The sequence below is a fragment of the Rhodococcus sp. MEB032 genome, from assembly GCF_030208925.1.
Lineage (GTDB): Bacteria > Actinomycetota > Actinomycetes > Mycobacteriales > Mycobacteriaceae > Rhodococcus_F > Rhodococcus_F qingshengii.
In genome coordinates this window covers 1-55,360 of sequence record NZ_JARVSY010000052.1, presented here as the reverse complement: position 1 = coordinate 55,360, position 55,360 = coordinate 1, and the positions used below count along the sequence as shown (strand labels likewise).

Below are 55,360 nucleotides of genomic sequence, written 5' to 3'. Positions count from 1 at the left end.
CGTCGCGGATCGCCTGCCGTTGCTGGTGGCAGTCGACTCGGCTTCCCGAGCAGCTCTGAACGCTCCTGGTATCGAAGGAGCGACGAGAAATCTGCAACGGATCGTCATCACGGTTGACAGCGCATCGGTGCTTACCGATCCCCACAACTCTCTGGCAGTGATCAGAGAAGCCCGCGCGGGCGGGCGTCTGATTGCACTCGACGGTGTCGGCATCGACAGGCACTCGGCGACGCTTCTGTCTTTGGTCGAACCCGACATCATTATCACTTCCGCTGAATTGCTTTCCAAGGCGGCATATTTCGAAGTGGGAACGACGGTGCACGCGCTCGGCGCCTACGTCGAGCGATCGAACGCGATTATCCTTGCCGAGGGTGTCGACTCGGAATCGTCCCGTCTTGCCGCAATCACCATCGGAGCCACATACGGAACGGGTGAGTTGTATCCCGCAGTCGACGATCCGAGTTCACTGTTGTCCGAACCGGTCGTCGCGATGCCCGACAGTCCGGTGTGGAGTGATCCCATCCCCGAGGTGGGCACTCCCTACTCGATCGTGTCTGCTCACAGCCGGATCCGGCGCGGTACCAAGCGTCTGTTGATCCAACTGAGCAAGTCTCTCGAAGCGCAAGCCGCCACATCCGGTTCCTCGATGCTTGTTCTGGGCACCTTTCAACAAGCCGAGCATTTCACCGCATCCACAACAGCACGGTGGCGTCACCTCGCCGATACCGTAGGGTTTGCCGGTGTCTACGGTGTCGGACTGTCCGTGATGCTCGACGGTAAAGTTCAACACGCACCGCTCGACCCGGGTGATGATCTCGTCAACGAGTGGACGGTCGTCACTCTGGGACCACACCATGCGGCGATGCTGTCGGCGCGAGATCTTCATGACAACGGTCCAGATCTCGAGCGGACCTTCGACTTCGTGCAAACCTACGATCGCACCACCGTCACCCAGGCAGCGCACTCTATTCTTCGTCGTTACCCCACGACGAATTCGTGAACCCCGTACCGATGTTCTCGACGTTCGCCGCGAGCGCTGCCCGACCGGCGATCGTGGCTAAGGAGTGGCCGGGCGCCGCGCAGCACGTCTCTTTGCTGCAGAGTTGAGTAGATACCTTTCGGCGACCGTGTAGTCCGTGACGGTTGCGCCATCCGGCGCTGTGGTGTGGGTGAGCAGTTCGAGATAGCGGCGACGGAAGACATGGGCGTCGGATTCTGCGAGTAGGAACTCCGCCGCTGAGACGACCTCTGGTTTCGGAGCAGCGCGTGCATGCCGGTTTCGGGCGGGCCGAGTGCTCATGTTTTTCTCTGGATTTCGAAAGCGTCTGTGCCGGTAGTCATGTGCGAGTTGATCCTGACGTCTGTTCGGTCGCTACCGGTCATGAGAAGTCGTGAGTGGTTTCAGATCGATCGGCTGTCCGTCGGAGGGGAACGGCAAGGACATGTAGTTGAGAGGGGCGGTGTAGCCGGGCGCGACCTGCCAATCGAAGCGTGTGAGCAGGTGGTGCATGATCGCTTTGATTTCGACGCCGGCGAAGTGCATGCCGAGGCATTTGTGCACGCCTCCACCGAACGGTTCCCAGGCATACCGGTGCACCTTGTCTTCACGTCGGTGGTCCGCGAAACGTTCGGGATCGAAATGTTCGGGGTCGGGCCAGTACTGCGGCATGTGGTGAGTGAAATGTGGCACCACTGACACGTAGGTCCCAGCGGGTACGAAGTGGTCCTGTATCTGGGTGTCACACACCGCTCGGCGAGCCATGACCGGCACGGGAGCGACGAGTCGGAGGCATTCTTTCATCACCAGGTCCAAGCCGGCGAGTTGGTCGAGTTCGGCATAGCTCGGCGTCGACGTACTCAGTGCGAGTGATTCCGCCCGACATCTTTTCTGCCACTGAGGATTCTGGCCGAGATATTGCATCATTGTCGAGATGGTGATGGTGGAGGTGTCATGTGCGGCCATCAGCAGGAAGATCATGTGATCGATCACCTCGCCGTCGCTGAAGCGCTGTCCGGTGTCTGATTCGATGTGACAGAGAACGGAAAACAGGTCGTCGGTTTCGCGTGAACGGCGCGCAGGTAGGTAGCGGCGGAAGAAGTTTTCGAGGGTTCGGCGCCCGTCGAGGCCGCGCTTCCATCTGGTGCCGGGAACTCGATAACGGATCACCGAGGTTGCAGCTTGCACGCAATCGACGAAAGCTTTTTTCACAGAGTCGATTTCGCTTTCAGTGGTCCCTTCCGCGCCGCCCATGAAGATGTCGGTCGCCAGGTTGAGTGTGAGAGCTTTGAGGGCGGTGTAGGCGCGGAACCCATCGGACGGAGTCCAGGCGTCGAGCGCGGAGGCGATCGCGGGATTCAGCACGTCCACGGTCTTTTCGAGACGCGATCTCGTGAAGGCTTGTTGCATGATGCGTCGTTGTCGTAGGTGCTCTTCGGAGTCGAGAAGCATCAGACCCCCGTGAAAGAAGGGGCCGATGAGCACTGACCAACCGTCGCTGTTGACAAAAGCGCGGTCTTTGTTCTGGAGAACTTCTTGGCATGCGTCGGGTCCGAGGGCTGCGACCCACCGTCTACCGGCCATCGAGAACCACGAGACCTCGCCGTAACGATCCCAGCGTTTTTGCATCAGAGCGAGAGGGTCGCGGATGTATTCGAAAGTTTGCCCTATTCCGGGTAGTCCCGAATTGCCTGAGATGGGACGCAACTGCGACCGGATGGGTGGAGCGGCCAGGATTTTCGACATCACGTACCTGCCTTCCGTTTGCATCTGACAGTGGCGCCTGTCAGATGGGGGTAGTCTGCGTCACAGTCGCGTCGTCTGTCAAGATCGACTCATGGCTTCTCCCACGCCCCGTCGATATGCCGGTCTGAGTGGTGAGCAGCGGGCCGCGCTTCGGCGTGAAAGCTTGCTCGCAGCAGGACTGGACGTGTTTGCGGCCGCGGGCAGGCAGGGTGCCACCATGACCGCCATCTGTGCGCATGCCAAGCTGACAGAGCGATATTTCTACGAGAGTTTCACCAGCAGGGACGAACTCCTCCAGCAGGTTTTCGACGGAATCGTCGACGAGGTGCGCGTCGCCGGAATGGCTGCACTCCGAACGACCGAGGGGACACGGGAGGAGCGCGTGCGTAGCGCCATTGCTTCGTTCGTCAACATCCTGACGGACGATCCTCGAAAAGGGCGTGTCGCGATGGTCGAGTCGGTGGCTTACGAGCCGCTGCGCACTCACCGGCGGGGAGCGCTGCGTGGGTTCGCGCAGATGGTGGCCGACGAGGCTGCGCTCTTGTACGGCGATCGAGCTTGGCCTCCCCATCAGGGTGAGATCAACGGATTACTGTTCGTGGGCGGCCTGGCCGAATTGGTGACGGCCTGGCTCAACGGCGAAATCGACATCACGCCCGCTGAGATCGTGGATGCCGCAACCTTCCAATTCACATCCACAGCGCACCGATGAAACGCGGGGCCGGCGATGCGGACTGCCAACTCTAGTGGGCGGCATGTGTCGTGATTCGAGGCAGTTTCGGGTCTGAATTGTCGATGACACTGTCCGCGCGGGTCCAGGGCTCTGCAGCCGCGAAGTACAGACGTTGGCCGCCGACATAACGGTTCATCGACGGGTGTTCCGGATCCGCGTTCGTTCCGTCGCGAAGGTTCATTCGCTCGGCGGTGATCTCGAAGGGCACGTCGAGAAAGATCGAATAGTCCCATCGGGAAGCAAGTTCGTCCCGATGCAGAAAGAGTCCCTCGACGAGGACTACGGCTCCGTCGGCTGCATGCAAGTACGCGTCGCTGTCCCGTCGTGGTCGGTACTCGCGGTTACCTCCCGGTCTCAGAGGGGCGAGAACATGACGCTCGAGGGCGTCGTAGTCGTAGCTGTCGAGCCAGAAGCCTTCCGGTGACAGCCGACCTCTGCGATGGCGAATCTCCGGCGGATTGAGGAAGTCGTCGACGTGAATCACAATGGCGGGGCGTTCATTCAGCTGTGCTGCAAGACTTTTCGTGAATGTCGTCTTGCCGCTCCCGTCGACGCCGTCGATCGCGACGACGGGAGAGCCGCGCAGCGCGTTTATTTCGGCGGCCAAGGTCTCGAAGACCGTCTTGGTGCTCATCGAGCAGTTCTTCCCGCGCTCGTAGCGACGCGAAGAGGCCCGGTGTCGTACAGGATTCGGTGGCCGTCTTCGAGGACGCGTCGAGTGCCCGCGTCGAGCGGAAGGTCGGCCCAGCTCTCGCTCGCGAAATTCAGTTCGACGAGGAGGCCGGACCGTAGGCGGAAGCGTCGTTCTCGGACTGGCCCCCAGTTGGCGGCTCTGATGAATCGCGCGTCGGGGCGGAGCCGGTCGAACCAGTCTTCATTTGCGAGCGCGTTCGCGTCGTCGGCCAGGATCATCAGATCAAGATCACTCGCCATACGCTCCGCGCCGCGCGCGTAGGACCCGACCAGCGCTACAGCTTTGACGTCATCGTGCTCAGCGGCCCATCGTTCGACGTCGACGAGCAGCGCGTTCACCGCACGTCTTCGCCCCTTCAATCGTGCTGACATACCGGCATCATTCCCCATCTCCACCATTGTCCGTAGCTTCGCCGGGGCCTCTATCCTGGAACTGTCAGTGACAAACCAGGCGGAGGGATGCGTATGTCCAAAATGAGAGAACTTAGCCGATGAAAGCAATCATCGTGTGTACCTCTGTCTCCCATGGCAATACGAAGCTGATCGCCGATGTCATCGGAGAAGTTCTCGATGCTCGCGTGGTCGAGCCCGGTGACATCGACGCCGCGCAGCTCGCCGACTACGACCTGGTGGGGTTCGGCTCCGGCATCTACCTACGCTCGTACCACGCAAATTTACGCTCGTTCGTCGAGGCACTCCCCGAAGAACGGCGATCCAAGGCTTTTGTCTTCGCCACCAGTGGATTTCCTGACAAGGGGATTCATCGCTTCTCGCGTCCACTGGTTCAGTTGCTCGAACAGAAGGGCTTCGATGTGGTCGCAGCCTTCTCGTCCCGTGCGTGGGATACCTATCTCCCGTTCAAGCCTTTCGGCGGTATCCGGAAGGGGCGGCCGAACGCCGACGACTTGGAATCGGCGCGCATGTTCGCCGAAATGCTACGCGGAAGCGTTCAGGACAGCTTGCCCGGCACCGGGTAGCTGCGCAGGCTCATCTCCAGCTCACCGGCGTCGGCAAGGTCGTTGATCGTCTGGCGCAGAGCGCCACACGTCCGCTGAGCGTTGGCACGGCTGTTCGCGCGACCCAACTCCGGGCACACTTCCTGCGACTCTTCGAGCCATTGGACGCTGGTGTGCGCTTCGCTGTACTTCTCGACGAGGACACGGTTTCCGCAGTTGCGGCAACTGACCTGACGCATCAGCGTGCAATCAGATCGGCCGGTGACCAGAAGGCGCGCATGCTCGTGATCTTGGCGTCCTCGTCGAAAGTCATGACGTCGATCGGTTCGACCTCGTAGACCTGATCGCCCACCGGTGTGACGACGCGGAAGTGGAAGGCCGCGCTGGATCCGCTCACCCGCAAGGTAAGCAGTTCCGTCTCTTGCGAACCGCCCTCGAGAGCGCCGTAGAACTCGGTGATCGCGGCCTTGCCGACGCGGGGTTCGCTGCCGACCGGGTCTTCGAGCGTCGCGTTCTCGGCGTAGAGGGCGGCGATGTCCGCTGACGATCCGCGAGCCACGGCGTCGAGGTAGGTGGTAACCGTCGCCGTGATCGCGGCCGTGGTGTCTGGTTCGAGAGTGGTCATCGAGTTAGTCCGATCAGTCGAGAAGTTCAGGGTCTGACAACTACTTCGGACGCTATCGGTGCGGGCTCGATTCGGCGCCGGCATCTCCCACGCAGCGGGACAGCCTGAGCACTCAGGCGTCGAAGCGTCCGAACCCGCCGCGGTAGAACAGAAGCGGACCGTCGTGGCGCAGCACGTTCAGATCGGTGATGCGTGCGACGACGATGGTGTGATCACCGGCGTCGTGCTCCTGCTCGACCGTTGCTTCGATGCGGGCGAGCGCGCCGCTCAGCGCCGGAGCACCGTTGCCGGCGGCATCCCACTCGACGCCGAGGAACTTGTCCGTCCCGCCGCGAGCGAACGCCGAACACATGTCCTGCTGATCGTGGGCGAGAACATTGATGCAGAGAGTTCCCGTTTCGCGAAGCTTCGGCCAACTTGTCGACGTCTTCGCCGGGCAGAACGAGAGCAACGGGGGATCAAGCGATACCGAGACCAGGGACTGGCAGGTGAAACCGAGGGGTGAATTTCCGTCGTGAGCGGTGATGACGGTGACGCCGGTGCAGAAATTGCTCATCACGTTGCGAAGTGTGCGTCCGTCCAGAACTGGCGGCTCGGCGTTTTCCACGGTCATGTCGTCTCCTTGTTCAAATCTTTTGTTCAAAACTCTGCAAACAGCTTCAGAAGCAACGATGTGTGGCGCCGCGGCCGTAATCCAGCGGCAGTCCCACTCAATGGCAGCAATGGCTTCTCGGCACGGGTCAGGACCGACCGAGTGGCAGGTGGAGGGGTTTCGAGCAAATTTGATCCCGCTCAGCGGTCCGTTCGGATTCTACGAAACCAGCAAATGACCAGTGATTGTTAGACTTCGGGCATGTCCGAACCTGATGACGTGTCCCGAGGACTTCCCGCTACCAGCTGGGCAGTGCTCGGGATGCTGACGTTCGGGGAGGAGCTGACCGGAAACGATTTGAAGAAGTGGGCTGACTGGAGTGTCGGCTTCTTCTATTGGAGCCCGTCCATCAGCCAGGTGTACGCAGAACTGAAGAAGCTCGAAAGCATCGGGTTCGTGGAGTCCCGGGTCGTCTCCGAACCAGGGGTGCGAGGCAAGCGCCTTTACTCCATTACTCAGTCAGGAACCGACGCCGTCCGGACGTGGTCACGGGAGGCACCGGTGGAAGTTCCGGTGCTCAAGCACGGTGTGATGTTGCGTCTGTGGATGGGACACCTCAACGAGCCCGAGCGACTGAAGGCGCTGGTGGAAGCCCACATCGCCAATGTCGAAGAGCAGATTCGACGCGCGAAACTCCACGCAGATCATGCCGAGAACGAGCCGGCCTGGTCGTTCCCGGTCATGACGTTGCGATGGTCGGAACGGTACTTCCGAGCCGAGATCGAACTTGCTCGCGAACTGCTCGACGACATCGATCGTGCGACCGCCGAGTTCGCGAACGTCGCCGAGCACGACCGACTGGGATCACCGTTGCCCTCGACGCCTGGCAGATGGAAGAACGTCGAGGAGTACGTGTTGGCGCTCGAGCAAGCCGGGCTCACCGGCAACGGTTCGAGTATCTGAGTCAGGCCCCGGCTGCGGTCGGCATGTTGCGCAGCAAATGACGACGTTGCAAAGTCGGAGTGATGCTCAGCGATCCGCCGTCGATGCCTCGCCAAATGGCAGCGGCCGCCATACGGACCGGCGCTGCGCTGACGTGGTCGAGGCGGAGGGCCTTCGACGGCGCGCAGATGGATACCGCGGCGACGGCGCGGCCGATGGGGCCGATCGGTGCCGCAAGACAGCTGAATCCCGGTAGGCCGTTTCCGGATTCGAAGGCCACCCCGGACTCGCGGATTCTGGCGAGGTGGGGCAGTGCGTAGCCCGAGGACTTCGGCGAACCGAACGCGAGCAGTGCCTGACCGATCGCAGTGGTCTCGGCGCGGCGTCGACCACCGACACGCGTCGGCACTGCGGCGGCGAGGCGTCCGCCGATCTTCTCCATGTAGACCACATCGGGCCCGTCGAGGATGCCGAGGTGAACCACGAATCCGGTGACTCGGTAGAGCTCATGGAGAAGGGGCATGGCTGCAGCGTGGAGGCGGTCCTGATGAACCGCGAGCGATCCCAGTTCGACGAGGCGCATACCGAGTTCGTAGTCACGGCCGTCGCGACGCAGCCAACGCATCGAGACGAGACGTTCGAGCATGCGGTGGGCAGACGAGCGGGGAAGGCCTGTGCTCCGAACGACTTGAGCGAGCGTCAACCTGCCGGGACCGTCGAAGGCGTCGAGAACCAGCGAGACGCGATCGAGAATTGCTGTCGGGGCCGAATCGGCGCCTAAAGCATCCACAGCCTGCAGTGTCATCGTGTACCTCACTTCTCTTAGAGCTCCACAACCAGTGAACTGGCTATTTCAATTAGAAATAGTGTCATAGAGTTACGGATTTGTGAAGTGGATCACCGGTCTGTTTTCGGGCGCGTCGCGGTGGAAACGACGAGGGGGTTTGCGCGAATGCTCGCGCAAACCCCCTCGTCGTTTAACTACTGGCAGGTATTACATCGCCACCGGCAGGTATTACATCGCCACCGGCAGGTATTGATCGCCACCGGCGGGTACTACATAGCTGCCAGTGGTTCGCTTCCGGACCAGTCGTGGCCCCAGTAGCTGTCAGCGGTGATCTCCTCGGAGGAGTACGAGTCCTGATCCACCCTCGCGCCCTCGGTGCCGAACTCGATGTCCCAGCCGCCGGGTGCGCGGACGTAGAAGGAGATCATCTTGTCGTTGGTGTGACGACCCAGGGTCGACGACACGGAGAATCCGTCCTTCATCACGCGGTCGAGTGCCTGGCCGACGGCGTCGAGGGTGTCCACCTCGACCATGATGTGAATCAGGCCGGGTGCGCCGCCGTGCGGTGCCGGGCACAGGGCCAAGCTGTGGTGACGCTCGTTGACGCCCATGAAACGGATTCGCAGCGGCCCGAATTCAGGCGGGGCCGGCAGGCGGAAGGCGCCGCGCGGGTAGAAGCCGAGCACCTCGGTGTAGAAGTCGAAGCTCGCAGCACTGTCCATGACGGGGAGTACGACGTGGCCGAGACCCTGTGAGCCGGTGACGAATCGAGCGCCGAAGGGCGTCACCACGGGGCTGTGGTCGAGGATCGCTCCGTGGAAGACCTCGATGGCTGCTCCGCCGGGATCGGTGAAGGCGATGACCTCTTCGACCCGTCGAGCATCTGCTTCGGCGAGCGAAAGCTGCTCGACCTCGGTGCCGTTCTTTTCGAGTGCTTCTTGAACGCGGCGCAGTGCGGCGTGGTCGGCGACCTCCCAACCGATGTTGACGATCTCGTCGCGCTCACCCTCGACGACGACGATGCGAGCAGCACGCTCGTCGAGTCGTAGGTAGAGCGCGTTCTCGTCCGGCCCACTGCCCTTGGCGAAGCCGAGAACGTCGAAAGCGAAAGTGCGCCAACGTGCCATGTCGTTGGTCGAGATCTTGACGTAGCCAAGTCCCTTGATGTCAGTGCGTGTCATCGTGTCTTTTTCCTGTCGATTTCTTGTGTCGAAGTCTGATCAGATCATCGCCCGCAGCGGACCCTGCGGGTCTGCGCCGAGACGGCTCAGTGATGCGGCGTGGAAAACGGTGCTCGGCACGTGAATTGCGTGATGCTGTCCAGCATGAGCATCGCGCCAGAATCGCTGAAGCGGCTTGTCCATCCGCAATGCGTTGCCACCGCAGCGTGGGTAGACCTGATCGATTGCGTTGACGGCGCGCCAGGCGGCCTGTACCTGAGTCTGACGTCCCTCCGCGCGCTGCTCGAAGGTCACTTCCTTGCCAGCGTCCACTCGATCCCACATGCGGTCGACGTTGGCAAGCAGGGTGTCGCGCGCAGCCCGGATGTCGGCGGTTGCCTGACCGATGGCGAACAAGGTGTACGGGTCGTCCTTGATCGCCGTGCCCTGCGCGTTGATGCGATCGGCTTGGTACTCGTTGGCGTGGAAGAGCATTCCCTCGCAGATGCCGATCGTGGCGGCGGTGATTCCGAGGGGGAAAATGTTCGACCACGGCATGAGGTACAGCGTCTCGGTGCGCCCGTACTTGCGCACTGCCGTGCCGTCGATGACCTCGTCGCAGTCCATGACGCGGTAATCGGGGACATACGCATCCTTGACTACGAGATCCTTGGAGCCGGTGCCGCGAAGTCCCATGACATCCCACGAGTCTTCGATGATCTCGTAGTCGGTGCGCGGAATGATCACATGGAGCATGCGCGGCGGCATCTCCATGTTGCCGTCCTTGTCGCACGCCATCGCGCCGAGGAATGCCCAGTCGCAATGGTCGGTACCGGAGGAGAACTGCCAGCGGCCGGAGAACTTGTAGCCGCCGTCGGTGGGGATACACATTCCGCCGGGCATGTACGGCGATGCCATCCAGGTGTCGGCATCGGATCCCCAGATCTCCTGCTGCACCTTGGGATCCGCGAACGCGAGTTGCCACGGGTGAACTCCGACGATCCCGTGGACCCAGCCGGCCGACGGGTTCAGTGAAGCCATGCGCATGACGGTTTCGGCGAATTCGCGCGGATGCGCCTCCATGCCGCCATGCTCCTTGGGCTGCAGCATGCGGATGGAACCGATTGCCTTCATCTTCTTGGCGGTGTCGTCGGCCACCCGGCCGATCCGCTCGGCCTCGATGCCTTCGGCGAAGATGTCGTCGGCCATCGCGTTGATCTGTTCGAGCACTTCGTACGTCATGTTGTTCCTTGCATCCAGTCTGGTTGTCTCAGCAGTGTTTTCGACTGCGGATCAGGAGGTTGTCTCGAGTGCCTGGGCGTCGCGTGCGGCAACGTTTTCGGCGACTTCCCGCTTCCAGCTCTCCACTGCGCGGGTGGTGTCGATCTCGAATTCGAAGCGCTTCGTCATGTCTTCCGTGACATTCTCGACGTCGGTGTAGAACTGGTTGTACCAGCGACGCAACTGGTAAACCGGGCCGTCCTCCTCGGAGAGCAGGGGGTTGTCGATCGGAGCTTTGTTCTTCCAGATCTCCACGTCCTGAAGGAATCCCATCTCGACGCCCTCGGTGAACTGCGCGGCCATCGCGGCAGTGGACTCGTCGTCCATACCGGGTAGCTTCTTGACCATCGCGCCGTACTGCAGGACGAACGCATTGTTCGAGATCGGGTAGTGGCAGTTGATCAGGACGGTCTCGATGATCTGCCCGTTGGCTTCGCTCTTGATCCAGTCGATCATGTACGACGGTCCGAAATATGAAGCATCCGAACGGAGCACAGCGTTGGGATCGCCGTAGTTGGTGCCGCTGATGACGTCCTCACGTCCCACCGATTCCATGTACTGGCTCGCGACATGACCTTCGAAGATGTTCTTGAAGTACTTGGGGAACGAGTAGTGAACGTAGAAGAAGTGGGCCATGTCCACGACGTTGTCGACGATCTCGCGGCAATGAGAGCCTTCGATGGTGAGCGTGTTCCAGCTCCAGTCGCTCCACTCATCGCTTCCGAAGCCCTCGATGTCGGGGATCGTGACCTCGGCGGGCGGGGGATTTCCCTGGGGATCGTGCCAGACGAACAGCTGACCGTTCTTCTCGAGAGTGATCCATGCCCGCGTCTTGGCCAGCGGCGGAACGCGTCGTGCGTAGGGGATCGCCGTACATTTTCCGTTACCGCTCCAACGCCAGTCGTGGAACGGGCAGGCGATCGAATCGCCCTTGACGGTTCCGTGAGCGAGGTTGCCACCCATGTGGCGGCAGTATGCGTCGAGAATCTTGATGTCGCCCTTGCTGTCGGCGAAGACGACAAGGCTGGTGCCGAATGCCTCGATCTGGTGGGGCTGACCGTCGCGATAGGTATTGCTCAGTCCGAGGCAGTGCCATCCACGTGCGAACCGTGCGGGAGGCGCTGCTGCTTCGATTTCTCGAATTTCCTCGCCGGCGCCCGTCTGCGTCGGGGTGTCCGTAGTGGTGAGTGGGCCGGTTCCGAGTGCCATGTCTTCCTCCGAGCCGCGTCTTGCGACGCTCCAGTGATGTGATCCGTCTCATACAACGACGAAGCGTCCGCTGGAGATACGGCAGTTCCCGCTGGATGGAACGCCTACTCGGTGACCTGCAGAGATTCAGCTCGCGAGTGTCGCCACATCGTCGATCGCGTAAGTCGCCCAGGCCCGGGCAGTGACCACCCCAGCGGGATCGGTGGCGACCAGAGCTACGTCGGCCACGCTCTCGTGGTCCTTCTCGTACGTCGCGAGCACTGTCACGGAGCAGTGCAGATCTGTTCCCGTGGAAGTCGCGGTGCAACGTCCGCGGAAGCGTCGTAGTGACGCCGAGCCGTAACGACGAGCAGCGAAATCAGCAAGGGCGGCAACGGAATCGGTTCCGGTGCCCGCTGTCGGGGCTTCCCGGACGAAGACCTCGGCCACCAGATGCCCGGTCTGGTCGTGGTATTCGGTGATCCGCTCGAGTGTCGAACTCAGCGCCCTCACGGATCCGGTGAGCAGTGCGCCTGGATCGGGGCGTCCGAAGAACACGACGTCCTGCTCGACGACGGCCCCGTCGGGTGCCGAGCGCACGGTGCCGTACAACGAGTCGAAATCGGAGAGGAGCGTGGTGGCAGTACGCGGAGCAGTTGCCGTGAAGTGGGCGGTACCGAGGTTGGTAGTCATGACACTCTCCGTTGGACGCGACCGAGACGCTGTCGTCTCGGTGGGTACATCGACGCTAACCACCGCTCTCACGGGTGACGACGGGCTTCCCGCTGATCGGGAGCATTCTCGGATTCGATCGAAGAGGTGGAACCTGTTCCAGTTTTGTGCAATTCTGGATATCGTATCCGTGACCGGGAGCACATCTCGATGACTGCACGCGCCGAGCAGAAGGAAGACCAGATGACAGACGAGTTCGCTGACCTGCACCGACCGGTATACGGTCCGGACCTGCTCATCACCGCTCTGGAACGCAATCACGACAAGCCCGCGCTGTACCTCGGCGACGTGATCCTCACCGGCGGTCAGATGCGCGATCAGATCAGCTGCTTCGCCCAGGCGCTCGCGTCTTTGGGAATCACTCAGGGCACCAGCACCGCGATGCTGTCGAAGAATCGCCCCGAGGTTCTGATCAGTATGGGCGCGACCATGATCACCGGCTGCCGGGCGAGCGCCTTGAACCCGATGGGATCGCTCGACGACCACAAGTACATCGTCGACGACGCCGAGATCGAGACGCTGATCTTCGATCCCAATGCCTTCGAAGAGCGCGCCGCCGAGTTGAAGGCGTCGTCACCCTCGTTGACCAACGTGCTCTCGATGGGGCCGTCCGAGGTGGGAATCGACATCCTCGCGCTGGCTGCCACGTTCGAGCCCGCGCCGCTGAAGGCAGCGCACGTCGACGCAGAAGACGCCAGCAGCATGGTGTACACCGGTGGAACGACCGGCAAGCCCAAAGGTGTTGTCGGATCCTTCCGTTCGGGTGCTGCGCTCAATCAGATCCAGATGTCGGAGTGGCAGTGGCCCGAGGACAACCGCTTCCTCATCTGCACGCCACTCTCGCACGCGGGTGCAGCGTTCTTCATCCCGACCTTGCTGCGCGGCGGTGCCTTGATCGTCCTGCCTGCCTTCGAGCCAGGTGCTGTGCTCGAAGCGATCGAGAAGCACAAGATCACGGCAACCATGTTGGTGCCCACCATGATCTACATGCTCATGGACCACCCCGATCTGCCCAAGCGGGACGTCTCGAGTTTGCAGACGCTGTTTTACGGAGCGTCCGCGATGTCTCCCGCCAGACTGCAGGAGGGCATCAAGAAGTTCGGTCAGATCTTCTTCCAGTTCTACGGTCAGACCGAGTGCGGCATGACTATTTCGGTGCTGCGCAAGGAAGAACACCTCGCCGACGATCCGGCCCGCCTCGCCACGTGTGGGCGTCCGGTGCCGTGGCTCGACGTCCGGTTGCTCGACGACGACCTCAACGAGGTGCCGCAGGGAGAACTCGGTGAGATCTGCGTCCGTGGCCCGCTGATCATGAAGGGCTACTGGAAGAAGCCGGCCGAAACCGCCGAGGCGTTCCGGGGTGGTTGGCTGCACACCGGCGACATCGCGCGCAAGGACAAGGACGGGTTCATGTCCATCGTCGATCGCAAGAAGGACATGATCGTGACCGGTGGTTTCAACGTGTTCCCCCGCGAAATCGAGGACGTGATCTCGGCGCATCCGTCTGTCGCGTCGGTGGCGGTAGTCGGTGTGCCCGACGACAAGTGGGGCGAAGCCGTCAAGGCCTGTGTCGTACTTCGTGCCGGACTGACCGTCGACACCGAGGAACTGGTCGAGAAGGTGAAGGCGGCCAAGGGTTCGGTTCACGCGCCCAAGAGCATCGACTTCGTGGATTCCCTTCCGCTGACGCCGCTGGGCAAGCTGGACAAGAAGGCGCTGCGCGCGCGGTACTGGGAGACCAGCGCCCGCGCGGTCTAGGAACCAGCGTCGTGTAGCGAAGGGTCAGCGTTTCCAGACGTAACGACGTTCCGGGCGGCCCACCACTCCGTATTTCAGCGAAGTGGTGGACCGCCCGGTTTCGTAGAGGTATTCGAGGTAGCGCCTCGCGCTCGCACGTGAGATGCCGACCCTCTCGGAAATATCTGTGGCCGAGGCGGGTTCGGTTTCGTCTCGTAGTGCTGCCTCGACCAGCTGAAGGGTCTCAGGACTGAGTCCTTTGGGCAAACCTTTGTGGGACGACGCCCCGGGCGCGCCACCTGCCACACCGAAGGCCTCGTCCACTGCTGTCTGTTCTGCTTCGCCGGAGCTGTCGAGATTCGCATATGTCGATCGGTACCGCTCGAGACGCTCACGGAGAACCTCGAACGTGAAGGGCTTCATCAGGTAATGCACGACGCCGCTGCGCAGCGCTTTCTTGACCGAGCCGGCCTCACGCTCACTAGTGATGACAAGAACATCCAGCTCCGGTGCCAGCTCGCGAAACGGGGCGATCAGATCGAGTCCGGTGGTGCCGGGCAGGTGGACGTCGAGAAGAACCAGGTCGGGTTGCAACTCACCGACTGCGGCCAGTGCGGTCTCGGCCGAATGGGCAACGCCGCACACTTCGAAACCGTCTATCCGTGAGACGAATCCGCTGTGCACCTTCGCCACCATGAAGTCGTCGTCGACCACCAGTACCCGGATCATGCGCCCTCTCCGTCGTGTAGGACTGCGCTGAAGACAGTCCACTCGATGTCCTCTGCCGAACGAGTGCTCACGGTGACGTCGCCGCCCCGCCGACGACACGTCAGGCGCACCAGCGCCAAACCGAAACCGTGTCCGTCACTCGATTGTCCCTTGGTGCTCCAACCCTGGCCGAACACCCTGTCGCGATTCTCCGGCGCGATACCGGGGCCGGCGTCCTCGACCCGAACTTCGACCGCGGTGCCACGGCCCCGAATCGACAACCGAACCTTGCGGCGCGCGGCTTCCGGCATCTCACCGACGGCGTCGACGGCATTGTCGACGAGGTTTCCGACCACCGTCACGAGATCTCGTCCGAGTCTGCGGTCCACCGTCTCCAGATGCGTGTCCGCCGCCAGCTCGACCGTGACCAACCCCTGTGCAGCAGCACCTATCTTGGCGATCACGAGTGCGGCGGTGCCGACGTCGGCGATCTTCTCGGTCACGGTCGCGCTGACCTGCGCGCGCTCCATGGTCAGACCCTCGACGTAGCCGACCACCTCGTCGTATTCGCCGAGCTGGATGAGGCCGGAGATGGTGTGCAGTTGATTGTCGAACTCGTGGATGTGGGCGCGTAGTGCGTCGGTGCTGGTTTTGGTCACGTCGAGTTCTTCTTCCACGGAGCGCAATTCGGTGCGGTCGCGGAAAGTGGTGACCGACCCGATGGTGCGGCCTTTCGATTCGATCAAGACGGTGTTGAGGACGAGCAGGCGATCGCCGACAAGAACCAACTGATCGGATTCGGTTGTGCCGAAGGTCAGTACACTCTGGAGGCGGTCGTCGAGACCGAGGTCCCGCACCGATCTACCGGCGCTGCCGCGTGGGATGTCGAGGAGTTGGTGGGCACTGTCGCTCATCAGCACCACCTTTCCCTGCGCGTCGAATGCGATGACGCCTTCCTTGAGACCGCGCAGCATTGCTTCACGTTGGCGAACCAGGTCCAGGATCTCGCCGGCTTCCATGCCGAGGGTTTGCCGTTTTACCCTGCGGGCCAACAGGATCGACCCGACGCCGCCGAGAAGGGATGCCACCGCGAGGTATACCAGGAGATTCGGTGCAGACTGCAGCAGCCGTGTCCAGATCGAGGGGTACTCGATGCCGACGATCGCGGTTCCGGTAATCGCTCCTTCGCTGCCGAGAATCGGAACGTGCGCCTCCACGGCCTTGCCGGAGGGCGTGTCGACCAAACCCGTCCACGACCGATCCTCCGTCTGACGTGCGTCGATGCCGACATCACCGGGACGCGTCGAAATGACGACACTGCCGTCGGCGTCGGCAAGCGAGACGTAGGTGACGCCCGAGATGGCGCGTACCGAGTCGACCGAACCTTGTAGTCCGGAGCGGAGACGGGTCTGCGCCTGGGGGAGTAGCTCGCGTACTGCCGGATTGGCTGCGAGCGATTCCGCTGCCGAGAGTGCGCGACGTCCCTCCTCGCGTTGGAAACTCGCGGACGACTGCGCGAGGGAGAGGGCGGTGACGCACACGAGAACTGCAACGACGATCAGAAGTTGCAGTTCGAGAAGTTGTGTCGCCAGAGTGTGCCGGCGGCGAACCAGCCGGGCAAACAGAGACGACTTGCTCTCTCGCTCCGCCTGCTCGTTTCCTGAGGACACCAGCCAGACCCTAGCCTTCAGTTCGATGCCGGGAAAGCGGCCGTTCGTGAGCACAATGAGCACAAATCAATTTGCTTTCCCAATGGTGACCCCAGTCACAAAGTGCGTCAGTATGAAACCTGTTCACACATCGGTACCGGCAGACAAGGACGAAGCCATGAGCACATCGAAGCGGCTGAGCAGGCATATCGCCCTGCTCGGTGCCTGCGCGATGACTCTCGTGCTCTCGACCGGATGCACTCCGGTCGAGTCCTTCGTCGCCGGTGGCCGAGCGGGTGAGAGTTCCGAAGAACTGCGCGTGCTGGTGCCCTCGGTGGCCGGTGGTGGTTACGACCTGACCGCCCGGACCATGGTGCAAGCACTGGCCGACGAAGGGACCGTCGACGCCGACGTCGTTGTGCTGCCCGGATCGGGCGGCATCGTCGGACTCAACCGGTTGGCTCTCGAAAGCGGGAATCCCGACCTACTCATGGTCATGGGGCTCGGAGTTCTCGGTTCGCTCGAGATACTGCCGTCCGAGCACACACTTGCCGACGTGACACCGATTGCGAGACTCGTCGAAGAACCGGAAGCGCTACTGGTTCCAGCAGATTCACCGTACAAAACTCTCGCCGATCTGACGCAGGCCTGGGTGGCGGATCCGTCGTCGATCTCGATCGGCGGTGGTTCGAGTGAAGGTGGACCGGACGGGTTGTTCCGCCTTCTGTTCGCACGGGCGGTCGGCGTCGATCCGTCGCGCTCCCCGTACCGCATCTACGACGGCGGCGGCGAACTGCTTCCCGCACTGCTCACGAGGCAGGTCGACGTAGCCGCCACCGGTATCGGTGAGTACCTCGATCAGATTGCGGCAGGCACGGTTCGGGTCCTTGCGGTCAGCTCGCCGGCCCGTACCCCGGCGGTGGATGCGCCCACGATGGCGGAGTCTGGCGTCGACGTCACGTTCACCAATTGGCGCGGCCTCATGGCGCCGCCGGGCCTGACGGACGATCAGCGTCAGCACTTGCAGAATTTGGTGCGGGATCTGGCGGCAAGTCCGCGCTGGAACGAGCTGTCTCGCCGAAACGGTTGGAACAGTGCAGTTCTCACCGAACCCGAGTTCTCCGCATTCCTCACCGATCAATCCCGGTTCGTCGACGCAACACTCGATCCGCCCGGCATCAACTGAGCACTACCGAAGTTTCGTTTCACCTCCACGAAGGTCACCGGCTCGATTTGCCGTGCCGTTTTTCTCGGCAATTCAGCACTAAAGGAGTTCATCATGCTCGTCACACTCGGCTTCCTCATGGTTGCGGTGTTCATGTTCCTGATTCTCACCAAACGCGCGACCCCGGTGGTGGGACTGACTCTGGTTCCGGTGGCCTTCGGACTACTTGCCGGGGCCGGCCTCGGAATCGGCGACATGATCACCGACGGCATCAAGTCGCTCGCACCCACCGCGGCGCTGTTGTTCTTCGCGATCATCTTCTTCGGAATCATGATCGACGTCGGCCTCTTCGATCCGCTGGTCAAGCTCATCCTGCGGATGGTGCGAGACGATCCGATGAGGCTCGTGGTCGGAACCGCAGTGCTCGCGATGGTGGTCTCGCTGGACGGAGACGGTTCGACGACCTTCATCATCGTGACCTCGGCGCTGCTTCCGCTCTACCTCAAACTCGGTGTCAGTCCCGTCGTTCTGACGGTGATCGCCGGCCTGTCCAACGCGACGATGAACATCATTCCGTGGGGCGGCCCGACCGTCCGGGCCGCGAGCGCGCTGGGACTCTCACCCTCCGACGTGTTCGTGCCGATGGTGCCGTCGTTGATCGTCGGCCTGATCATGGTCCTCGGATTCGCGATTCACCTCGGGATCATGGAGCGCCGCAGGATCGGGACTTTGGTCCTGACTTCTGAGCGCATCCTCGAAAAGGTCGGAAACGGTGGAAGTTCCAGCACCGGTAGCGCCGGCACCGGCGGCTCGAACGACTCCGAGGACGACGGCGGCGACACCGGACGATTCATCGACGGCCTCGACCCCAAGCGGGACACCTTGCGGCCGAAATTGCTCTGGTTCAACGCTGCGCTGACGACGATCCTTCTCGTCGTACTCGTGATGGACATCCTGCCCATCCCGGTGCTGTTCATGATCGCGTCGTCGATCGCCCTCGCGGTGAACTTCCCGGCGGTCAAGGATCAGGGTGAAGCAATCGCACGCCATTCGTCGAGCATCGTCTCGGTGGTCGCGATGGTGCTGGCAGCAGCGGTGCTGACCGGCGTTTTCCAGGGAACCGGCATGGTCGAGGCGATGGCAGAGTGGCTGCTTCAGGTCATCCCCGACGCGATGGGCCCGCACCTCGCCGTCATCACGGGCGTCCTGAGTATCCCGCTCACGTTCTTCATGACCAACGACGCGTTCTACTTCGGTGTGCTGCCGGTGCTGTCCGAGACTGCAGCGCAGTACGGCATCGAGCCGGTGGAGATGGCGCGCGCCTCGATCACCGGGCAGGCCGTGCACATGCAGAGCCCGCTGGTCCCGGCGATCCTGCTACTGGTCACACTCGCCGGTGTTTCTCTGGCGGATCACCACAAGAAGGTTCTGTGGCGAGCGGGCCTGATCTCGATCACGATGCTCGTGGTCGGCGTCGGATTGGGGCAGATCCCCTTCTGAGCGCGATCAGTTGTGGAAGGGGCACCGGCCTTGGTCGGTGCCCTTCTTCTTTTTTGTCACGAAATTGGGCCGGATGTCGAGATCGGGCTCGTCGTACAGGCGGTGGAACGTCGGCGTGAGCGAGCTGGACATGGGCGGGTTCACCCATGACCAGTCGGTCGGGCACTTGCGCCCGGCCTTGTCCTCACGCGCGATGTGATCGATGAATTGCTTTGCGACAGTGTGATGGTCGACCATGATGACGCCGGCCTTGCGGTAGCTGTGGATAACTGCACGGTTCAGTTCGACCAGTGCGCGGTCCTTCCAGAGCGTGCGGTCGTGGCTCATGTCGAGCTCCATCATCGCTCCGATGGTGGGCAACATGTTGTAGCGATCGGTGTCGCTGAAGTTGCGTGCGCCTACCTCGGTGCTGACGTACCAACCACTGAACGGCGTGCAGGGATAAACGATTCCGCCGATGTCGAGGTTCATGTCCGAGACCGCAGGGACGGCATGCCATTTAAGCCCCAGATCAGCGAACCAGCTGTATTCGGGATGCTCGATCTCGACCTCGAGAACCAGGTCGGTCGGGACGTCGAAGTACTGCAGGGGTTCGTCGGGGACCGAAATCAGTACGGGGAGAACGTCGAACGGCGTACCGGCGCCCTTCCACCCCATCGCGGTGACCTGAGCAGTCAGATCGACGTGCCACGGGTCGCCCAGGATGGTGCCGTCAGGCTGCCGGTAGCCGGCGTAGCGGATCAGTTGCGGGCTGAGGATTCGGTACTCCTGACCGTCCTCGCGGGGGAGTGGCCCGACCGTCACGACCGACTGCAGAGCGCCGCCGTTGGTCGACAGTCGCAGGTGCTCCCAGCATGCTTCGGCGAGAGCGGAAGCCGTGACGGCATCGCGCGCGTCGATGAGTTTGAGGGTCCGCCAATGCGCGCGACCGACGCACCTGGCGTGGTTTCGCCACGCGAGTTTGGCGCCGACGAGCAATTCCTCCGCTGTGTGCGTGTAGGTGCCGGTCCGATGGAGTTCACGCAAGGCCTCACGCCGCCGAGACGTCGGGAGGTGTCCCAGTTCCGGAGAGTCGAAAAATTCGACGCACTCGAGTTCCCGACGTTGAAGCTCGGTCAGCGTCGGGGTAGTGGAGGCGATCTGGGACGTAAGCCCGCTATCGGTGGGCAATTCGTCCTGTCGAACAAAATCCACGGCACGACTCCTGTTTGGCTGGTTGAGATTTCGCTGAACGTTAGCTCGGCGATCGAGAGTGTCGAAGCTCTTGTTTATCTTGCACGCAAGAATAAGAAAGGGACGGTCACACCGCGAAATGGGGTCGCATTGTGACACTTGTCCAGAATGATTTACGAGTCAGACATTTGTGACATAAGCTGCAGACGAAATTCCGCGGCGGGTCTTGCCGCGTCTAGTCGGGACGAGGATGAGCGTGGATTCGCAAGCAATCTCTCTGGTCCGGTCGAGCTTCAAATCCGTCGCTGCGGTAGAAGATGGTCCGGAACGGCTCGCCCGTACCTTCTATTCGATCCTGTTCGCTCGATCGCCCGAAACCCGGGAGTTCTTTCCGGCAGCGATGGATGTGCAGCGTGACCGGCTTGTCAGCGCTATCGCTCACGTCGTCGAACGCCTCGACGAGTCCGACGCGATACTCGAGTACCTCGCACAGCTCGGCCGCGATCACCGTAAGTACGGCGTCACCGACGAGCACTACACGGCAGTCGGCAATGCCTTGATCGAAGCACTCGAGACCTTCGGTGGCGCCGAAATGTGGACCGACGAGGTCGACAGCGCGTGGCGTAACGCGCTCGCGATCATCTCGGCGGCGATGATGGATGCCGCCAACGCGGAAGACGGTCCGCCCGCGTGGAGTGCCACGGTCATCGAATGCCGCCCGGTCATCAAGGGCGTCGCCGTCGTGCGGCTGCAACTCGACCAGACGATGGAGTACCGCGCCGGTCAGTACGTCAGCGTGCAGGTCGCCGCGAGGCCACGGATGTGGCGCTACCTCTCTCCGGCCACACCGTACGACGGGACCGGAATCCTCGAGTTCCACATCCGCCAGGTCACCGGCGGGTGGGTCAGCCCGGTCATGGTGAACCAGACCGCTGTCGGTGACACCTGGGTGGTCGGTTCGCCCATCGGCGCCTTGGGGATTCCGGAGAACTCCAAGGACCTTTTGATGATCGCGTCGGGAACAGGTGTCGCGCCTCTTCGCGCTCAGATCCTCGAACTGATCCGACGCGGCAACACTCGCAAGGTCCAACTGTTCTACTCCGGACAGCATCCGTGCGATCTCTACGACCTTCCGCATCTGTGGAAGCTGGCCGAGAAGTACCCGTGGCTCACGATCATCCCGGTCTCCGAAGAAGACGAGAATCCGTGGTGGCACACCGAAGCGGAGCCACTGCCGCCGATCGGCATGAAGCGGCGCATCGTCGGCAAGGTCGGTAAGGTCGTGACCTCGTTCGGGGACTGGGCGGGCTACGACATTCAGGTCGTCGGCAGCGAATCCATGGTCAACAGCACCAAATTCAGGCTTCGCGCAGTGGGCATCGACGTCGACACCGTTCGCAACGACCCGACGTACTGACCGTCAGTACGGATCGAACTGAATGACCTCGGCCGGCGTTCCGGCCTCGATCAATCGATCACGCGTCGACCGAACCATGGCCGCCGATCCGCACACCAGGACCTGATGTTCGGTGAACGCACCGTACGACGCGACGACGTCGGCGAGCGTGCCTTCGATGAGATGATCGTCGCCGAATCCGATGTCGACGTTCAACCGGTCGAACCATCCGTCGGGCGGGCCGCCGTCGGAGAGATCTTCGACGACGGGAATGGGCTGCAACCACGGAAACTGATCGGCGAGTAGCCACAACATGTCCGCCGCATAGAGATCGCGAAGCGTTCGGCCGCCGAAGAAGAGGTACACCTGCGGCGGGTTCGGGGTCTGAGCCAGATCGAGAATAATCGACCGGAGTGGGGCCAAGCCGGTTCCGCCCGCGACCATGATGACGGTGGGGCCGTTCTCGTCGACGGACAGGTTGCCGCGCGGGTCGAGGATCTGCCAGACGTCACCAGGCTGGGTGTCCTTGACTATCGAACCGCTGACCCAACCGCCGGGAACCGTCTTGACGTGAAACTCCAACTTCCCGTCGTGTGAGGGAGGCAGTGCGGGGGAGAGTCGACGGAGCAACCGCGAATTCTGCGGGATGCTGACGTCGACGTACTGGCCCGGTCGGAACGGGACGACGTCGCCGACAAGACGAACAACCGCCAGATCCTCACGGAGACGGTGATGTTCGACGACTGTGCTCGACCAGGTTCGCTGGGCCATGAAAGTTCTCCTGTAGTCAGTAGAGCGGGTCGTGCCGGATCTGGTCGAGCGGAGTTCCGCCGGCACGCAAGGCGTAGACGGTTGTCTTGATCATCGACGGTGACCCCGAGATCTGCACCTGACGGTCGGCCCACGAACCGAACTGCGCGACCACTTTTCCGATCGGTCCGATCAGCCGGCTGTGCATTCCGAACGGTGGTTCGAGCACCGGTCCGTTGTGCCACCAAGGGTTTTCGGGTTCTTCGGAAACCGGTACGACGGTCAACCACGGGTTGCTGAGCGAGATGTGCCAGAGGGTTTCGAGGTCGTACAGATCGCAGGGATAGCGGCCGCCGACGAACAGGTGCACGCGCGGGTTGTGCGCGCGTTGAGACATTTCCATCACCTGTGCCCGCAGTGGAGCGATACCGGTGCCGGACCCGATCATGAGAACGTCACGGTCGCTGGTGAAGTCGACCTCGAGACCGCCGAGGGGAGTGGACATGACCCAGCGGTCACCGACGTTGGTCTCGCTGACGATCGCGGGGCTGACCCATCCTCCCGACACCTTGCGGATGTGGAACTCGAGCTGACCGAAAGGGTTGGTCGGAATCGCCGGTGAGTAGTACCGCCACATTTTCGGGCGCTGGGGAATCTGAACACCTACGTATTGCCCCGCTCCGTACGGAATGGGTGGGTCGGCTTCGAGGCGCACAATCGCCAGATCGTCGAGGACTCGTTCGTGGCTGACCACGGTTGCGCCCCAGAGCGCCGGGGTCGTATCGGATTCGGCGCCGTCGGCCATCGTGCCGACGACGAGGTCGGTGAACTGAGACCAGGCCTCGTCCAGCTCCGGCGTCCACTTGTAGCGGCTGTGCGCGCTCGTGCCGTACATCGACCGAACCGCACGCTTCAGAGCGACGCCGGCGGCCTCGTAGTGCTCACGCTCGACGCCGTAGCGACGGTGGTCGCGGCCGAGTTGGGTGAGGAACTTCCGGATTCGGCGATGCTGGGGCAGATTCTTCACGACGAACTCGATGGCTCTGAAGAAACGGTGGCCCTGCGATTCCATCCCGGCGGGGAACAATGAGCGGTACAGAGGATGTTCCGCAAAGAGGCCGGTGTAGAACACTGCCGAGAAGTGCGCACGGCTCTCTTCGTCGTCGGTCAGAGAATCGAGGCTGGATTGCAGACGGGCGATCACTGTCGGATCCAATCCATCCCCCTTTCGCACCAGCTGCAACTCTCGCCACAATTCTAGTACGGCTGAAAATGTGACCTACGAAACCAACTCGGCCTGGCGAAAACAAACTTGAGCGGAATAGACTCAAGTTTGTCCGCGTTGAGCATATTGACACAGTCGCAATACCAACCGGTCGCGGCTCTTCCCGTTCGACTTCGCCAGAAAGGTGACAAGTGGACTCGTTCACACCAACAACCAAGACCCAGGCTGCGATGACGGCTGCACTGCAGTCGGCGTCGTCGGCGGGTAACCCCGATATCCGGCCTGCCCATCTGCTGGTCGCATTGCTCGACCAGACCGACGGCATCGCTGCCCCACTACTCAAAGCTGTAGGCGTCGACCCCACGGTCGTACACCGTGAAGCACAGGCAATCGTCGATCGCCTACCCAAGACAACCGGCGCAAGCTCCACCCCGCAACTCGGGCGTGAGGCACTCGCGGCACTCACTGCTGCTCAGCACCTCGCCACCGAGATGGACGACGAATACGTCTCCACCGAGCACGTCCTCTACGGACTGGCCGGCGGCGACTCCGACGTCGCACAGTTGCTCGTACGGCACGGCGCCACCCAGGACGCATTGCGTGAAGCCTTCACCACCGTCCGCGGTAGCGCTCGCGTCACCAGCCCGGAGCCCGAAGGCACCTACCAAGCGCTGGAAAAGTACTCCACCGACCTCACCGAAGCTGCACGTAGCGGCAAGCTCGACCCGGTGATCGGTCGCGACACCGAGATTCGCCGTGTCGTGCAGGTGCTCTCGCGTCGTACCAAGAACAACCCGGTACTCATCGGTGAGCCCGGCGTCGGCAAGACCGCGATCGTGGAGGGCCTTGCCCAACGCATCGTCGCGGGTGACGTCCCGGAATCGCTGCGAGGCAAGACCGTCGTGTCCCTGGATCTCGGGTCCATGGTCGCCGGTGCCAAGTTCCGCGGTGAATTCGAAGAACGCCTCAAGGCTGTCCTCGACGACATCAAGAACAGTGCCGGACAGGTCATCACCTTCATCGACGAGTTGCACACCATCGTCGGCGCCGGAGCCACCGGTGAATCCGCGATGGACGCAGGCAACATGATCAAGCCGATGCTCGCCCGTGGTGAGCTGCGGCTGGTCGGTGCGACCACACTCGAGGAGTACCGCAAGTACATCGAGAAGGACGCAGCACTCGAGCGTCGTTTCCAGCAGGTGCTCGTCGGTGAGCCCTCGGTCGAGGACACCATCGGTATCCTGCGCGGCCTCAAGGAGCGCTACGAGGTGCACCACGGCGTGCGCATCACCGACTCCGCGTTGGTGGCGGCTGCCGCGCTGTCGGACCGCTACATCACGTCGCGGTTCCTGCCGGACAAGGCCATCGACCTCGTGGACGAAGCCGCATCGCGACTTCGTATGGAGATCGACTCGCGTCCCGTCGAGATCGACGAGGTGGAACGCACGGTTCGCCGACTCGAAATCGAAGAAGTGGCACTCGAGAAGGAAACCGACGACGCGTCCAAGGCTCGGCTCGAGAAGCTGCGTCAGGAACTCGCGGACGACCGCGAAAAGCTCAATCAGCTCAGCACCCGCTGGCAGAACGAAAAGCAGGCCATCGACTCGGTGCGCGTGCTGAAGGAACAGCTCGAAACCCTGCGAGGAGAGTCCGAACGCGCTGAGCGTGACGGCGATCTGGGCAAGGCAGCCGAGTTGCGCTACGGCCGTATCCCGGCGCTCGAGAAGGAACTGGAAGAGGCAGCAGCCGCTTCCGGAGCTGCCTCCGACGGTGACGTGATGCTCAAGGAAGAGGTCGGGCCCGACGACGTCGCAGACGTGGTCGCAGCCTGGACCGGAATCCCCGCCGGCCGGATGATGGAAGGCGAAACCGAGAAGCTGCTCCGCATGGAGTCCGAACTCGGCAAGCGTGTCGTCGGCCAGACCGACGCCGTCGTCGCCGTCTCGGATGCGGTTCGCCGCGCCCGAGCAGGTGTCGCCGACCCCAATCGGCCCACCGGTTCGTTCCTGTTCCTCGGCCCGACCGGCGTCGGCAAGACGGAGCTCGCCAAAGCCTTGGCGGACTTCCTCTTCGACGACGAGCGCGCGATGATCCGCATCGACATGAGCGAATACGGTGAGAAGCACTCGGTGGCCCGACTCGTCGGTGCTCCTCCGGGATACGTCGGCTACGAAGCCGGTGGCCAGCTCACCGAAGCAGTTCGACGACGCCCGTACTCGGTGGTCCTCTTCGACGAGGTCGAGAAGGCACACCCCGACGTGTTCGACGTCTTGCTCGCAGTACTCGACGAAGGCCGACTGACCGACGGTCAAGGCCGCACGGTGGACTTCCGCAACACCATCTTGATCCTGACCTCCAACCTGGGATCCGGTGGCACGCGGGAGCAGGTCATGGATGCGGTACGCCACGCGTTCAAGCCGGAGTTCATCAACCGTCTCGACGACGTGGTCATCTTCGACTCGCTCTCCGAGGAGCAGTTGGAGCACATCGTGGACATCCAGCTCGAGCAGTTGCAGAAGCGTCTGGCTGCGCGTCGTCTCACCCTCGAGGTGAACGGTGCGGCTCGGATGTGGCTCGCAGTGCGCGGCTACGACCCGCTGTACGGCGCTCGGCCATTGCGTCGACTCGTTCAGCAGTCGATCGGCGACCAGCTCGCCAAGCTGCTCCTGGCCGGCAAGGTCCAGGACGGCGACACCGTGCACGTCGGTGTCAGCGAGGACGCGGATCAGTTGGTTCTCTCCTGATTCGGTAAGCGGAATGCCCCGTCGATCCACTTGGATCGGCGGGGCATTCGCATTTTGTTCTACCCTGGATGGCTGGATGCTCGAACCGGGGACGAGTGCACCCGCGCCTCTCCGAACGACTCCGACGCTCTTTCGTCCCAACCGAAGGTGAGCCAGGCATGACCGATCAGAACGATCCGCGTAACTCGGGTGGGCCGCGCCGTGAGGATCCCGAGGCGACCGAGGTGTGGGGGCGTACGCCCGACCAGCCGACGGAGCAGTACGGGACGGTGTCCGGCCAGAATCCGAACCAGCCGACGGAGTATTTCGGTCAGCCGCCGGGGGCACAGCAGTATCCGGGGGCACAGCAGTATCCCTACGGCGGACCGGATCAGAACACGGAGTACTTGGGGCAGCAGGGGCAGCAGCCGAATCCCACTCAGGCGTTCCCTGCCTACAACCCGCAGTTCGATCCGCAGGCCCCGCCGCCTGGTGCGACGCAGGCCTATCCGCCGTACACCGCTCAGCAGTACGGGAACCCGGATCAGTACGGGAACACGCAGCAGTACGGAAATACACAGCAGTATCCGGTTGCCGGTGGTGGCGGTGGAGTTCCGCCGGAACAGCCGTTCATCGACGATGGATCGTCGGGCGGCGGTAAGAAGCGCAAGCTCGCGACGTGGGTGGCCGCCGGTGTGGTCGGGATCCTGGTCGCCGTGATCGCGATCATCGCGTTCTCGGCGTTCGGCTCGAACGACAAGGGCACCCAGACCGCTTTCGTTCCCCCGACCACCACGACGCAGGCGCCCACCACGACACCGCCGAAGGCCAGCACCACGGCGCCGACTCCGACGACGGATTCTCCGCTCAGCCAGCTTCCAGGCGGGCTCGGCGAAGTCATCGGTGACGCCGGGGGAGCCGTCGGCACCGTGAAGTCGAACGACGGCGGCACGTTGGTCATCGATTCGATCGGGGGTTCGCAGGTGACGATTCTGACCACCGCGGACACCACGCTCATCGCGCTCAACCGCGCCACCATCGCCGATCTGCAACCGGGAGACAACATCGTCGTCGACGGCACGCCGGTGGAGAACGGCACGATGACCGCCAACACGATTCTGAGTACGTCGCTGCCGAAGTTCGGCAACTGAGTCGTTCACGACACATCGGGCGAGTCCACCAGGGTGTCGCGGGAGGTTGAGGCCGCGAGTCGCTACCCTGGAGGGTGATGACTGGAATGTGGTTCGGACTGGCAGCAATTGCACTCGCAGGCGCGGGTGCGCTTCTGTACGTCGACAGGACGAGGCGAGATCAATCCGGGCGAGTGCGTCAGATCTGGGCCAAGGCGCAGGGTTACACGTACACGGCCACTGACGATCAGCTGGCAGGCGAATGGCACCGCGCGGTCATGGCCAAGCAGGACTACCTGACTGCTACCGACGTCGTCCGCGGCCGCCGTCGCGGAGAGCAGTTCGTGCTGTTCGACCTGGAGGAGACCGCAACCATCGTGGCTGTTCGCCGCGAGATCGGGTCGGACGTCGACATCGATCTTCGGTTGAAGTCGACGGCTCCGCCCAAGGACGGCGACCTGAACCTGTTGGGTGCGATCGGTTCACGAGTCGTCTTCGCGACCGATCTCGAGATCGCACGTCGTGTCTGTGATCAGCGCATGGTGGCGTTCACCGAATCGGTTCCGCCGTCGATCAGCATGCTGTGGAGCGAAGGGCAGTGGACGCTCGGTTCGCTTCCGGTGACCAGTAACGGCCGGGACTGGGACGCGGCAATCGAGTCGGTTGCGCGCCTGTCCGGCATTCTGCATGTCCTGCCTCCCGTCACCGATCCCAACGAACTCGAGGTCGATCACGATCCGAGCCGCCCGCGGCCGGGCGCCGAGAAGTCTCGCCCAACTCCGGATCCGGTAGAACAGCCCCGTTCGCGTCAAGAGCAGCCGCCCCGTGACGCTCCGCCGCGTGAATTTGCCCCGCGTGAGTCCGCACCGCGTGAGCCCGCACCGCGGGAATCTGCGCCACGTCCGGATCAATCGCTGCGCAAGCCCGAGGCGGCTGACAAGCCGGCTCAGCGCCCGGCGTCGCAGCGCTCGGGCACAATTCGCCCGGTCGACTGACCTTTAAGGTTCCCGTCCAGGCGCGATAACCACTAGCGTGGCCGGTATGTCGACTTCCCACTCGGATCGCCCTGTGCGTCCCGTTGCCCTGGTGACCGGACCCACCTCTGGTCTCGGCGCCGGTTTCGCCAAGAAATACGCCTCCCTCGGATACGACCTGGTTCTCGTCGCACGTGACGAGGTCAGATTGCACGACCTCGCGTCCGAGTTGAAGACGATGTTCGGCACCGAGTCGGAGATTCTGGTTGCCGATCTCGCATCGGAGGCCGGACGCGACACGGTCGCGCTTCGTCTGGAGAAAGGCGTCGAGGTGTTGGTGAACAACGCCGGATTCGGTACCTCCGGCGAGTTCTGGACCGCCGATCCGGCGCTCCTTCAGTCTCAACTCGACGTCAACGTCACCGCCGTGATGCGGCTGACCCGTGCGGCGCTGCCCAGCATGATCGCGTCGGCGCACGGAACGATTGTCAACGTGGCGAGCGTCGCGGGCCTGCTGTCCGGGCGGGGTTCGACGTATTCGGCAAGCAAGGCCTATGTCATCTCGTTCACCGAAGGGCTGTCCGGCGGGTTGGCCGGGACGGGAGTGCGCGTGCAGGCGCTGTGCCCGGGCTTCATTCGCACCGAGTTCCACGAGCGCGCGGGCATCGAGATGTCCACGATCCCCAAGCCGATGTGGCTGAGCGTCGACCAGGTGGTTGCGGCGTCGATGAAGGATCTCGGTGACGACAAGGTCATCAGTATTCCGGGATTCCAGTACAAGGTCCTCACGACGGCCGGGCGTCTCGTTCCCAAGGGGCTGGTTCGCCGGCTGACCAACATCGTCGGACGAGGCCGCGGGCGGACGTAGCCCAGAGGCGGAAGCCGGACGTAGCCCAGAGGCAGAAGCCGAACACAAGGCAGTGGTCGGTAGGCTGAGCACTCATGAGCGATCGTGAGGATTTGGCTGCGCTGGTGCGCGAATTGGCTGTTGTACACGGAAAGGTGACGTTGTCCTCGGGCAAGGAAGCCGATTACTACGTCGACCTTCGCCGCGCGACACTTCACCACAAGGCAGCGCCGCTGATCGGCTCGCTGCTGCGTGAACTGGTCGCGGACTGGGATTTCGACGCCGTCGGTGGTTTGACGATGGGCGCCGATCCGGTTGCCATGGCGGTGATGCACGCTCCCGGCCGACCGATCGATGCGTTTGTCGTCCGCAAGGCTGCGAAGGCCCACGGGATGCAGCGCCAGATCGAGGGCCCGGACATCGTCGGCAAGCGTGTCCTGGTTGTCGAGGACACGACCACGACGGGCAATTCGCCGTTGACAGCAGTGAAGGCCCTGCGCGAGGCAGGGGCCACCGTGGTCGGAGTCGCTACGGTCGTAGATCGCGCCACGGGTGCGGATGCGGTGATCGGTGCCGAGGGCGTCGAGTACCGCTCGCTGCTGGGCCTGGAAGATCTGAACCTGAGCTGACGCCCCGTGAGTGGTTAAGGAGTCCCTGCGCTCCTCAACCACTCACATGGGTCAGTCGCCTACGGTGACGGCGAGTGCTTCGTCGACGCTGTGCGGCGCGGGATCGTGGTCGTCGACGTGAGCGAGAACCTTACGTCCGCTCGACAGGACGAATACGGCGGCGAGGGTGAGCACCGCGCCGACCCAGAACGGCATGTGGACGTTGGATTCGCCGAGCTTGCCGGCTACCCACGGAGCAGCGGCGCCGCCGACGAATCGAACGAAGCTGTAAGCAGCCGAGGCGGTCGACCGCTCCACGGGAGCTGAGATCATGACGGTTTCGGTGATGAGTGTGTTGTTCACGCCGAGGAACAAACCGGCGAGGACGACACCGACGATCAATACGATCTTGTTCTCGGTGAACAGCGCCATCATGCCCAGGTCGAGTGCGAACAGGGTCAGTGCCAGCATCATCATCGGCAGGGTGCCGAAGCGTCGTTGCAGGCGAGGGGCGAGGAAAACCGACGAGATCGCCAGCATCAGGCCCCAACCGAAGAAGATGAATCCGATCGGGTACGCCCCCATGTCGAGGGGGAACGGCGTGTACGCGAGCAGCGTGAAGAATCCGTAGTTGTAGAGCAGCGCGGTGATGGCAACGGTGAGTAGCCCGCGGTGCCGCAACGCCTGGAAGGGCGCAGCGATGGACGTGTGGTGTTCGGGCTTGGGTGCGCTCGGAAGCATCACCACGATGAGAATGAAGGCGACCGCCATCAGGGCTGCGACGCCGAAGAACGGTGCGCGCCAGCTGATGTCACCGAGAACTCCGCCGACCAGCGGTCCGACTGCGATACCGATGCCCAATGCAGCCTCGTACAGGATGATCGCCCGTGCCACGCCGCCGCTGGCCGCGCCGACGATTGCCGCGAGCGCCGTTGCGATGAACAGTGCATTGCCGAGTCCCCAGCCCGCACGGAATCCGACGATCTGGCCGATGGTGCTGGAAGCGCCTGCCAGAGAAGCGAACACGATGATGATGGCAAGGCCTGCAAGAAGTGTTTTCTTGGCGCCGATGCGGCTGGACACCACACCGGTGATGAGCATGGCCACGCCGGTGACGAGCATGTAGCTGGTGAACAGCAGCGAAACCTGCGACGGTGTGGCGTCGAGTTGTTCGCCGATCGGCTTGAGGATCGGATCGACCAATCCGATGCCCATGAAGGCGATGACGCTGGCAAAGGCTACCGCCCACACCGCTTTCGGTTGTTTCAGGAGGCTCGGCGGAGCCTCGTTCTGGTGCGTTGATGTCGCGGTCGTGTTGCTCACGGCCACCTCCTTTTTCAGTGGTGGGTGTTTCAGCTGGGATCGGAAGTCTTGATGATGGACCGCAATTCGGCCAATCCGTCGGCCAGTTTCTTGATCTGCTCAGGCCCGAGTTCGACGAAGTGGGGGACTAGAGCGTCGGCGATCTCGTTTCGACCGTCGTTCAAGATCTTTCGGCCCTTGTCCGTCATGGCCACTCGAACTGCCCGGGCGTCTTCGGGGTCGGCGCGGCGTTCGACGTAACCGTTCTCGCCGAGTTTGCGCAGTAGTGCAGTGGCAGAGGGCTGCGAGCTTCTGTCGAGTCGAGCGAAGTCGCTGATCCGCATTTCGCCGTATTCCTCGAGTAACGAGAGTGCGCGCAGCCAGGCGCGTGGGTACTGATCGGACGCGAAGGAGCCTGCCAGCTTCGCGAAGCGGTGCGTATTGCTCACGAGGTCGACGAGTAGTTCGTGCAGTTGCTGTTCTTCGTCTGTCACGAAGAATATTATTGCATAGGTTAACTATGTAAATCAACGAGTCCGTGGAAGGTGGTCCGTCACGGCGGTGGCTACCAGCGACGGCACATCGAGGTCGGGTGCGACGAGTGTGAGGCTTCGATTTGCCGCCAGCACTGCGATGCCGTGGGTTCCGGTCCAGATGTTCAACGCAGATGTGGTGGGATCGGAGGCGTCGGCCTCTTCGGTCAGGGATTGCAGGGCGGCGAAGAGTGGGAGAGAAGACTCTCGGAGGTTGCTGCCTGCGCCCTCGAGGAGGTCGTGGCGAAACATCAACTCGAACATCGCCGGTCGCTCCTGGGCGAACGACACGTATTCGATTGCTGCCGAGATCAATCGGCTACGAGCGGGTTGTTTGCCGGCGAGGACGGGATCGAGTCTGTCGGCGAGATCGCGCAGGCCGTGTGAGGCAATTGCGGCTAGCAGGCTGTTGTGGGTCGGAAAGTATCTCCGCGGGGCGCCGTGCGACACGCCCGCCCGACGCGCTATCTCCCGTAGCGTCAGTTCTGTGGCGCCGTCGGCATCGAGAATCTCGACGCCGGTGGCGACGAGTGTTTCGCGAAGGCTGCTGACAGTCATGGAAGACAGTGTCTACTATTCTCGTCGTAGACACTGTCTACTAGACGGAAAAGGTGATGCCCTGTGCTCTATTGGCTGTTCAAATACGTCCTGATCGGCCCGGTCCTCTGGCTGTTCGGGCGGCCGACGATCGAGGGGCAGCACCACATCCCCAAGAAGGGGCCGGTGATTCTCGCCGGCAACCATCGGGCAGTCGTCGACTCGTTCTTCCTGGTTCTCATGGTGCGCCGACGCATCACCTTCGTCGCGAAGAGTGAATATTTCACCGGGACCGGTGTGAAGGGCGCGATGCAGCGCTGGTTCTTCGGTGGGGCCGGTCAGGTGCCGATCGACCGTAGCGGCGCCGACGCCTCCCGTGCGGCGTTGGACACGGCCATCGGGATTCTAGACAAGGGTGGTGTCTGGGGGATCTACCCCGAGGGAACACGATCACCCGACGGTTGCCTGTACAAGGGAAAGACCGGAGCGATTCGAGTTGCCTTGGAAACCGGGGCGCCGGTCATTCCCGTCGTCGTACACGGCGGCGACGCAGTCAACCCGCCGGGTACGCGGATGTGGCGCTTCAGCAAGGTCCGGATCACGGTAGGGGAGCCGATCGACTTCTCTCGGTACCGCGAACTTCGTGGCTACCAGGCCGTCGTGCGTGCGGCGACGGACGAATTGATGGCAGTGCTCTGTGACCAGTCGGGGCAGGAATACGTCGATGTCTACGGCGCGGACGTCAAATCCGGCGATGCCGCCTGAGTGACCCAGTACGGTCGCTGTTGGACGTGTAACCAACAGGAGGATTGTGATGGCGGGCAAGTGGAGCATCGAGCACGCAGTTTTTGCGGCGGCGACGGCAGCGACAGTGGTCGGGGCAGTAGTCGGTAACGAGCGGGTTCAGCAGATCGCGAAGCCGTTGATCGCACCCGCTCTGGCCGCCCGAGTGCTGCGCAAGCGCTCGGAGACGGAAACTGCCGATACCGCACTGCTTCTGGCCGGTCTCGCCGCTGCAACTGTCGGCGACGTGTTCATGATCGACCCGGACAACGATGCTCGTCTGATCAAGGGCGCGTCCTCGTTCGCGGTGATGCAGGCCAGTTACTCGGCGCTCCTGCTGCGCCGCGGCGCTCGGCCGACCCGCGCTGCCCTGCGGCCCCGCATCAGCGGTTGGTCGACGGCGTCCGGACTGCTCCGTGCCAAGGCCCCGAGCGTGTCGACGCCGCTCACCGGATATGGATTGATGTTGGGAACCACCTCGACGTTGTCGGCGGACCCCGCTCTGGCACCGCAGTCCAACGCCGTGCTCGACGTGGTCGTCCCGAACAAGGATCGACGCTCCTGGCTAGGATTGGGCGGAGTGCTCTTCACCGCATCGGACGGACTGATCGTGGTGCGTCGTCTGTTCATCCGCGGGACTGCCGGCCGCGCTGCTGCCGAGGGAGTGATCCTGGCGTCGTACGCGGGAGCGCAGCTGATGCTGGTGGAGGGCATGTTGGCGCTGGGACGCAAGAAGAGCGTCTAGTCCTTCACGGGCACAGCATGATTCGGTCTCGGTTCTTCGGGTCCACCATGACGGTGACCGTGGATCCGGGAGTGATCTTGTCTTTGTACTCGGGTCGGATCTCGTACTCGATCCGGCCCGAGTACGAATCGGAACCTGGAACCGTGAGGTGGAGTGCGAGCTTGGCCAATTCGCCGTCGACGGTTCGGCGCAGGGGTGTGACGGTGTCGATTCGTGCCCACCCTTCGAGGCCGTGCTTTTCGAGTTTGCGCTCGGCGCGGGTCGGGCGGTTGGCCCATGCCATTCCGAATCCGAGAACCGAGCCGAAAGCGGCGAGCAACCCGCCGATCTGATAGGGCAGCGTGCCAGGTGGGGTGTGCTCGACCAGCCATCCGAGCCACACGGCGAGCACGATCAGATACCCCACCGCGATGAAACACACGGTGTGTACGACGCGACGGTGATTCATCAGATTTCCTCCACATCCAGGATAGCCTGACCGGATGAGCGAACCGAACGTCTTCATCACCGGTGCTGCGGCTGGAATCGGGCGGGAGACGTCGCTGTTGTTCGCGCGCAACGGATACCGCGTCGGCGCGTTCGACATCGACGACGCCGGCCTTGCCTCCTTGAAGGCCGAGATCGACGGTTTCGGTGGGAGCGTCGTGACGGATGTCCTGGACGTCACCGATCCGGCCGGATGGGCGCAGTGTCTGGCCGATTTTGCCGGGGAGTCCGGGCGTCTGGACATCCTGATCAACAATGCGGGCGTGCTCTCCTCGGGACGGTTCGAGGATATTTCTCTTGCGGCGCATCGCCGAATGGTCGACATCAACATCACCGGCACCCTCAACGGCACGCACACGGCTTTCCCGTACCTCCGCGATACCGTCGGCGCCCAGGTGGTCAATCTGTGCTCCGCTTCGGCGATCTACGGCCAGCCCGAACTGGCGACGTACGGTGCAACCAAATTCGCGATCCGCGGCCTGACCGAGGCGCTCGATCTGGAATGGGCACAGCACGACATCCGTGTTCTCGCGCTCTGGCCGTTGTTCGTCCAGACCGCGATGGTCACTGGAATGGACACCGGAGCCACCAGATCGTTGGGTATCAAGCTGACTGCAACCGACGTCGCGCAGGAACTGTGGGCGGCCACACGCGGCGCCGGACGGATGCACAAGGTTCACTACCCGGTCGGAACTCAGGCGAAGCTCTTCCTCAGCGCGTCGCGGTTCTCGCCCGCGTGGCTCTCACGGCTGATGAACAAGCGCGTCACCAGCACTTAGTCGACCACACGATAGAGTGCACTGTCGGCTGTTGCTGGGCCAAGATGACGTGTGTGGAGGTAGTCGGGTGGTTCGTGTTCGGGTGGGGTTCGTCTTGTTGGGCGTCGGGTCGGCGCTAGTGCTCGCAGGGTGCGGCGGGGAGGCGGATTCAGCGCCGACCGTAGCGGCGCAGCCCAGTTCGTCCACCACTACCGCAGTGCCGACGACAACCACCACCGTCGCGCCCGTCGTCCCCACGACCACCGAACCACCGACCACGACGCTGCCACCGACGACGACACTCACGGACGTGCAGTTCGAGCGCAACGAGTCGTACTACTTCACCACTCCCGACGGAAACTTCCAGTGCGGCATCATCAAGTTGCCCACCAGAATCGAAGCCGGGTGCGAGGGAACGACCACTCCCGTTCCGCCGCGGCCGGAGAGCTGCATGGTCAACTGGGGCAACGGTATTCGCGTCACCGACGAGGGTGAGGGTGCTTTCATGTGTTCGGGCGGAGAGGTGTACACCTCTGGCGGCCCCGACGCCGATCCGGTGTTGGCGGCCGGTCAACCGCTGAGCAAACTGGGTTTCACCTGTACGACCACCGCGACAGACGTCTCGTGTGTCAACGATCAGACCACGCACGGCTTCACCGTGGCTGCAGATTCCAACGAGGTGTTCTGATGACCGAAGTCGCAGCCGACGACGTGTCCGGCGGAGCCGGTGAACCGGGACCCACCGAGTGGGGCGAGAATCCCAACGGCGTCGGACCCTGGGCCGAGGAGCACGACACGGAACCGCCGACCGACGAGCGCTACGACCCGGTACTTCTGGCCGAGGGTGATCGTCGAAACGTCTTGGACGAGTATCGGTACTGGACGCGGGAAGCGATAGTCGCGGATATCGACTCGCGCCGTCACACGATGCATGTCGCCATCGAGAACTTCGCGCACGACGCCAACATCGGCACGGTGGTCCGCACGGCCAACGCGTTTGCCGCGGCCGCGGTCCACATCGTGGGGCGTCGGCGCTGGAATCGGCGGGGCGCCATGGTGACCGATCGATACCAACACATCGTTCACCATGCAGACATCGGCGAACTCGTCGAGTACGCCCGTGAGAATTCACTCACGATCGTGGCCGTCGACAACACCCCGGGGTCGGTGCCGCTGGAAACGGCAAGCCTGCCGCGGGAGTGCATCCTGCTGTTCGGTCAAGAAGGCCCCGGAGTGACCGATCATGCGAAAGAGGTTGCGTCCATGACGGTCTCGATCGCACAATTCGGTTCGACTCGCAGCATCAACGCCGGTGTCGCGGCCGGCATCGCGATGCACGCGTGGGTACGTGAGCATGCCGATCTCGCCGATTCCCGCTGATCTCGCTCGCGAATTCCGGCTAGCGTGTAGCGCCTCGACCAGACAGGATAGGTAGTTATGCAGGAAGTGTGGGCAGAGCGGGCCGATGCGGCTGAGGGCGCGATAGTCAGTCGTCACCTTCGGCGCCTGTGGGGAATGCCCCGGACAGCACTCGGCGTGGTTGCCTGGCCTGCTGTTCGACGCGAGCGGATGTTCAAGCCGTGGCACTACTGGTGGCAAGCGCACCTGCTCGATACTGCGATCGACGCACTCGAACGTGACCCGACCCCCAAGCGTCGTCGCCGGGTCGCGAAGGTTGCCCGCAGTGTGCGGGTCCGCAACGTCTCGGCGTGGACCAACAACTACTACGACGACATGGCGTGGCTGGGCCTCTCGCTCGAACGTGCGCAACGCATGTTCTCGGTCGATCACCGAACCGCGGTTCAGGCGCTCGAATCGCAACTCTTCGATTCGTGGTCCCCGGCCGACGGCGGCGGTATTCCGTGGTGCAAAGGCTCCGATTTCTACAACACACCGGCAAACGGACCCGCCGGAATCATGCTGGCGCGCACCGGAAAACTCTGGCGTGCGCAGGCAACGGCCGACTGGATCGACGAGACACTGCGGGATCCGGACTCCGGACTGATCTTCGACGGTATCCGCCGCGACGGCACCCTCGAGCGCGCGATCTATTCGTACTGTCAGGGCGTCACGCTGGGGTTGGAAACCGAGTTGTCGACACGATTGGGCGAACCGCGCCACCGCGAGCGAGTCCACAAACTCGTCGACGCCGTGTACGACGGCATGACCGAGTACGGAGTCATCACGGGCGGTGGCGGAGGCGACGGCGGACTGTTCAACGCAATCCTGGCTCGCTACCTCGCGTTCGTGGTGGTGAACCTGTCCTGGGAGACTCACGAGGACCTGCGAGCGCGCGAACTCGCAGCGCAGATCGTTCTGTCCTCCGCGGAAGCGGCCTGGAACAACAGACTGCAGATCGAAGGTCTGCCGCTGTTCGGGCACGACTGGACCAAGGATGCTCAATTGCCGAGTCTGTCCGGCGACATCGCCACCTTCGCCGCCGGAACCGTGCGCTCGTCGAGCGTGCCCGAGCGAGACCTCTCGGTGCAGGTAGGTGGGTGGATGCTCATGGAGGCGGCATTTGTCGTCTCGGCGGCTGGATACCCGCGTAAGCGTTAGGCTTTTCCCTCATGGAATCCGGGCACGCGGTCGACACGGACGGCGTACGTCTTCACATCGATGTCGGTGGGGCAGGGGCGGACGTTCTGGTTCTCTCCGGCGGCCCGGGATGCGTTCACTATCTTGCTCACGACGAGCTGGTTCCGGAAGGAATGCGCGCGTGGTGCCCTGAGCCACGCGGAGTCGGCCGGTCCGGTGGCGGCGCTCATACGATGGCGCAGGCCGTTGCGGACCTCGAACTCGTCCGACGCACGTTCGAGATCGACAGCTGGGTCGTGCTGGGGCACTCGTGGGGATCCGACTTGGCGGTGCGGTACGCACTCGACTGTCCGGAATCGGTGTCCGGCGTCGTCGGCATCGCGGGGCACGGCCTCCACAAGGACCGGACATGGTCGAAGCAGTACGAAGCGGGAATCGAGCCGGACCCGCAGATACCTTGGGAACCTGTTGTCTGGCAATCGCTTCAAGAATCGTTCATCGAATGGATCCATGAACCACAGCTGTTTCGGCAGTTGGCCGACTCACCAGTGCCCATGACATTTCTCGCGGCGGCCGACGACATTCGCCCGTCGTGGCCGTTGCAGCAACTGGCCGAGCTCGTGCCTAACGGTAGTTTCGAGGTCGTCGACGGTGTCGCGCACAACTTCTGGCAGTCTCACCCGCTCCTGTGGAGGAAGATCGTCACCGAGGCTTGTGCGGCGCACTCTCGGCTCTCCTGATTTCCACCAGGATCCGCTCCGCGACGGTCTGGTATCCCAGGCTCCGATTGACGGTCAGCATCGGGTGATTCTCCGCGTTCACCGTTGTGTAAATCTTTCGCAGGGAGGGAAATTCAGCTGCCAATACAGACGCTTGTTGCTCCTTGACCCACTGAGCGAGACCGTGCCCGCGGTGCTGGGGAAGTACCACGGTGTCGTGCTGCGATGCGTGGGTGCTGTCATGTTCGTCCACCGTCACCACTGTCGCTGCGGCTACTTCGCCGACGCTGTCGTCGACCGCGCAGCACACCAGGAGCACTTGAGAGCCGTCCGTCATCTTCTGTTCCCACGATCTGACCTCGTCGGCTCCCCAATTGCGTTCGGGCACCTGCAGTTCGGCGCCCGGCGCGTCGAGGAGTCGGTTCAATGCCTCCGAGAAGGAGTGGACCAGCTCGTCCGGGGTTCGGTTGCGCCAACTGACGATTCGATAGCCGGGGCGAGCGCTGTGTGCGGTGGGAGCACTGAGGTGCTGGACCTGGTTGGCCAACCGAAGCAACACGCGGTGACCGTCGAACGATCGCAGGAAATGCTCGGCTGCGCTTCCTACGAGCGCCGTCACTCTGATTCTTCGCACGCCGAACCCGGCGATGTCGACTTCGACGAGTTCGGCAAGCGCTCGTCCCACCCCTCGTCGCTGCGCGTGGGGTGTCACGTACATCCGAAACTCTGCGAGATCGGCTTCGGCCGAGTTGCGTCGTGCCTGGGCGATGCCGAGGACCTCGTCGGTGCCGGCGTCGCGTGCAATCCAACGCCGTACATCGGCCGAATTGTCTTCGGCCTCGATCATTTCCATCAGCGCAGTCGCTGTCGGCGCAGTCCCGGACAGGTGACGCTGGCCTTCGGCGAACACCTCACACCACTGATGAAGAACAGTTGCTGTCGCTCCGGACGGTACGAACTCGGCTACAACTACGCGGCTCACCCATGTGACGATACCGACCTGCCCACCCTGAGTTGGAATCACGCGAACCCTAACCCTGTCGGACTGCGGCGGCAGTTGCCAGCATTCAGGCATGTCTGATTCTCCGCGCCAACTGAGCCTCAACGCGTTCATCCACCCCGCCGGTCATCACGAAGCGGCGTGGCGTCATCCGTGGACAACCCCGGAACGTCTGTTCGACGTCACGTATTTCCAGGAGATCGCTCGCACTGCTGAGGCGGCGAAGTTCGACGGAATCTTCTTCGCCGACGGTCCCGCGTTGCGCAGCGACGTCGAGCACGGTCCCGCAGGGACATTGGAGCCGATCACCTTGTTGACGGCCATTGCAGTGGCGACCGAGCGAATCGGATTGATCGCGACGGCGTCGACCACGTACTACGAGCCGTACAACCTGGCTCGGCTGTTCGCCTCGCTCGACCACATCTCGAACGGACGCGCGGGGTGGAACATCGTCACCACGGGTACGGATCTGGCGGCAGCCAACTTCGGGCTGGCCAAGCACCCGGATCACGGGGACCGGTATTCGCGCGCACGGGAATTCGTCGACGCGGTGGTGCGGTTGTGGGACAGCTGGGAGGACGACGCGATCAGTCTGGACCGGGAGAACGGAATCTACGCGGACAGAAACAAGATTCACGAGATCAACTACGTCGGCCGGCATCTGCGGGTGCGGGGACCGTTCAACGCACCGCGAACTCCGCAGGGATACCCGGTGCTGGTGCAGGCCGGTGCGTCCAACGACGGTCGCGCGTTTGCCGGTCAGTACGCGGAGGCGATTTTCACAGCGCACCAGAGACTTTCCGATGCGCAGGCGTTCTACACCGACATCAAGTCGAGGGCTGCGCAGTTCGGGCGCAACCCCGATCATGTCAAGATTCTGCCGGGAATCAGCCCGTTCATCGGTGACACCGAGGAACAAGCCAAGGCGCTCGAGCGAGAATTCAACGAGTTGACTTCGCCGGAGTACGGGCTCGCGCAACTCGGTGCACTCACCGGGACCGATGTTCGGAATCTGGAACTGGATGCACCGGTTCCTGTCGAATTGTTCGCGGCTGCAGGGGATGTCACCGACAACAAGCAAAGCAGATTGCAGGTGATCGCCGGCATCGTCGAGCGCGAGCGTCCGACGGTTCGTGGCCTCCTTCATCGATTGGCGGGTGCGCGCGGGCACCGGGTGTTTGCCGGAACCGCCGAGCAGGTGGCTGACACGATCGAGGAATGGTTCACCAGCGGTGCTGCTGACGGATTCAACGTCATGCCGCCGTACTACCCGGGTGGACTCGAAATCTTCACCGAGCGTGTGGTCCCGATCCTGCAGGATCGCGGTCTGTTCCGGACCGAATACTCGGGTACGACCCTTCGTGATCATTTCGGTTTGCCGAGGCCTGAGAGCCAGTTCTCGGGTAGTGCCTCTGCAGTGCAGTAGGCCCGCCCACTGTTGTCGATAATGACAATGGTTACCATTAAGGAATGAAGCAGCTACCGGTAACCGTGCTGTCCGGATTTCTGGGCGCAGGCAAGACCACACTCCTCAACCACATTCTCGCCAATCGCGATGGCCGGAGGGTCGCCGTCATCGTCAACGACATGAGCGAGATCAACATCGACGCGGCCCTCGTCGCGGGCCAGGGTCATCTCGACCGCACGGAAGAGAAGTTGGTCGAGCTGACCAACGGATGCATCTGCTGCACGCTGCGTGAGGATCTGATCGACGCCGTCGGCGCTCTCGCGCGAGAAGGACGGTTCGATCAGTTGGTGATCGAGTCCACCGGCATCTCCGAACCGATGCCGGTGGCGGCCACCTTCGACTGGGAATTCGAGGACGGATTCAGCCTCGGCTCGCTCGCGAAGCTCGACACCATGGTGACCGTGGTGGACGCGTCGACCTTCCTCGGCGAGCTGGCAAAAGGCGAACGACTGGACGAACGCAACCTCGAAGCAGGGGAGGGGGACGGACGCAGCATCTCCGATCTCCTGGTCGATCAGGTGGAGTTCGCCGACGTCATCTTGCTGAACAAAACCGACCTGGTGAGCCCGCGGGCGGCAGGAACCGTCGAGGCAACGCTCCGCAGGCTCAACCCCACCGCTCAACTGATTCGAACGGATCACGGCAAAGTCACCCTCGACCGTGTCCTCGAAACCGGTCTCTACAACCCGGAACTGGCTGCGCAGGTACCCGGTTGGGACGAGGAACTGGCCGGTGGGCACACCCCGGAAACCGAGGAATACGGAATACGCAGCGTCACATACCGCGCCTCGCGACCCTTTCATCCGGCGCGACTCGAGGCCGCGCTCGGTCAGTTCGCCGGACTCCTGCGGAGCAAGGGATTCTGCTGGATCGCCAGTCGGCCCGAGTTCGCCGCGATCTGGTCGCAGGCAGGCCCCAACCTCGTCATCGAACCGGCTCAACTGTGGGCGTCGGCGGCGGAGGTGCCAGGGCAGGAGATCGTGTTCATCGGAGTGAAACTGGACCCGGCGGCGCCGTCACGAATCCTCGATCCGGCTCTGCTGACCGATGACGAACTACGCGAAGGACCGCGGGCATGGACTCGCTACGAAGACCCGCTGCCGGCGTGGGACCAGAGCCACCTGCACTGAGCAGTCAGCTTCTAGTCGAGGACTTCTTCGACCTCGACGTCTTCGGCCGGTCGGGCCATCTCCTTGCGGTACTGCCAGATTCCCAGCGCAGTACCGATGACCAAGCTGACCATCATCACGATCAGCACGGCGGGCAGCAACCACGGCACGCGATCGAGGAACGAGCCACCGTAGAAACCGAGTAGCAGGAGCACGGGCGCCCAGATGATCGCGCCGATGGTGCTCGCGATGGTGTAGCGCGTGTGGTTCATCTTGGCTGCGCCCGCGACCATCGGGCACAGGGTGCGCACCCACGGAACCCAGCGAGCAATCAGGACCGCCCAGAACCCGTGTTTTTCCAACAGGATGTTCACGCGGTGCAGGTTCTTCTCGGTGAAGTACTTGCCGCCCTTACGGGCTTTGATGTGATTGCCGGTCCGGTGGCCGATGACGTACCCGACCTGGTTGCCGGCAATGGCCGCGATCATCGCACCGACAGACAACGCCCACACGTGGCCCGCGCCGGATTCGTGGCCGGCAAGAACGATTCCGGCTGTGATCAGAAGCGAATCACCGGGGAGAAACAACCCGAGGATGATCGCGCACTCGATGAAGACGAACGTGACGACGATGATCCAGACCAACAAAGGCCCGGCAGTCTCGAGCGGGGAGAAACTGCCGGATGCGAGCGTCATCGTCGTCAGTTCTTCGCCTCGTTCTGCAATCAGGGGGTGGGGTCTTCGGGGACTGTCACCGTCGAATTGTCCGTAGTGGAAGTATTCGCCGTTTCACCACGTCTCGACGCCAGAATTCGCTTCCCGATTTCGAAGACGATCGGCAGAACCGACACCAGGACGATCAAGATGAAGATGTAGTCGACATTGTCGCGGATGAATTCGATCTGCCCCAGGAGGTAGCCGAGCAAAGTCACGCCGGCACCCCACAGGATGCCGCCGACGATGTTGTACGTCAGGAACAGTGAGTACTTCATCTTCGAAGCGCCGGCGACAACCGGAGCAAAAGTACGCACGATCGGCACGAACCGAGCCAGGATAATGGTGATCGGGCCGTGCTTTTCGAAGAAGGCGTGTGACTCGTCGATGTACTTCTTCTTGAAGAACCGCGCGTCGTCCGTCTTGAACAGGGCAGTTCCGCCCTTGGCGCCGATGTAGAACCCGACTTGGTCACCCAGAATCGCGGCGATCGGAATGGTCACCAGGAGCACCCACAGCGGCGCGAACGGTTCGATCTCGGTGGACTTGGACGCCGCGATCAGCCCTGCGGTGAAGAGGAGCGAATCGCCGGGCAAGAGCGGAAACAGCAGGCCTGATTCGATGAAGACCACCAGAAGCAATCCCACCAGAACCCACGTTCCGAAGGAATTCAAGAGGTTCACGGGATCGAGGAAGCCGGGCAGCAAGGCCAGGTTCGTCACGGATTCAGTTGCTGCCTGCACATTCACGGTGGCCAGAGTACCGGCCGAATCTGAGTGTTTCCCACCACCGCAGGTCATCGCGTCGGTGGCGGCGGGCCGAGACCGCAAAGAGACGTGACGAGTCGGACTTGCCATACTGCTAGGACCACACGAAGCGCTTTCACATCGCCGAGCGCTCCGAACGACACGTATATGGAGGACTCCCGCCGTGCCTATCGCAACTCCCGAGGTCTATGCCGAGATGCTTGGTCGGGCCAAGGAGCATTCCTTTGCCTTCCCCGCCATCAACTGTGTCGGCTCCGAATCCATCAACGCAGCCATCAAGGGCTTCGCGGACGCCGGCAGTGACGGCATCATCCAGTTCTCGACGGGCGGCGCCGAGTTCGGTTCCGGTTTGGGCGTCAAGGACATGGTCACCGGCGCTGTTGCGCTCGCCGAGTTCGCACACGTGATCGCGGCAAAGTACGACGTCACCATCGCGCTGCACACCGATCACTGCCCGAAGGACAAGCTGGACACCTACGTGCGTCCGCTGCTCGCGATCTCGCAGGAGCGCGTCGACGCCGGTCGTAACCCGCTGTTCCAGTCGCACATGTGGGACGGCTCGGCTATCCCGATCGACGAGAACCTGGCCATCGCCAAGGAACTGCTCGCCCTCTCGAAGGCTGCACGCATCATCCTCGAGGTCGAGATCGGTGTCGTCGGCGGCGAAGAAGACGGCGTCGAAGCCGAGATCAACGACAAGCTCTACACCTCGAGCGAAGACTTCGAGAAGACGGTCGATGCTCTGGGCATCGGCGAACAGGGCAAGTACCTCCTTGCCGCCACCTTCGGCAACGTCCACGGCGTCTACAAGCCGGGCAACGTCAAGCTCAAGCCCGAGGTTCTCGAAGAGGGCCAGAAGGTCGCCGCTGCCAAGCTCGGCCTGGCTTCCGGTTCGCAGCCCTTCGACTTCGTCTTCCACGGTGGATCGGGATCGTTGAAGTCGGAGATCGAGGACTCGCTGAACTTCGGCGTCGTCAAGATGAACGTCGACACCGACACCCAGTACGCGTTCTCCCGTCCGATCGCCGGACACTTCTTCACCAACTACGACGGCGTCCTCAAGGTCGACGGCGAGGTCGGAAACAAGAAGGCATACGACCCGCGCAGCTACCTCAAGAAGGCCGAAGCCGGCATGACGGCTCGCGTCGTCGAGGCGTGCAACGACCTGAAGTCGGCCGGACGCTCGGTGTCGGCAGGCTGATCGGTTTCACAACTGCGCTTCACAGAACAAAATGCGCGCCGGCGAAATTCTCGCCGGCGCGCATTTTCTGTTCAGGTACCTACTTGCTGGGATCGCAGACCTTCCACGTGCCGTCCTGGCGCTCGAGGTCGAACGTGCGCCACGACTGCTCGCCCGTGCTCGGCAAACTCGCCTGGACCTGAGCGATCGCGGTGTCGTCGGTGATGCGCACCGCGTCGACGGCTCCGACCTGCGGGATCGTCTTCTGCGCGACGGCATTGTCGTGGACCTGCGCGAACGCTGCGTCGGGAATGGTGCGGTAGTACTCGCCCAACGCCCCACAGGTCGACGTTCGCAGCGTTGCCAGGTCGCCGGTCTGCAGAGCGTCGACATACGTCGAGATGGCGGTCTGGACCTGAGCTTCGGGTGAGCTTTCACCGCTACCGCTGTTGGACGAGACGAATACGGCGACGCCGATCGCCGCGAGGACGGCGACGCCGGCCGCTGCTGCCGCGATGTACCAGCCCTTGCCGCTGCGCTTGGTCTTCTCCGGCGCGGCGGGCTCGATGCGAGTCGGCATCGGCTGAGCCGGCGGTGGGGTCGCTGCGACACCCACACGTTGAGGCGCGGCGCGCTGCTGCGGTTGAGGCGCAGCGCGCTGCGGTGGTTGAGGCGCAGCGCGCTGCGGTGGTGGTGGGGTCGGAGCCTGCCGGGGTGGTGGTGTCGGCTGCGCGGCTTTTGGAATCGCGACGGTGGCAGGCTCCGGCTTGGGCTGGGGTGTCGGTGCTGCTGTGGTTGCCTGAGTTGCCTTGGGGATCGCGACGGTTGGTGCGCTGGCAGCTTTGGCGTCGCCGTCCGCTTTCGAGGCCTTGTCTGTCTTCTGGATCGCCACAGTCGCAGGTTCGGTCGGGGCCGACTTCTCGGGCGCACCCTTCGGTGCTGCGCTCTTTTTCGAGTTGTCGTCTTTCGAGTCCGGCACGGGTAACCCTTCGGTCTTATGCAGCAATGACCATGTCAGGGTAACGACCGGTATGTAGCCTGCATAACTCCGACCGTCGGCGAGGCGGTCCTGTGGCAGAAAGGCGTAGCGGGCACAATGAGCGCATGACCCAATTCGGTGACCTGCTCGGACCCAAGCCCACTCTGCTTCCCGGCGACGACGACGCGGAATCGGCACTGCTCAACCACGCTGAACCGGCCCAGGTAGCGGCCGACCACCCCACTGCCTCCATTGCGTGGGCCTACCTGGCCGAGGCTGCCCTGGACAAGGGCGAAACCATCACGGCCTACGCCTACGCGCGTACCGGATACCACCGCGGACTCGACCAACTGCGTCGCAACGGTTGGAAGGGTTTCGGTCCCGTGCCCTACAGCCATGAACCGAACCGTGGTTTCCTGCGTTGCGTCGCAGTCCTGGCCAAGGCCGCGAAGACGATCGGTGAAGCCGACGAGTACGCGCGTTGCCTCGATCTGCTCGAAGACTGCGATCCCAACGCCGCCGAAGCGCTTGGCCTCGGTTAGCAGTTTCCGTCCGAGCCGGGCCGGCATCAAGGACCGGGCTCGCAAATCGGTGCGTCGGCTTCAGACGTCGGCGCTACCGATCATTCAATGTGCCTTGGCGGCCGGATTGGCGTGGTGGGTTGCCACCACGGTGATCGGGCACCACGCGCCGTTCTTCGCGCCGATTGCCGCTGTGGTCTCGCTCGGTCTGTCGTTGGGTGCACGACTACGACGCTCGTTCGAGTTGGTTGCGGGAGTCACGGTCGGTATCGGAATCGGTGATCTGATCATCTCCGGTATCGGGAGCGGACCGTGGCAGATCAGTTTGGTTGTCGTGCTGGCGATGTCCGTCGCGGTGCTTCTCAACAGCGGGCCGATCTTCTCCATGCAGGCGGGAAACTCGGCTGTGCTGGTGGCGACGCTGATCCCGCCGGGCGGCAGCGGCGGTCCCGATCGCATGATCGATGCCCTTGTCGGTGGTCTGGTGGGTATCGCGGTGGTCGCGATCATCCCCACCCACCCGGTACGACGCGCGCGCAAGGATGCTGCATCGATCCTCGGAACAGCTTCCGAGGTACTGCAATTGGTGGCAGACGGCCTCGTCGCGAATGACCCGGACCCGATCGTCAAGGCACTGCAGAAGGCGCGCGCAACTCAGGGTGCCATCGACGGGTTGCGCAGTAACCTTCTCGGCGGTCGCGAGATCAGCCGAATCTCCCCGCTGTACTGGAACAGTCGGCCTCGCCTCGAAAGGCTCATGGCGACAGCCGATCCCATCGACAACGCGATGCGCAACATTCGAGTGCTCGCGCGTCGTTCGTTGACGTTGGTCAGGGACGACGAGATCCTCGATCCGCGTCTGGTGGCTCAGGTCGAGCGCTTGTCGAAAGCCGTCGAAGTTCTCGAGGACATGATCCTGGCGGAGCCGGGGGAGCAGCCTGATCAGGCCGAAGCAGCGCGCGTCCTGCGCTCGGTCGCGAAGGAACTGAAACCGGCGATAGTGGAGAACGCGGGCTTGTCCTCGACGGTGGTGTTCGCCCAGATTCGATCGCTGGTCGTCGACCTGTTGCAGGTCGCGGGCATGAAGCGAATCTCGTCGATCGCCACTCTGCCGCCCACCGTGCCTCATCCCGCCTACGAGCCGGATCACTGACCTCTGCCGTTTCCCGCTCACTGAGCAACTCATTGTATGTATGCGAATGTATGCATATGCTCTGAGAAGGACTTGGGAGGGAACAGGACAAATGGGAGCAGGGCACGGTCATTCACATGGCCACTCGGCAGCAGATTCGGTCGGCGTAGGACCGTCACCGCAACGCATCAGAAAAATGGCGATCGCGCTTGCGATCCTCGTTGCGTTCCTCGTACTCGAGGCCACGGTCGGTATCCTGATCAACTCGTTGGCTCTGCTTGCCGACGCCGGTCACATGCTCACAGACGTGGTGGGTATGGCCATGGGACTGACGGCGCTGCTGCTCGCGAAGAGGGGCAGCACCACCGCGGCCAGGACCTTCGGTTGGCACCGCGCCGAAGTGCTGACCGCCATGGCCAATGCGGTGATGCTGCTGGCCGTCGCCGCCTGGGTCTTCTACGAGGCAATCGGCCGCATCGGTAACGAACCCGAGATCCCGGGCGGCGCCCTGATCATCACGGCGGCTGCCGGATTGGCCGCGAACATCGTCGTGATGCTGATGCTGCGCGGCGATTCCAAGGACAGCCTGGCCGTGCGTGGCGCCTACCTCGAGGTGCTTGCCGACGCCGTCGGTAGCGTCGGCGTTCTGATCGCCGGTGGCCTTGTCCTGCTGTTCAACTGGACGTGGGCAGACGTCGTCGTCGGTGTTCTCATCTCGCTGTGGGTGGTGCCGCGTGCGATCAAACTGGCCGCAGCATCGCTGCGCATTCTGACGCAGGCTTCGCCGGCCGACGTCGACGTCGAAGCGGTCGAGGCCGACCTGGCGGCGCTGCCGAGCGTGATGGGTGTTCACGACCTACACGTCTGGACGCTCACCACCGGCATGGATGTCGCGACAGTCCACCTGACCAGTGACGCGAATTCGTCGAACGTTCTGGAATCCGCGCGCACCGTCCTCGAGAGTCACGGTCTTTCCCACGCCACCGTTCAGGTGGAATCGTGTGCCAACGGCGAGCACTGCGAGAAGAACGTCACTTGGTGAAGCGGGTGATCTCCTTGCCCGGCTTCCAGAGATCGACATACATGTGTTCGTCGTCGACGGTCGTGTGCACCACCTCGTCGATGTCGAGGACAAAGAGGTGCAGAGGCTTCGGAACTTCGTAGGTGTAGCTTGCGAGCACGGCTTCGAACTCGTCGCCGGTCACCTCGCGTGCGAGTCCGGCGATCTTCGCGTCACCGCCCTCCATGGTGTGCTCGCCGGGATTGCTGTGGAGGGCGTAGCGCCCGTCACGGATGAGATCCTTCGCCTTGAGTGCGCCGAACATCGAACCGAGCACCAGACGCCCGTCGAGGATTTCGACTTCGGTGCCGCTGACCCGTGGTGAGCCGTCCTTGCGCAGCGTTGCGAGGACGTGATGCTTGTGGGCTTTGAACCGCGCTAGGACCGCGTCGGCAAGAGCGGGTACTTCTTCGGAGAACTGCTTCCAGGTGACCATGACGGTCATTGTGCACCCCTATTCCTGACAACTTCTGTCAGTGATTCTCGGTAATGTTCGGTCCATGAGATCCGCGCGGTTACTCCAACTCATGCTGCGTTTGCAGGGGAGTCGCGGCGTCGTCGCCGAGCAGTTGGCCGACGAGTTCGGTGTGTCAGTGCGGACGATCTACCGCGACGTGGCCTCGTTGTCGGCTGCCGGTGTGCCGATCTGGACCGAGAGCGGCCCCGGTGGTGGCATCCGTCTGCTCGACGGTTGGCAATCCAAGTTGTCCGGCATGACGGACGACGAGACGTCCGCACTCATGCTGTTGGGTGTGCCGTCCATCGCTGCAGATCTCGGACGATCAGACGCCGTCGGTTCGGCGGGCGCCAAACTGCTCCGCTCCCTGCCCGGTCCGCTGCGCGAGAGCGCACGGTTGTGGCAGGACCGCATTCTCGTGGACGTTCCGGGTTGGTTCGGCGGCGTCGACGACATCTCTGCGCTTCCGATCGTCACATCCGCTGTGCTGGACTCGCGTCGACTGCGCTTCGCCTATCGCGATCGCGAGCGGACGGTCGATCCGCTGGGTCTGGTCATCAAAGCCGGTGTTTGGTATCTGGTGGCGGGGATGAACGGTCGAACGCTGTCGTTTCGAGTCGGGCGCATCAAAAATGCCGTGGTAGAAGATGATTCGTTCACTCGGCCGGTGGATTTCGACCTGCCGTCGTGGTGGGCGGCGTCGATGGCCGAGTTCGACCGGTCGCTGCTTCGCTTCGAGTGTCGCGTGCGATTGACACCAGAGGGCAGGCGCCGGCTCCCCGATGTGGTGGGCGAGCTTGCCGCTGCAGTCGAAGTGGGGCCAGAGGACAACGACGGATGGGTCAGTGCCGAGCTGAAACTCGAGAGCGAAGCTGTCGCGCTCTCGCAGCTGATCGGGCTGGGAGCCGACGTCGAGGTGCTCGAACCCTCGTCTTTGCGTGACGGGATACGCACCGTGGCGGAGCAGATGGTGCTCCGCCACGGGCACGACAGCTAAGCCGTCGCAGAACGCTTTGCGAGCATGCGGGTGATACCCAGTTGAGCGGCGACGATAACGGCGCCAACCACCAGGCCCAGTGCTGCCGAGGCAAGTGTGTTGACGATCCACGCCAGCACGCCACCGACTCCGGCGATGTCACTGACTGCTTCTTCGCCGTGATGAACGGCGTCGTAGAGCGGGTGGAAGCCCAGTTCGTCGATGCCGACCAACAGGATGTGGCCACCGACCCACAACATCGCGGCGGTTCCCACGACCGAGAGCACTGACATCACGTGAGGCATGCCGCGAACGAGGCCTCGGCCGACCTTGTGGGTGAAGCCAGACGACGTCTCGGCGATCTTCAATCCGATGTCGTCCATCTTCACGATCAGTCCGACGACGCCGTAGACGACCACGGTGATGACGACCGCCACGACGGCAAGGATCACCAATCGGCTCCAGAAGCCTTCGCCTGCGATGGTGTTGAGTGCGATCACCATGATCTCGGCGGACAGGATCAGGTCGGTGCGGACGGCGCCCGAAACCACTGCTTCTTCGTCGCGAGGATGCTCGTCAGCGGCCTCGTGGTGGTCACCGTGGCCGAAGATTGCACCCCAGATCTTGTGAACCGCTTCGTAGCTGAGGTAACAGCCGCCGACCATCAACAGTGGCGTCAGCAGCCAGGGGAGGAACTGACTCAGCAGCAGAGCGATCGGAAGGATGATCAGCAGCTTGTTGCGCAACGATCCGATGGCGATGCGCTTGATGATGGGCAACTCGCGTTCGGCTGCGAGCCCACGGACGTACTGCGGCGTGACGGCTGCGTCGTCGATGACGACGCCGGCCGCTTTGGCGGTCGCCTTACCGGTTGCGGCGGCAACGTCGTCGATCGAGGCGGCAGCCATACGAGCCAGGGCTGCGACGTCGTCGAGCAGGGCGAAGAGTCCGCCGGCCATCACAGACCTCCAGTGGAATCAGTGGAAAAAGGTGGCCGGACCGAACCGGTGACGCAGTTACTTGATCGCACGAGGTCTCTATCCATGATCGTCGTAGGTGAGGTCAGGTCACCTGGAACGATACCGGGGGCATCCGTCAGGGACGACCTCGCGAGGTCGGTTGCCCTTCGTCACGAAAGGTCTTCCCGACCCGGTGCCCGCGTGTAAGACTGCACAGAAGATCGATCGAAACGGGGCACTATGCGTGAACCAGACACTGCACAGGTCGCCAAGACTTTCGACGCAATGGCGGCGCACTACGACCGACAGATCGGGCGCTTCGAACGCTTTGTGCTCGGTGACGCCCGGAAATGGGCCGTGGACCAGGCGCATGGCCGCGTGGTCGAGATCGCCGTGGGTACCGGACTGAACCTGCCTCTCTACGGAGACGACGTCGATTACGTCATCGGCGTGGACATCTCGACTGCGATGCTCGATCAGGCCAGGCTCAAGGTCTCCGAGGGAGTGAAGACCGAAGTCGACCTACGACTCGGAGACGTGCAAGCACTCGATGTTCCCGACGAGTGCGTGGACACGTTGGTCTCGACCTACGCCTTTTGCACGATCCCCGATCCGGACCGAGTTGCGAACGAAGCATTTCGAGTCCTGGTACCCGGTGGTCGATTCGTCCTCGCCGAGCACGGACCGAGCAAGAACGTTGTTGCTCGAACGTTGATGAAGGTCGTCGAACCGCTTTTTGTTCGGTTCGGTGCCGATCATCTCACCCGTGAACCGGTTGAATACCTCGAAAACGCCGGTTTCCTGATCGACGAGGTGCAGCGCAGCGGCCGGGGCGGAATCGTGTTTCGGGTCGTTGCGCGCAAGCCGGATCCCGAATGGACGGCACTCGGTCACTGATGTCGGAATGCCGTCCATCGGGGATTGCTCAGCCCAGGCGCTCCAGGATGGTCGCGTTGGCCAACCCACCTGCCTCACACATGGTCTGGAGTCCGTAGCGCGCGCCGCGCTGCTCCATCGCGTTGACCAGGGTGGTCATGATCCGCGTTCCGCTGCCGCCCAGTGGGTGGCCGAGCGCGATGGCGCCGCCGTGGACGTTGACCTTGGACAGGTCGACGCCGGTGTCCACTGCCCACGAGAGGACGACGGGGGCAAAGGCCTCGTTGACCTCGAACAGATCTATGTCCGAGACCGTCAATCCCGCACGGGCCAGGACCTTCTGCGTAGCCGGGATGACCGCGGTGAGCATGTAGAGCGGATCGTCGCCGGCAACTGCGAAGCTGTGCAATCGTGCCTTCGGGGTGAGGCCGAGTTTCGCGGCGATCTCACTGGTCGTGATCATCACCGCCGAACTGCCGTCCGAAAGCGGGCTGCTGTTGCCCGCGGTGATGGACCAGTCGATCTGTGGGAATCGCTGTGCGTAGTAGTCGGATTCGAAGGCGGTCCGTAGGCCGGCCAGGGTCTCGACCGTGGTGCCGGGGCGGATGGCCTCGTCGACCGACAGCTGCGGGAGCGTGGCGAGTTCCTTGGTGAAGTAACCACTCTCGGTTGCCAGCGCGGCTTTCCGATGGCTCGACGCCGAGAACTCGTCGAGTTGGGTGCGGCTCAGTCCCCACTTGGCAGCGATCAATTCGGCGCTGATGCCCTGCGGTACCAGACCGTCCGGATAGCGCTCTTCGAAACCCACGCCGAGTGATTCGCGCCCGATGCTGCTCGAGCCCATAGGGACTCGGCTCATCGACTCGACTCCGGCAGCGACAACGATGTCGTACGCACCGGCAATGACGCCCTGAGCGGCAAAATGAACTGCTTGTTGGCTACTTCCACACTGTCGGTCGACGGTGGTTCCCGGTACCGACTCAGGGTAGCCTGCGGCGAGAAGGGCAGTGCGAGTGACATTCTGGCTCTGTTCACCGACTTGGCTTACCGCTCCACCGATGACGTCGTCGATCAGTGCTGCATCGATTCCAGTGCGTTCGACTACCGCCTTGAGGCTGTGGGCGAGGAGGTCGACGGCGTTGATGCCGTGCAGGGCGCCGTTCGCCTTTCCCTTGCCGATCGGAGTGCGAACGGCTTCGACGATAACTGCGTCTCTCATGACAAATTCCTTTCAGGGATGGCGGATTCAACAGGGACAACCGGGGTGGGTGTGGTCGCAGGTGTCATTCCCAGTGATGTCAGGGCAGACACAAGCGCGACGGCAAAGATCACCCACCAGGCCTGGCGGAAGGTGTCGTAGTCGACAGCAGAGCCGAGAACCGCGATCAGAACGCTCACGCCGAGAACGGTTCCGATCTGTCGGCTCATGCTGACGATTGCGCTACCGGTGGCCGATCTGGCAGGTGCCAGATCCGCCGTGGCCTGCGACAGAATGGTCGGCAGGGCAAGACCGACACCGATCCCGGCGATGATCCAGCCTGGTAGGAGTCCGGTCGCGTAGTTGGGCGTCGTATCAACCGAGACGAGAACGAGTACGGTTCCGACTGCCCACAGAAGGCTGCCGAGTGCGGCGACGCGTCCCGCCGAGTACCTGCGCGTCAGCGATCCGCCGGCGATGGCGAACAGCGGAACGAGAAGCGGACCCGGTGAGACGGCGAAACCGGTTCGCAGAGCGGAGTATCCCCAGGCTTCCTGGAGCCACAGGATGTTCGAGAGAAGACCCGCGGCGAATGCTGCGCTGAACAGGATGGCGGTGACGTTGGACCAGGCAAACGAGCGGATCTTCAGAAGATCCGGAGCAATCAACGGAGTCCGGTGACGAGAGTTGCTCCACCAGAACGAGAGTAGTGTCACGGCAGCCACGGCGAAGGCGATCAGAACGCGATTGTCGGTCCATCCCCAGTCCGGACCCTGGACGAGTGCCAGGGCGAGAGAGCCGATTCCGACGGTGAGGAGGGCAGCGCCGACGAAGTCGATACCGGCATCGGGATCCTTGTGTGTTGTATCCGGTACGAGTCGGACTGCGAAGTAGAGCAACACGATGCCCACTGGAACATTGATCAGGAAGACCCAGCGCCACGAGGCCTCTACGAGGATGCCGCCCACGACAGGGCCGAATGCAGCTGCTGCAGCGCCGGCGGCTGCCCAGATGCGAACGCCGGATTGACGTTTCGCGGCGGGAAGCGCATTGATCAGAAGCCCGAGGCTGGCCGGGGTGAGCGCTGCGGCGCCGACTGCCTGGACGATACGGAAGACCACCAGTGCCCACAAGGACGGGCTGAAGGCACAGGCGGCGCTGGCGAGGGTGAACAGTGCGAGGCCGGCGATGAAGGCGCGCTTGTGCCCGATCCTGTCCGCCCAGCGTCCGAGGGGTATCAACAGTGCGGCGTAGACGATCGCGTAGCTGTTGAGGATCCAACTGAACTCGCCGAGCGAGTGACCCGGGTAGCTCTTGGCGATGTCGCCGAAGGCCACGTTGACCACAAAAAGATCGAGGCTGGCGACAAACGGCGCCCCCGACAGTATCGCGAGCAGGGGTCCGATCCGCACCGGCTGGCTATGAAGTTCCATAGTCAGCAATCTAGACTCTGGCTATGGTTATGGCAAGCCAGGGGGTATGGTGAATTGCATGGACGCTGTACGACTGACTGGAGTGCTCGAAGATCGCGACGCCTGGCGGGCCACGCACTGTTCGATCGGGCGGGCCATGGAAGTGGTCGGCACTCGATCCGCGATGCTCATTCTGCGAGAGGCCTATTACGGCACAACGCGTTTCGACGACTTCGCGTCGCGAGTCGGCATTACCGAGGCGGTTGCGTCGGCGAGGCTGAAAGAACTCACTGAGGCGGGACTGTTCGAGCGTGTGCCGTACAAGGAGCCTGGAAAGCGGACGCGGCACGAGTACGTGCTCACCGAGAAGGGCCGTGACCTGCTGCCGGCGGTTCTCGCGCTGATGCAGTGGGGCGACAAGTATCTGCACGGCGGAAAAGGTGGACCGTTGGAGGTGGTCGACGACGCTACTGGTGAGCGCGTTCGCGTCGAGGTGCGCAGTGAGTCGGGTCGTGAAGTGCCTTTGGGGGAGTTGCGAGTCTCTGTCAACGAATCGCGTCGGCGGTTGCGCGAATAGCGATGCATCTCAACAGCTCTCGAGTGTAGGTCTTCTTGAAGTTGTCCGGTTTGTCTCTGGTTATCGAAAGTATGTTCGATTAAACTTCGAGCATGGACAGTCGGGAAGCATGGCAACTGGATAGCGAGGACCTCAAGGGTGAGGTTCTCGATCTGGTGCGCGCCCGACACGAGTTGCAGTCGCGGATGGTGCTGCTGATCGTGGAGATGTTTTCCCGGGAAGTTCTCGGCGGGAAGGGTTTTCGGGCGATCGCGCAATGGCTGCACGGGTCGACGAATCTGGAGATCGGTGAGTGCGGCCTGCTGGTCGGGTTGGCGCGGTTGCTGATGCTCGAACCCGTGGTGGGCGATGCGTTTCACCGCGGTGACGTTGATGCGTTGAAAGCCCGTCAGGTCGCGTCGTTCTGTCAGCATCCACCCAAGAACATGACCCCGGCCGATGTGGACAAGGCCCGCGGGATCCTGCTTGGCCTGGCGTCGAAGAACATCGCCGATTGCGATGCGGTGCGGGCAGCGATCCGCCGAATCGAGAAGCAGTACGGCAAGCGCGAGGACGGCG

58 protein-coding genes and 1 pseudogene (1 of these 59 cut by a window edge) are annotated in these 55,360 nt (G+C 62.8%); 30 read left to right on the top strand and 29 right to left on the bottom strand.

All coding sequences use genetic code 11. The features are described 5' to 3' along the window. On the top strand, positions 1-1,000 hold the 3' portion of the coding sequence (locus QRN54_RS32020; protein WP_285183943.1) for an EAL domain-containing protein. The gene continues 272 nt to the left of window position 1, outside the view; 1,000 of the gene's 1,272 nt are visible here — the last part of the coding sequence; the start codon falls outside the window, past its left edge; it ends in the stop codon at positions 998-1,000. A 57-nt stretch (positions 1,001-1,057) separates the two neighbouring features. On the opposite strand, the gene QRN54_RS32015 is transcribed toward QRN54_RS32020, so the two are convergent. After that, positions 1,058-1,300, bottom strand: a complete 243-nt coding sequence (locus QRN54_RS32015; protein ID WP_003944403.1) for a hypothetical protein — start codon at positions 1,298-1,300, stop codon at positions 1,058-1,060. 72 nt (positions 1,301-1,372) lie between these two features. After that, positions 1,373-2,743, bottom strand: coding sequence for a cytochrome P450 (locus QRN54_RS32010; RefSeq protein WP_285183940.1), 1,371 nt, complete (start codon positions 2,741-2,743; stop codon positions 1,373-1,375). A gap of 91 nt (positions 2,744-2,834) precedes the next feature. Between QRN54_RS32010 and QRN54_RS32005 the strand changes: the two genes are divergently transcribed. Further along, positions 2,835-3,455, top strand: a complete 621-nt coding sequence (locus QRN54_RS32005) for a TetR/AcrR family transcriptional regulator (RefSeq protein WP_042452208.1) — start codon at positions 2,835-2,837, stop codon at positions 3,453-3,455. Positions 3,456-3,486: 31 nt separating this feature from the next. Here the strand turns inward: QRN54_RS32005 and QRN54_RS32000 are convergent, their stop codons facing one another. Further along, complete coding sequence (locus QRN54_RS32000; RefSeq protein WP_065352073.1) at positions 3,487-4,110, bottom strand: nucleoside/nucleotide kinase family protein; 624 nt, start codon at positions 4,108-4,110, stop codon at positions 3,487-3,489. Beyond that, the gene (locus QRN54_RS31995; protein ID WP_037131485.1) at positions 4,107-4,541 is read right to left on the bottom strand and encodes a nucleotidyltransferase domain-containing protein; all 435 of its coding nucleotides are present in this window, start codon (positions 4,539-4,541) and stop codon (positions 4,107-4,109) included. The genes QRN54_RS32000 and QRN54_RS31995 overlap by 4 nt, the downstream gene beginning before the upstream one ends. 119 nt (positions 4,542-4,660) lie before the next feature. Here QRN54_RS31995 and QRN54_RS31990 point away from each other — a divergent pair, with 119 nt between their 5' ends. Then, positions 4,661-5,146, top strand: coding sequence for a flavodoxin family protein (locus tag QRN54_RS31990; RefSeq protein ID WP_081557517.1), 486 nt, complete (start codon positions 4,661-4,663; stop codon positions 5,144-5,146). On the opposite strand, the gene QRN54_RS31985 is transcribed toward QRN54_RS31990, so the two are convergent. The 3 genes from QRN54_RS31985 to QRN54_RS31975 all read right to left on the bottom strand — a co-directional run bounded on the left by QRN54_RS31985 (position 5,119) and on the right by QRN54_RS31975 (position 6,363). Then, positions 5,119-5,364 carry a hypothetical protein gene (locus QRN54_RS31985; RefSeq protein ID WP_007726731.1) on the bottom strand — a complete coding sequence of 82 codons (246 nt, stop codon included), beginning with the start codon at positions 5,362-5,364 and terminating at the stop codon, positions 5,119-5,121. The two genes, QRN54_RS31990 and QRN54_RS31985, sit on opposite strands and share 28 nt — an antisense overlap. Continuing rightward, complete coding sequence (locus tag QRN54_RS31980) at positions 5,364-5,750, bottom strand: nuclear transport factor 2 family protein (RefSeq protein ID WP_003944423.1); 387 nt, start codon at positions 5,748-5,750, stop codon at positions 5,364-5,366. Before QRN54_RS31980 ends, QRN54_RS31985 begins: the two co-directional genes overlap by 1 nt. Before the next feature lie 112 nt (positions 5,751-5,862). Continuing rightward, complete coding sequence (locus QRN54_RS31975) at positions 5,863-6,363, bottom strand: flavin reductase family protein (RefSeq protein WP_007726733.1); 501 nt, start codon at positions 6,361-6,363, stop codon at positions 5,863-5,865. A gap of 240 nt (positions 6,364-6,603) precedes the next feature. On the opposite strand from QRN54_RS31975, the gene QRN54_RS31970 reads away from it, so the two are divergent. Beyond that, a complete protein-coding gene (locus QRN54_RS31970) occupies positions 6,604-7,305 on the top strand; it encodes a PadR family transcriptional regulator (RefSeq protein WP_081557518.1) in 702 nt (233 codons plus the stop codon). A gap of 1 nt (position 7,306) precedes the next feature. Here the strand turns inward: QRN54_RS31970 and QRN54_RS31965 are convergent, their stop codons facing one another. The 5 genes from QRN54_RS31965 to QRN54_RS31945 all read right to left on the bottom strand — a co-directional run bounded on the left by QRN54_RS31965 (position 7,307) and on the right by QRN54_RS31945 (position 12,393). After that, positions 7,307-8,089, bottom strand: coding sequence for an IclR family transcriptional regulator (locus QRN54_RS31965; RefSeq protein WP_285183931.1), 783 nt, complete (start codon positions 8,087-8,089; stop codon positions 7,307-7,309). A gap of 251 nt (positions 8,090-8,340) precedes the next feature. Further along, positions 8,341-9,252: a biphenyl-2,3-diol 1,2-dioxygenase gene (gene bphC, locus QRN54_RS31960; protein WP_007726736.1), complete on the bottom strand. Its 912-nt coding sequence runs from the start codon at positions 9,250-9,252 to the stop codon at positions 8,341-8,343. A 39-nt stretch (positions 9,253-9,291) separates the two neighbouring features. After that, a complete protein-coding gene (locus QRN54_RS31955; protein WP_218694958.1) occupies positions 9,292-10,473 on the bottom strand; it encodes an acyl-CoA dehydrogenase family protein in 1,182 nt (393 codons plus the stop codon). Between the two features lie 51 nt (positions 10,474-10,524). Beyond that, entirely contained in the window at positions 10,525-11,721 is a 1,197-nt protein-coding gene (locus QRN54_RS31950) for a 3-ketosteroid-9-alpha-monooxygenase, oxygenase component (protein ID WP_065455982.1), read from the bottom strand. Between the two features lie 126 nt (positions 11,722-11,847). Beyond that, entirely contained in the window at positions 11,848-12,393 is a 546-nt protein-coding gene (locus QRN54_RS31945; protein WP_003944299.1) for a hypothetical protein, read from the bottom strand. Positions 12,394-12,615: 222 nt separating this feature from the next. On the opposite strand from QRN54_RS31945, the gene QRN54_RS31940 reads away from it, so the two are divergent. Further along, positions 12,616-14,190, top strand: coding sequence for an AMP-binding protein (locus QRN54_RS31940; protein WP_042453457.1), 1,575 nt, complete (start codon positions 12,616-12,618; stop codon positions 14,188-14,190). Between the two features lie 24 nt (positions 14,191-14,214). On the opposite strand, the gene QRN54_RS31935 is transcribed toward QRN54_RS31940, so the two are convergent. Together QRN54_RS31935 and QRN54_RS31930 are read right to left on the bottom strand one after the other, a co-directional pair. Continuing rightward, the gene (locus QRN54_RS31935) at positions 14,215-14,898 is read right to left on the bottom strand and encodes a response regulator (RefSeq protein WP_042452198.1); all 684 of its coding nucleotides are present in this window, start codon (positions 14,896-14,898) and stop codon (positions 14,215-14,217) included. Beyond that, positions 14,895-16,547: a sensor histidine kinase gene (locus QRN54_RS31930; protein WP_232319003.1), complete on the bottom strand. Its 1,653-nt coding sequence runs from the start codon at positions 16,545-16,547 to the stop codon at positions 14,895-14,897. The genes QRN54_RS31935 and QRN54_RS31930 overlap by 4 nt, the downstream gene beginning before the upstream one ends. Before the next feature lie 112 nt (positions 16,548-16,659). Between QRN54_RS31930 and QRN54_RS31925 the strand changes: the two genes are divergently transcribed. Together QRN54_RS31925 and QRN54_RS31920 are read left to right on the top strand one after the other, a co-directional pair. Continuing rightward, on the top strand, positions 16,660-17,712 hold the full coding sequence (locus QRN54_RS31925; RefSeq protein WP_007726742.1) for a Bug family tripartite tricarboxylate transporter substrate binding protein: 1,053 nt from the start codon (positions 16,660-16,662) through the stop codon (positions 17,710-17,712). Positions 17,713-17,805: 93 nt separating this feature from the next. Further along, the gene (locus tag QRN54_RS31920; protein WP_003944372.1) at positions 17,806-19,191 is read left to right on the top strand and encodes a CitMHS family transporter; all 1,386 of its coding nucleotides are present in this window, start codon (positions 17,806-17,808) and stop codon (positions 19,189-19,191) included. A gap of 6 nt (positions 19,192-19,197) precedes the next feature. Here QRN54_RS31920 and QRN54_RS31915 read toward each other — a convergent pair whose 3' ends face one another. Further along, positions 19,198-20,385: a nitric oxide synthase oxygenase gene (locus QRN54_RS31915; RefSeq protein ID WP_042924169.1), complete on the bottom strand. Its 1,188-nt coding sequence runs from the start codon at positions 20,383-20,385 to the stop codon at positions 19,198-19,200. Positions 20,386-20,620: 235 nt separating this feature from the next. Between QRN54_RS31915 and QRN54_RS31910 the strand changes: the two genes are divergently transcribed. Continuing rightward, entirely contained in the window at positions 20,621-21,781 is a 1,161-nt protein-coding gene (locus QRN54_RS31910) for a globin domain-containing protein (RefSeq protein WP_003944359.1), read from the top strand. Between the two features lie 3 nt (positions 21,782-21,784). Here the strand turns inward: QRN54_RS31910 and QRN54_RS31905 are convergent, their stop codons facing one another. After that, entirely contained in the window at positions 21,785-22,531 is a 747-nt protein-coding gene (locus tag QRN54_RS31905; protein WP_209448427.1) for an FAD-binding oxidoreductase, read from the bottom strand. Positions 22,532-22,547: 16 nt separating this feature from the next. Continuing rightward, a complete protein-coding gene (locus QRN54_RS31900) occupies positions 22,548-23,744 on the bottom strand; it encodes an FAD-binding oxidoreductase (protein ID WP_007726748.1) in 1,197 nt (398 codons plus the stop codon). Between the two features lie 182 nt (positions 23,745-23,926). Between QRN54_RS31900 and clpB the strand changes: the two genes are divergently transcribed. From clpB to pyrE, 5 genes are all read left to right on the top strand, one after another. Next, a complete protein-coding gene (clpB, locus tag QRN54_RS31895; RefSeq protein WP_007726750.1) occupies positions 23,927-26,479 on the top strand; it encodes an ATP-dependent chaperone ClpB in 2,553 nt (850 codons plus the stop codon). A 158-nt stretch (positions 26,480-26,637) separates the two neighbouring features. Next, positions 26,638-27,609 (top strand): hypothetical protein, encoded by a 972-nt coding sequence (locus QRN54_RS31890; protein ID WP_064688856.1) that lies wholly within the window; start codon positions 26,638-26,640, stop codon positions 27,607-27,609. An 86-nt stretch (positions 27,610-27,695) separates the two neighbouring features. Beyond that, the gene (locus tag QRN54_RS31885) at positions 27,696-28,583 is read left to right on the top strand and encodes a TtfA family protein (RefSeq protein ID WP_003944407.1); all 888 of its coding nucleotides are present in this window, start codon (positions 27,696-27,698) and stop codon (positions 28,581-28,583) included. A 46-nt stretch (positions 28,584-28,629) separates the two neighbouring features. Next, complete coding sequence (locus tag QRN54_RS31880; protein WP_037131478.1) at positions 28,630-29,430, top strand: SDR family NAD(P)-dependent oxidoreductase; 801 nt, start codon at positions 28,630-28,632, stop codon at positions 29,428-29,430. A gap of 74 nt (positions 29,431-29,504) precedes the next feature. Then, positions 29,505-30,038: an orotate phosphoribosyltransferase gene (gene pyrE / locus QRN54_RS31875; RefSeq protein ID WP_003944385.1), complete on the top strand. Its 534-nt coding sequence runs from the start codon at positions 29,505-29,507 to the stop codon at positions 30,036-30,038. Between the two features lie 51 nt (positions 30,039-30,089). Here the strand turns inward: pyrE and QRN54_RS31870 are convergent, their stop codons facing one another. Genes QRN54_RS31870 through QRN54_RS31860 form a run of 3 tightly spaced genes read right to left on the bottom strand, consistent with a single transcriptional unit; the run spans position 30,090 to position 32,410 of the window. Then, positions 30,090-31,346: an MFS transporter gene (locus tag QRN54_RS31870; RefSeq protein ID WP_003944384.1), complete on the bottom strand. Its 1,257-nt coding sequence runs from the start codon at positions 31,344-31,346 to the stop codon at positions 30,090-30,092. A 23-nt stretch (positions 31,347-31,369) separates the two neighbouring features. Beyond that, on the bottom strand, positions 31,370-31,813 hold the full coding sequence (locus tag QRN54_RS31865) for a MarR family winged helix-turn-helix transcriptional regulator (RefSeq protein ID WP_003944339.1): 444 nt from the start codon (positions 31,811-31,813) through the stop codon (positions 31,370-31,372). 33 nt (positions 31,814-31,846) lie between these two features. Continuing rightward, entirely contained in the window at positions 31,847-32,410 is a 564-nt protein-coding gene (locus QRN54_RS31860; protein WP_047269489.1) for a TetR/AcrR family transcriptional regulator, read from the bottom strand. Between the two features lie 63 nt (positions 32,411-32,473). Here QRN54_RS31860 and QRN54_RS31855 point away from each other — a divergent pair, with 63 nt between their 5' ends. Then, positions 32,474-33,154, top strand: a complete 681-nt coding sequence (locus tag QRN54_RS31855; RefSeq protein WP_003944312.1) for a lysophospholipid acyltransferase family protein — start codon at positions 32,474-32,476, stop codon at positions 33,152-33,154. 49 nt (positions 33,155-33,203) lie between these two features. Then, complete coding sequence (locus tag QRN54_RS31850; RefSeq protein WP_285183926.1) at positions 33,204-33,917, top strand: lysoplasmalogenase; 714 nt, start codon at positions 33,204-33,206, stop codon at positions 33,915-33,917. Positions 33,918-33,921: 4 nt separating this feature from the next. Here the strand turns inward: QRN54_RS31850 and QRN54_RS31845 are convergent, their stop codons facing one another. Continuing rightward, positions 33,922-34,365, bottom strand: a complete 444-nt coding sequence (locus QRN54_RS31845) for a hypothetical protein (RefSeq protein ID WP_007726759.1) — start codon at positions 34,363-34,365, stop codon at positions 33,922-33,924. A 34-nt stretch (positions 34,366-34,399) separates the two neighbouring features. On the opposite strand from QRN54_RS31845, the gene QRN54_RS31840 reads away from it, so the two are divergent. From QRN54_RS31840 to QRN54_RS31820, 5 genes are all read left to right on the top strand, one after another. Next, on the top strand, positions 34,400-35,182 hold the full coding sequence (locus QRN54_RS31840) for an SDR family oxidoreductase (protein ID WP_165639204.1): 783 nt from the start codon (positions 34,400-34,402) through the stop codon (positions 35,180-35,182). A 67-nt stretch (positions 35,183-35,249) separates the two neighbouring features. Continuing rightward, on the top strand, positions 35,250-35,849 hold the full coding sequence (locus QRN54_RS31835; protein ID WP_064074646.1) for a DUF6636 domain-containing protein: 600 nt from the start codon (positions 35,250-35,252) through the stop codon (positions 35,847-35,849). Continuing rightward, positions 35,849-36,541: a TrmH family RNA methyltransferase gene (locus QRN54_RS31830; RefSeq protein WP_042452183.1), complete on the top strand. Its 693-nt coding sequence runs from the start codon at positions 35,849-35,851 to the stop codon at positions 36,539-36,541. The genes QRN54_RS31835 and QRN54_RS31830 overlap by 1 nt, the downstream gene beginning before the upstream one ends. Before the next feature lie 57 nt (positions 36,542-36,598). After that, complete coding sequence (locus QRN54_RS31825) at positions 36,599-37,720, top strand: glycoside hydrolase family 76 protein (RefSeq protein WP_003944321.1); 1,122 nt, start codon at positions 36,599-36,601, stop codon at positions 37,718-37,720. Positions 37,721-37,731: 11 nt separating this feature from the next. Beyond that, positions 37,732-38,439: an alpha/beta fold hydrolase gene (locus QRN54_RS31820; RefSeq protein WP_047269488.1), complete on the top strand. Its 708-nt coding sequence runs from the start codon at positions 37,732-37,734 to the stop codon at positions 38,437-38,439. On the opposite strand, the gene QRN54_RS31815 is transcribed toward QRN54_RS31820, so the two are convergent. Then, complete coding sequence (locus QRN54_RS31815; protein WP_234552028.1) at positions 38,402-39,400, bottom strand: GNAT family N-acetyltransferase; 999 nt, start codon at positions 39,398-39,400, stop codon at positions 38,402-38,404. The genes QRN54_RS31820 and QRN54_RS31815 overlap by 38 nt on opposite strands. A 91-nt stretch (positions 39,401-39,491) precedes the next feature. On the opposite strand from QRN54_RS31815, the gene QRN54_RS31810 reads away from it, so the two are divergent. Both QRN54_RS31810 and QRN54_RS31805 read left to right on the top strand, forming a co-directional pair. Then, positions 39,492-40,844: an LLM class flavin-dependent oxidoreductase gene (locus QRN54_RS31810; protein ID WP_063314834.1), complete on the top strand. Its 1,353-nt coding sequence runs from the start codon at positions 39,492-39,494 to the stop codon at positions 40,842-40,844. A 44-nt stretch (positions 40,845-40,888) separates the two neighbouring features. Further along, positions 40,889-42,016: a GTP-binding protein gene (locus QRN54_RS31805; RefSeq protein WP_003944416.1), complete on the top strand. Its 1,128-nt coding sequence runs from the start codon at positions 40,889-40,891 to the stop codon at positions 42,014-42,016. Positions 42,017-42,027: 11 nt separating this feature from the next. On the opposite strand, the gene QRN54_RS31800 is transcribed toward QRN54_RS31805, so the two are convergent. Together QRN54_RS31800 and QRN54_RS31795 are read right to left on the bottom strand one after the other, a co-directional pair. After that, positions 42,028-42,690, bottom strand: a complete 663-nt coding sequence (locus QRN54_RS31800; RefSeq protein ID WP_003944306.1) for a DedA family protein — start codon at positions 42,688-42,690, stop codon at positions 42,028-42,030. 29 nt (positions 42,691-42,719) lie between these two features. Continuing rightward, positions 42,720-43,457, bottom strand: coding sequence for a VTT domain-containing protein (locus tag QRN54_RS31795; RefSeq protein WP_003944390.1), 738 nt, complete (start codon positions 43,455-43,457; stop codon positions 42,720-42,722). A gap of 181 nt (positions 43,458-43,638) precedes the next feature. Here QRN54_RS31795 and fbaA point away from each other — a divergent pair, with 181 nt between their 5' ends. Continuing rightward, positions 43,639-44,676 carry a class II fructose-bisphosphate aldolase gene (gene fbaA, locus QRN54_RS31790; protein WP_007726777.1) on the top strand — a complete coding sequence of 346 codons (1,038 nt, stop codon included), beginning with the start codon at positions 43,639-43,641 and terminating at the stop codon, positions 44,674-44,676. A gap of 79 nt (positions 44,677-44,755) precedes the next feature. Here fbaA and QRN54_RS31785 read toward each other — a convergent pair whose 3' ends face one another. Next, a complete protein-coding gene (locus QRN54_RS31785) occupies positions 44,756-45,634 on the bottom strand; it encodes an Rv0361 family membrane protein (protein WP_285183921.1) in 879 nt (292 codons plus the stop codon). A gap of 125 nt (positions 45,635-45,759) precedes the next feature. Here QRN54_RS31785 and QRN54_RS31780 point away from each other — a divergent pair, with 125 nt between their 5' ends. The 3 genes from QRN54_RS31780 to QRN54_RS31770 all read left to right on the top strand — a co-directional run bounded on the left by QRN54_RS31780 (position 45,760) and on the right by QRN54_RS31770 (position 48,329). Next, positions 45,760-46,176: a DUF3151 domain-containing protein gene (locus QRN54_RS31780; protein ID WP_007726781.1), complete on the top strand. Its 417-nt coding sequence runs from the start codon at positions 45,760-45,762 to the stop codon at positions 46,174-46,176. Then, the gene (locus QRN54_RS31775) at positions 46,163-47,308 is read left to right on the top strand and encodes an FUSC family protein (RefSeq protein ID WP_003944297.1); all 1,146 of its coding nucleotides are present in this window, start codon (positions 46,163-46,165) and stop codon (positions 47,306-47,308) included. The genes QRN54_RS31780 and QRN54_RS31775 overlap by 14 nt, the downstream gene beginning before the upstream one ends. 91 nt (positions 47,309-47,399) lie before the next feature. Continuing rightward, positions 47,400-48,329, top strand: coding sequence for a cation diffusion facilitator family transporter (locus tag QRN54_RS31770; protein ID WP_007726784.1), 930 nt, complete (start codon positions 47,400-47,402; stop codon positions 48,327-48,329). Here the strand turns inward: QRN54_RS31770 and QRN54_RS31765 are convergent. Next, positions 48,319-48,783 carry a pyridoxamine 5'-phosphate oxidase family protein gene (locus QRN54_RS31765; RefSeq protein ID WP_054800940.1) on the bottom strand — a complete coding sequence of 155 codons (465 nt, stop codon included), beginning with the start codon at positions 48,781-48,783 and terminating at the stop codon, positions 48,319-48,321. The genes QRN54_RS31770 and QRN54_RS31765 overlap by 11 nt on opposite strands. A 64-nt stretch (positions 48,784-48,847) precedes the next feature. Here QRN54_RS31765 and QRN54_RS31760 point away from each other — a divergent pair, with 64 nt between their 5' ends. Beyond that, positions 48,848-49,801, top strand: a complete 954-nt coding sequence (locus QRN54_RS31760) for a helix-turn-helix transcriptional regulator (RefSeq protein ID WP_064074653.1) — start codon at positions 48,848-48,850, stop codon at positions 49,799-49,801. Here QRN54_RS31760 and QRN54_RS31755 read toward each other — a convergent pair. Then, positions 49,798-50,739, bottom strand: a complete 942-nt coding sequence (locus tag QRN54_RS31755) for a DUF808 domain-containing protein (RefSeq protein WP_007726787.1) — start codon at positions 50,737-50,739, stop codon at positions 49,798-49,800. The two genes, QRN54_RS31760 and QRN54_RS31755, sit on opposite strands and share 4 nt — an antisense overlap. A gap of 240 nt (positions 50,740-50,979) precedes the next feature. Here QRN54_RS31755 and QRN54_RS31750 point away from each other — a divergent pair, with 240 nt between their 5' ends. Beyond that, positions 50,980-51,636: a class I SAM-dependent methyltransferase gene (locus tag QRN54_RS31750; protein ID WP_042452162.1), complete on the top strand. Its 657-nt coding sequence runs from the start codon at positions 50,980-50,982 to the stop codon at positions 51,634-51,636. A 28-nt stretch (positions 51,637-51,664) separates the two neighbouring features. Here the strand turns inward: QRN54_RS31750 and QRN54_RS31745 are convergent, their stop codons facing one another. Together QRN54_RS31745 and QRN54_RS31740 are read right to left on the bottom strand one after the other, a co-directional pair. Further along, a complete protein-coding gene (locus tag QRN54_RS31745; RefSeq protein WP_285183916.1) occupies positions 51,665-52,834 on the bottom strand; it encodes a thiolase family protein in 1,170 nt (389 codons plus the stop codon). Further along, on the bottom strand, positions 52,831-54,246 hold the full coding sequence (locus QRN54_RS31740; RefSeq protein WP_064074654.1) for an MFS transporter: 1,416 nt from the start codon (positions 54,244-54,246) through the stop codon (positions 52,831-52,833). The genes QRN54_RS31745 and QRN54_RS31740 overlap by 4 nt, the downstream gene beginning before the upstream one ends. A 58-nt stretch (positions 54,247-54,304) precedes the next feature. Here QRN54_RS31740 and QRN54_RS31735 point away from each other — a divergent pair, with 58 nt between their 5' ends. Next, positions 54,305-54,802 carry a winged helix-turn-helix transcriptional regulator gene (locus tag QRN54_RS31735; RefSeq protein ID WP_064074681.1) on the top strand — a complete coding sequence of 166 codons (498 nt, stop codon included), beginning with the start codon at positions 54,305-54,307 and terminating at the stop codon, positions 54,800-54,802. 92 nt (positions 54,803-54,894) lie between these two features. Next, a pseudogene (locus QRN54_RS31730) lies at positions 54,895-55,360 on the top strand (HNH endonuclease signature motif containing protein); the annotation flags it as partial.

What these genes read in the sequence shown, in the direction of transcription:
- QRN54_RS32015 (WP_003944403.1), bottom strand. Translation starts at nt 1,300, where the DNA reads ATGAGCACTCGGCCCGCCCGAAACCGGCATGCACGCGCTGCTCCGAAA.
- QRN54_RS32010 (WP_285183940.1), bottom strand. Translation starts at nt 2,743, where the DNA reads ATGTCGAAAATCCTGGCCGCTCCACCCATCCGGTCGCAGTTGCGTCCC.
- QRN54_RS32005 (WP_042452208.1), top strand. Translation starts at nt 2,835, where the DNA reads ATGGCTTCTCCCACGCCCCGTCGATATGCCGGTCTGAGTGGTGAGCAG.
- QRN54_RS32000 (WP_065352073.1), bottom strand. Translation starts at nt 4,110, where the DNA reads ATGAGCACCAAGACGGTCTTCGAGACCTTGGCCGCCGAAATAAACGCG.
- QRN54_RS31995 (WP_037131485.1), bottom strand. Translation starts at nt 4,541, where the DNA reads ATGTCAGCACGATTGAAGGGGCGAAGACGTGCGGTGAACGCGCTGCTC.
- QRN54_RS31990 (WP_081557517.1), top strand. Translation starts at nt 4,661, where the DNA reads ATGAAAGCAATCATCGTGTGTACCTCTGTCTCCCATGGCAATACGAAG.
- QRN54_RS31985 (WP_007726731.1), bottom strand. Translation starts at nt 5,364, where the DNA reads ATGCGTCAGGTCAGTTGCCGCAACTGCGGAAACCGTGTCCTCGTCGAG.
- QRN54_RS31980 (WP_003944423.1), bottom strand. Translation starts at nt 5,750, where the DNA reads ATGACCACTCTCGAACCAGACACCACGGCCGCGATCACGGCGACGGTT.
- QRN54_RS31975 (WP_007726733.1), bottom strand. Translation starts at nt 6,363, where the DNA reads ATGACCGTGGAAAACGCCGAGCCGCCAGTTCTGGACGGACGCACACTT.
- QRN54_RS31970 (WP_081557518.1), top strand. Translation starts at nt 6,604, where the DNA reads ATGTCCGAACCTGATGACGTGTCCCGAGGACTTCCCGCTACCAGCTGG.
- QRN54_RS31965 (WP_285183931.1), bottom strand. Translation starts at nt 8,089, where the DNA reads ATGACACTGCAGGCTGTGGATGCTTTAGGCGCCGATTCGGCCCCGACA.
- bphC (WP_007726736.1), bottom strand. Translation starts at nt 9,252, where the DNA reads ATGACACGCACTGACATCAAGGGACTTGGCTACGTCAAGATCTCGACC.
- QRN54_RS31955 (WP_218694958.1), bottom strand. Translation starts at nt 10,473, where the DNA reads ATGACGTACGAAGTGCTCGAACAGATCAACGCGATGGCCGACGACATC.
- QRN54_RS31950 (WP_065455982.1), bottom strand. Translation starts at nt 11,721, where the DNA reads ATGGCACTCGGAACCGGCCCACTCACCACTACGGACACCCCGACGCAG.
- QRN54_RS31945 (WP_003944299.1), bottom strand. Translation starts at nt 12,393, where the DNA reads ATGACTACCAACCTCGGTACCGCCCACTTCACGGCAACTGCTCCGCGT.
- QRN54_RS31940 (WP_042453457.1), top strand. Translation starts at nt 12,616, where the DNA reads ATGACAGACGAGTTCGCTGACCTGCACCGACCGGTATACGGTCCGGAC.
- QRN54_RS31935 (WP_042452198.1), bottom strand. Translation starts at nt 14,898, where the DNA reads ATGATCCGGGTACTGGTGGTCGACGACGACTTCATGGTGGCGAAGGTG.
- QRN54_RS31925 (WP_007726742.1), top strand. Translation starts at nt 16,660, where the DNA reads ATGAAACCTGTTCACACATCGGTACCGGCAGACAAGGACGAAGCCATG.
- QRN54_RS31920 (WP_003944372.1), top strand. Translation starts at nt 17,806, where the DNA reads ATGCTCGTCACACTCGGCTTCCTCATGGTTGCGGTGTTCATGTTCCTG.
- QRN54_RS31905 (WP_209448427.1), bottom strand. Translation starts at nt 22,531, where the DNA reads ATGGCCCAGCGAACCTGGTCGAGCACAGTCGTCGAACATCACCGTCTC.
- QRN54_RS31890 (WP_064688856.1), top strand. Translation starts at nt 26,638, where the DNA reads ATGACCGATCAGAACGATCCGCGTAACTCGGGTGGGCCGCGCCGTGAG.
- QRN54_RS31885 (WP_003944407.1), top strand. Translation starts at nt 27,696, where the DNA reads ATGTGGTTCGGACTGGCAGCAATTGCACTCGCAGGCGCGGGTGCGCTT.
- QRN54_RS31880 (WP_037131478.1), top strand. Translation starts at nt 28,630, where the DNA reads ATGTCGACTTCCCACTCGGATCGCCCTGTGCGTCCCGTTGCCCTGGTG.
- pyrE (WP_003944385.1), top strand. Translation starts at nt 29,505, where the DNA reads ATGAGCGATCGTGAGGATTTGGCTGCGCTGGTGCGCGAATTGGCTGTT.
- QRN54_RS31860 (WP_047269489.1), bottom strand. Translation starts at nt 32,410, where the DNA reads ATGACTGTCAGCAGCCTTCGCGAAACACTCGTCGCCACCGGCGTCGAG.
- QRN54_RS31850 (WP_285183926.1), top strand. Translation starts at nt 33,204, where the DNA reads ATGGCGGGCAAGTGGAGCATCGAGCACGCAGTTTTTGCGGCGGCGACG.
- QRN54_RS31845 (WP_007726759.1), bottom strand. Translation starts at nt 34,365, where the DNA reads ATGAATCACCGTCGCGTCGTACACACCGTGTGTTTCATCGCGGTGGGG.
- QRN54_RS31840 (WP_165639204.1), top strand. Translation starts at nt 34,400, where the DNA reads ATGAGCGAACCGAACGTCTTCATCACCGGTGCTGCGGCTGGAATCGGG.
- QRN54_RS31830 (WP_042452183.1), top strand. Translation starts at nt 35,849, where the DNA reads ATGACCGAAGTCGCAGCCGACGACGTGTCCGGCGGAGCCGGTGAACCG.
- QRN54_RS31825 (WP_003944321.1), top strand. Translation starts at nt 36,599, where the DNA reads ATGCAGGAAGTGTGGGCAGAGCGGGCCGATGCGGCTGAGGGCGCGATA.
- QRN54_RS31820 (WP_047269488.1), top strand. Translation starts at nt 37,732, where the DNA reads ATGGAATCCGGGCACGCGGTCGACACGGACGGCGTACGTCTTCACATC.
- QRN54_RS31810 (WP_063314834.1), top strand. Translation starts at nt 39,492, where the DNA reads ATGTCTGATTCTCCGCGCCAACTGAGCCTCAACGCGTTCATCCACCCC.
- QRN54_RS31805 (WP_003944416.1), top strand. Translation starts at nt 40,889, where the DNA reads ATGAAGCAGCTACCGGTAACCGTGCTGTCCGGATTTCTGGGCGCAGGC.
- QRN54_RS31800 (WP_003944306.1), bottom strand. Translation starts at nt 42,690, where the DNA reads ATGACGCTCGCATCCGGCAGTTTCTCCCCGCTCGAGACTGCCGGGCCT.
- QRN54_RS31780 (WP_007726781.1), top strand. Translation starts at nt 45,760, where the DNA reads ATGACCCAATTCGGTGACCTGCTCGGACCCAAGCCCACTCTGCTTCCC.
- QRN54_RS31770 (WP_007726784.1), top strand. Translation starts at nt 47,400, where the DNA reads ATGGGAGCAGGGCACGGTCATTCACATGGCCACTCGGCAGCAGATTCG.
- QRN54_RS31765 (WP_054800940.1), bottom strand. Translation starts at nt 48,783, where the DNA reads ATGGTCACCTGGAAGCAGTTCTCCGAAGAAGTACCCGCTCTTGCCGAC.
- QRN54_RS31760 (WP_064074653.1), top strand. Translation starts at nt 48,848, where the DNA reads ATGAGATCCGCGCGGTTACTCCAACTCATGCTGCGTTTGCAGGGGAGT.
- QRN54_RS31755 (WP_007726787.1), bottom strand. Translation starts at nt 50,739, where the DNA reads ATGGCCGGCGGACTCTTCGCCCTGCTCGACGACGTCGCAGCCCTGGCT.
- QRN54_RS31750 (WP_042452162.1), top strand. Translation starts at nt 50,980, where the DNA reads ATGCGTGAACCAGACACTGCACAGGTCGCCAAGACTTTCGACGCAATG.
- QRN54_RS31745 (WP_285183916.1), bottom strand. Translation starts at nt 52,834, where the DNA reads ATGAGAGACGCAGTTATCGTCGAAGCCGTTCGCACTCCGATCGGCAAG.
- QRN54_RS31740 (WP_064074654.1), bottom strand. Translation starts at nt 54,246, where the DNA reads ATGGAACTTCATAGCCAGCCGGTGCGGATCGGACCCCTGCTCGCGATA.
- QRN54_RS31735 (WP_064074681.1), top strand. Translation starts at nt 54,305, where the DNA reads ATGGACGCTGTACGACTGACTGGAGTGCTCGAAGATCGCGACGCCTGG.